54 protein-coding genes (1 of these 54 running past the window's edge) are annotated in these 57,671 nt (G+C 36.3%); 21 read left to right on the top strand and 33 right to left on the bottom strand.

Going from position 1 to position 57,671, the window contains the following annotated elements:
- Together DUT69_RS18590 and DUT69_RS18585 are read left to right on the top strand one after the other, a co-directional pair.
- On the top strand, positions 1-1,064 hold the 3' portion of the coding sequence (locus DUT69_RS18590; RefSeq protein ID WP_113654787.1) for a cytochrome ubiquinol oxidase subunit I. 274 nt of this gene lie to the left of the window's left edge; only the last 1,064 of its 1,338 coding nucleotides appear in the window; the start codon falls outside the window, past its left edge; the stop codon is at positions 1,062-1,064.
- A 2-nt stretch (positions 1,065-1,066) separates the two neighbouring features.
- Positions 1,067-2,071: a cytochrome d ubiquinol oxidase subunit II gene (locus tag DUT69_RS18585; RefSeq protein WP_113654786.1), complete on the top strand. Its 1,005-nt coding sequence runs from the start codon at positions 1,067-1,069 to the stop codon at positions 2,069-2,071.
- Between the two features lie 3 nt (positions 2,072-2,074).
- Here the strand turns inward: DUT69_RS18585 and DUT69_RS18580 are convergent, their stop codons facing one another.
- From DUT69_RS18580 to accD, 13 genes are all read right to left on the bottom strand, one after another.
- Positions 2,075-2,923 (bottom strand): hypothetical protein, encoded by an 849-nt coding sequence (locus DUT69_RS18580; RefSeq protein WP_113654785.1) that lies wholly within the window; start codon positions 2,921-2,923, stop codon positions 2,075-2,077.
- A gap of 7 nt (positions 2,924-2,930) precedes the next feature.
- Complete coding sequence (locus tag DUT69_RS18575) at positions 2,931-3,575, bottom strand: DNA alkylation repair protein (RefSeq protein ID WP_113654784.1); 645 nt, start codon at positions 3,573-3,575, stop codon at positions 2,931-2,933.
- An 82-nt stretch (positions 3,576-3,657) separates the two neighbouring features.
- Positions 3,658-3,936, bottom strand: coding sequence for a hypothetical protein (locus tag DUT69_RS18570; RefSeq protein WP_113654783.1), 279 nt, complete (start codon positions 3,934-3,936; stop codon positions 3,658-3,660).
- Positions 3,937-4,047: 111 nt separating this feature from the next.
- A complete protein-coding gene (locus tag DUT69_RS18565; RefSeq protein WP_113654782.1) occupies positions 4,048-4,422 on the bottom strand; it encodes a hypothetical protein in 375 nt (124 codons plus the stop codon).
- 402 nt (positions 4,423-4,824) lie between these two features.
- Entirely contained in the window at positions 4,825-5,328 is a 504-nt protein-coding gene (locus DUT69_RS18560; RefSeq protein WP_113654781.1) for a hypothetical protein, read from the bottom strand.
- Between the two features lie 197 nt (positions 5,329-5,525).
- Positions 5,526-5,996, bottom strand: coding sequence for a DMP19 family protein (locus DUT69_RS18555; protein ID WP_113654780.1), 471 nt, complete (start codon positions 5,994-5,996; stop codon positions 5,526-5,528).
- A 160-nt stretch (positions 5,997-6,156) separates the two neighbouring features.
- Positions 6,157-6,861 (bottom strand): hypothetical protein, encoded by a 705-nt coding sequence (locus DUT69_RS18550; protein ID WP_113654779.1) that lies wholly within the window; start codon positions 6,859-6,861, stop codon positions 6,157-6,159.
- Between the two features lie 303 nt (positions 6,862-7,164).
- The gene (locus DUT69_RS18545) at positions 7,165-7,545 is read right to left on the bottom strand and encodes a nuclear transport factor 2 family protein (RefSeq protein WP_113654778.1); all 381 of its coding nucleotides are present in this window, start codon (positions 7,543-7,545) and stop codon (positions 7,165-7,167) included.
- 182 nt (positions 7,546-7,727) lie between these two features.
- Positions 7,728-8,150 carry an SMI1/KNR4 family protein gene (locus DUT69_RS18540; RefSeq protein WP_113654777.1) on the bottom strand — a complete coding sequence of 141 codons (423 nt, stop codon included), beginning with the start codon at positions 8,148-8,150 and terminating at the stop codon, positions 7,728-7,730.
- Between the two features lies 1 nt (position 8,151).
- The gene (locus DUT69_RS18535; protein ID WP_113654776.1) at positions 8,152-8,448 is read right to left on the bottom strand and encodes a DUF2695 domain-containing protein; all 297 of its coding nucleotides are present in this window, start codon (positions 8,446-8,448) and stop codon (positions 8,152-8,154) included.
- Between the two features lie 184 nt (positions 8,449-8,632).
- Positions 8,633-9,511 (bottom strand): DUF7003 family protein, encoded by an 879-nt coding sequence (locus DUT69_RS18530; RefSeq protein WP_113654775.1) that lies wholly within the window; start codon positions 9,509-9,511, stop codon positions 8,633-8,635.
- Between the two features lie 154 nt (positions 9,512-9,665).
- Positions 9,666-10,118, bottom strand: coding sequence for a YciI family protein (locus DUT69_RS18525; protein ID WP_113654774.1), 453 nt, complete (start codon positions 10,116-10,118; stop codon positions 9,666-9,668).
- Positions 10,119-10,511: 393 nt separating this feature from the next.
- Entirely contained in the window at positions 10,512-11,357 is an 846-nt protein-coding gene (gene accD, locus DUT69_RS18520) for an acetyl-CoA carboxylase, carboxyltransferase subunit beta (protein WP_113654773.1), read from the bottom strand.
- Positions 11,358-11,511: 154 nt separating this feature from the next.
- Between accD and fbaA the strand changes: the two genes are divergently transcribed.
- From fbaA to DUT69_RS18505, 3 genes are all read left to right on the top strand, one after another.
- The gene (fbaA, locus tag DUT69_RS18515) at positions 11,512-12,591 is read left to right on the top strand and encodes a class II fructose-bisphosphate aldolase (protein WP_113654772.1); all 1,080 of its coding nucleotides are present in this window, start codon (positions 11,512-11,514) and stop codon (positions 12,589-12,591) included.
- A 596-nt stretch (positions 12,592-13,187) separates the two neighbouring features.
- The gene (locus tag DUT69_RS18510; protein WP_113654771.1) at positions 13,188-13,661 is read left to right on the top strand and encodes a low affinity iron permease family protein; all 474 of its coding nucleotides are present in this window, start codon (positions 13,188-13,190) and stop codon (positions 13,659-13,661) included.
- Between the two features lies 1 nt (position 13,662).
- Positions 13,663-14,088, top strand: a complete 426-nt coding sequence (locus DUT69_RS18505; RefSeq protein WP_113654770.1) for a GNAT family N-acetyltransferase — start codon at positions 13,663-13,665, stop codon at positions 14,086-14,088.
- 147 nt (positions 14,089-14,235) lie between these two features.
- On the opposite strand, the gene DUT69_RS18500 is transcribed toward DUT69_RS18505, so the two are convergent.
- From DUT69_RS18500 to DUT69_RS18475, 6 genes are all read right to left on the bottom strand, one after another.
- The gene (locus DUT69_RS18500; protein WP_113654769.1) at positions 14,236-15,081 is read right to left on the bottom strand and encodes a hydroxymethylglutaryl-CoA lyase; all 846 of its coding nucleotides are present in this window, start codon (positions 15,079-15,081) and stop codon (positions 14,236-14,238) included.
- Between the two features lie 65 nt (positions 15,082-15,146).
- Entirely contained in the window at positions 15,147-16,496 is a 1,350-nt protein-coding gene (locus DUT69_RS18495; protein WP_113654768.1) for an NAD(P)/FAD-dependent oxidoreductase, read from the bottom strand.
- Between the two features lie 273 nt (positions 16,497-16,769).
- Positions 16,770-19,727, bottom strand: a complete 2,958-nt coding sequence (secDF, locus tag DUT69_RS18490; RefSeq protein WP_113654767.1) for a protein translocase subunit SecDF — start codon at positions 19,725-19,727, stop codon at positions 16,770-16,772.
- Positions 19,728-19,840: 113 nt separating this feature from the next.
- On the bottom strand, positions 19,841-20,326 hold the full coding sequence (locus DUT69_RS18485; RefSeq protein ID WP_113654766.1) for a dihydrofolate reductase: 486 nt from the start codon (positions 20,324-20,326) through the stop codon (positions 19,841-19,843).
- A 170-nt stretch (positions 20,327-20,496) separates the two neighbouring features.
- Positions 20,497-21,291 (bottom strand): thymidylate synthase, encoded by a 795-nt coding sequence (locus DUT69_RS18480; protein ID WP_113654765.1) that lies wholly within the window; start codon positions 21,289-21,291, stop codon positions 20,497-20,499.
- 148 nt (positions 21,292-21,439) lie between these two features.
- Positions 21,440-22,750: a Gfo/Idh/MocA family protein gene (locus DUT69_RS18475; RefSeq protein WP_113654764.1), complete on the bottom strand. Its 1,311-nt coding sequence runs from the start codon at positions 22,748-22,750 to the stop codon at positions 21,440-21,442.
- 162 nt (positions 22,751-22,912) lie between these two features.
- Here DUT69_RS18475 and DUT69_RS18470 point away from each other — a divergent pair, with 162 nt between their 5' ends.
- From DUT69_RS18470 to DUT69_RS18450, 5 genes are all read left to right on the top strand, one after another.
- Complete coding sequence (locus DUT69_RS18470; protein ID WP_113654763.1) at positions 22,913-23,500, top strand: DUF1287 domain-containing protein; 588 nt, start codon at positions 22,913-22,915, stop codon at positions 23,498-23,500.
- Positions 23,501-23,608: 108 nt separating this feature from the next.
- Entirely contained in the window at positions 23,609-24,412 is an 804-nt protein-coding gene (ispE, locus tag DUT69_RS18465) for a 4-(cytidine 5'-diphospho)-2-C-methyl-D-erythritol kinase (RefSeq protein WP_113654762.1), read from the top strand.
- 85 nt (positions 24,413-24,497) lie between these two features.
- Positions 24,498-24,917, top strand: coding sequence for an OsmC family protein (locus DUT69_RS18460; RefSeq protein WP_113654761.1), 420 nt, complete (start codon positions 24,498-24,500; stop codon positions 24,915-24,917).
- Between the two features lie 73 nt (positions 24,918-24,990).
- Positions 24,991-26,157, top strand: a complete 1,167-nt coding sequence (locus tag DUT69_RS18455) for a trans-sulfuration enzyme family protein (RefSeq protein ID WP_113654760.1) — start codon at positions 24,991-24,993, stop codon at positions 26,155-26,157.
- 330 nt (positions 26,158-26,487) lie between these two features.
- Positions 26,488-27,123, top strand: coding sequence for a competence protein CoiA family protein (locus DUT69_RS18450; RefSeq protein WP_113654759.1), 636 nt, complete (start codon positions 26,488-26,490; stop codon positions 27,121-27,123).
- Between the two features lie 11 nt (positions 27,124-27,134).
- On the opposite strand, the gene DUT69_RS18445 is transcribed toward DUT69_RS18450, so the two are convergent.
- Complete coding sequence (locus DUT69_RS18445; RefSeq protein WP_113654758.1) at positions 27,135-28,832, bottom strand: GH39 family glycosyl hydrolase; 1,698 nt, start codon at positions 28,830-28,832, stop codon at positions 27,135-27,137.
- A gap of 168 nt (positions 28,833-29,000) precedes the next feature.
- Here DUT69_RS18445 and DUT69_RS18440 point away from each other — a divergent pair, with 168 nt between their 5' ends.
- From DUT69_RS18440 to DUT69_RS18425, 4 genes are all read left to right on the top strand, one after another.
- A complete protein-coding gene (locus DUT69_RS18440; protein WP_113654757.1) occupies positions 29,001-29,678 on the top strand; it encodes a response regulator transcription factor in 678 nt (225 codons plus the stop codon).
- Positions 29,675-30,949: a sensor histidine kinase gene (locus DUT69_RS18435; RefSeq protein ID WP_113654756.1), complete on the top strand. Its 1,275-nt coding sequence runs from the start codon at positions 29,675-29,677 to the stop codon at positions 30,947-30,949. The genes DUT69_RS18440 and DUT69_RS18435 overlap by 4 nt, the downstream gene beginning before the upstream one ends.
- A gap of 74 nt (positions 30,950-31,023) precedes the next feature.
- Complete coding sequence (locus DUT69_RS18430) at positions 31,024-31,458, top strand: PepSY-like domain-containing protein (RefSeq protein WP_113654755.1); 435 nt, start codon at positions 31,024-31,026, stop codon at positions 31,456-31,458.
- A gap of 21 nt (positions 31,459-31,479) precedes the next feature.
- Entirely contained in the window at positions 31,480-31,929 is a 450-nt protein-coding gene (locus DUT69_RS18425) for a PepSY-like domain-containing protein (protein ID WP_113654754.1), read from the top strand.
- Positions 31,930-32,007: 78 nt separating this feature from the next.
- Here DUT69_RS18425 and DUT69_RS18420 read toward each other — a convergent pair whose 3' ends face one another.
- From DUT69_RS18420 to tgt, 5 genes are all read right to left on the bottom strand, one after another.
- Positions 32,008-32,292: a LapA family protein gene (locus tag DUT69_RS18420; RefSeq protein WP_113654753.1), complete on the bottom strand. Its 285-nt coding sequence runs from the start codon at positions 32,290-32,292 to the stop codon at positions 32,008-32,010.
- Positions 32,293-32,322: 30 nt separating this feature from the next.
- Positions 32,323-35,106 (bottom strand): hypothetical protein, encoded by a 2,784-nt coding sequence (locus tag DUT69_RS18415; RefSeq protein ID WP_113654752.1) that lies wholly within the window; start codon positions 35,104-35,106, stop codon positions 32,323-32,325.
- 935 nt (positions 35,107-36,041) lie between these two features.
- A complete protein-coding gene (locus DUT69_RS18410) occupies positions 36,042-36,935 on the bottom strand; it encodes a DMT family transporter (protein WP_113654751.1) in 894 nt (297 codons plus the stop codon).
- Positions 36,935-38,038, bottom strand: coding sequence for an LptF/LptG family permease (locus tag DUT69_RS18405; protein WP_113654750.1), 1,104 nt, complete (start codon positions 38,036-38,038; stop codon positions 36,935-36,937). The genes DUT69_RS18410 and DUT69_RS18405 overlap by 1 nt, the downstream gene beginning before the upstream one ends.
- The gene (gene tgt / locus DUT69_RS18400; RefSeq protein WP_113654749.1) at positions 38,039-39,169 is read right to left on the bottom strand and encodes a tRNA guanosine(34) transglycosylase Tgt; all 1,131 of its coding nucleotides are present in this window, start codon (positions 39,167-39,169) and stop codon (positions 38,039-38,041) included.
- Positions 39,170-39,289: 120 nt separating this feature from the next.
- Between tgt and DUT69_RS18395 the strand changes: the two genes are divergently transcribed.
- From DUT69_RS18395 to rsmG, 3 genes are all read left to right on the top strand, one after another.
- Complete coding sequence (locus DUT69_RS18395; RefSeq protein ID WP_113654748.1) at positions 39,290-39,970, top strand: hypothetical protein; 681 nt, start codon at positions 39,290-39,292, stop codon at positions 39,968-39,970.
- 81 nt (positions 39,971-40,051) lie between these two features.
- Positions 40,052-41,173, top strand: a complete 1,122-nt coding sequence (locus DUT69_RS18390; RefSeq protein WP_240186763.1) for a glycosyltransferase — start codon at positions 40,052-40,054, stop codon at positions 41,171-41,173.
- Positions 41,174-41,259: 86 nt separating this feature from the next.
- Complete coding sequence (gene rsmG, locus DUT69_RS18385) at positions 41,260-41,895, top strand: 16S rRNA (guanine(527)-N(7))-methyltransferase RsmG (RefSeq protein WP_113654747.1); 636 nt, start codon at positions 41,260-41,262, stop codon at positions 41,893-41,895.
- A 2-nt stretch (positions 41,896-41,897) separates the two neighbouring features.
- On the opposite strand, the gene DUT69_RS18380 is transcribed toward rsmG, so the two are convergent.
- Positions 41,898-43,451 (bottom strand): M56 family metallopeptidase, encoded by a 1,554-nt coding sequence (locus tag DUT69_RS18380; RefSeq protein WP_113654746.1) that lies wholly within the window; start codon positions 43,449-43,451, stop codon positions 41,898-41,900.
- Positions 43,451-43,819, bottom strand: coding sequence for a BlaI/MecI/CopY family transcriptional regulator (locus DUT69_RS18375; RefSeq protein WP_113654745.1), 369 nt, complete (start codon positions 43,817-43,819; stop codon positions 43,451-43,453). The genes DUT69_RS18380 and DUT69_RS18375 overlap by 1 nt, the downstream gene beginning before the upstream one ends.
- 145 nt (positions 43,820-43,964) lie before the next feature.
- Between DUT69_RS18375 and dprA the strand changes: the two genes are divergently transcribed.
- Complete coding sequence (gene dprA, locus DUT69_RS18370; RefSeq protein ID WP_113654744.1) at positions 43,965-45,056, top strand: DNA-processing protein DprA; 1,092 nt, start codon at positions 43,965-43,967, stop codon at positions 45,054-45,056.
- 131 nt (positions 45,057-45,187) lie between these two features.
- On the top strand, positions 45,188-46,549 hold the full coding sequence (locus DUT69_RS18365) for a pyridoxal-phosphate dependent enzyme (protein ID WP_113654743.1): 1,362 nt from the start codon (positions 45,188-45,190) through the stop codon (positions 46,547-46,549).
- 596 nt (positions 46,550-47,145) lie between these two features.
- On the opposite strand, the gene murA is transcribed toward DUT69_RS18365, so the two are convergent.
- The 3 genes from murA to DUT69_RS18350 all read right to left on the bottom strand — a co-directional run bounded on the left by murA (position 47,146) and on the right by DUT69_RS18350 (position 51,949).
- The gene (gene murA, locus DUT69_RS18360) at positions 47,146-48,471 is read right to left on the bottom strand and encodes a UDP-N-acetylglucosamine 1-carboxyvinyltransferase (protein ID WP_113654742.1); all 1,326 of its coding nucleotides are present in this window, start codon (positions 48,469-48,471) and stop codon (positions 47,146-47,148) included.
- Positions 48,472-48,559: 88 nt separating this feature from the next.
- Positions 48,560-49,231 carry a DUF4290 domain-containing protein gene (locus DUT69_RS18355; RefSeq protein ID WP_113654741.1) on the bottom strand — a complete coding sequence of 224 codons (672 nt, stop codon included), beginning with the start codon at positions 49,229-49,231 and terminating at the stop codon, positions 48,560-48,562.
- A gap of 426 nt (positions 49,232-49,657) precedes the next feature.
- Positions 49,658-51,949: an ATP-dependent helicase gene (locus DUT69_RS18350; RefSeq protein WP_113654844.1), complete on the bottom strand. Its 2,292-nt coding sequence runs from the start codon at positions 51,947-51,949 to the stop codon at positions 49,658-49,660.
- Positions 51,950-52,376: 427 nt separating this feature from the next.
- Between DUT69_RS18350 and DUT69_RS18345 the strand changes: the two genes are divergently transcribed.
- Positions 52,377-52,688 (top strand): DUF493 family protein, encoded by a 312-nt coding sequence (locus tag DUT69_RS18345; RefSeq protein WP_113654740.1) that lies wholly within the window; start codon positions 52,377-52,379, stop codon positions 52,686-52,688.
- A 92-nt stretch (positions 52,689-52,780) separates the two neighbouring features.
- On the opposite strand, the gene DUT69_RS18340 is transcribed toward DUT69_RS18345, so the two are convergent.
- Together DUT69_RS18340 and DUT69_RS18335 are read right to left on the bottom strand one after the other, a co-directional pair.
- On the bottom strand, positions 52,781-54,286 hold the full coding sequence (locus tag DUT69_RS18340) for a PH domain-containing protein (protein ID WP_113654739.1): 1,506 nt from the start codon (positions 54,284-54,286) through the stop codon (positions 52,781-52,783).
- Positions 54,279-54,812: a PH domain-containing protein gene (locus DUT69_RS18335; protein ID WP_113654738.1), complete on the bottom strand. Its 534-nt coding sequence runs from the start codon at positions 54,810-54,812 to the stop codon at positions 54,279-54,281. Before DUT69_RS18335 ends, DUT69_RS18340 begins: the two co-directional genes overlap by 8 nt.
- A gap of 143 nt (positions 54,813-54,955) precedes the next feature.
- On the opposite strand from DUT69_RS18335, the gene DUT69_RS18330 reads away from it, so the two are divergent.
- The gene (locus DUT69_RS18330; RefSeq protein WP_113654737.1) at positions 54,956-56,326 is read left to right on the top strand and encodes a dipeptidase; all 1,371 of its coding nucleotides are present in this window, start codon (positions 54,956-54,958) and stop codon (positions 56,324-56,326) included.
- Positions 56,327-56,604: 278 nt separating this feature from the next.
- On the opposite strand, the gene DUT69_RS18325 is transcribed toward DUT69_RS18330, so the two are convergent.
- Positions 56,605-57,177 (bottom strand): hypothetical protein, encoded by a 573-nt coding sequence (locus DUT69_RS18325; protein ID WP_113654736.1) that lies wholly within the window; start codon positions 57,175-57,177, stop codon positions 56,605-56,607.
- Between the last annotated feature and the right edge of the window lie 494 nt (positions 57,178-57,671).

Here is a 57,671-nt window from a genome sequence, read left to right as displayed (position 1 = left end):
GGATGCCCTTTTCTTTAGAAGGAACAGCATTTTTTATTGAAGCAATTGCTTTAGGTTTTTTCCTTTACGGTTGGGATAAACTAAACAAATGGTTTCATTGGTTTACAGGTGTTGTGGTAGGCGTAAGCGGGTTGGCTTCTGGGATTTTGGTAGTGGCTGCTAATGCTTGGATGAATAGTCCGGCGGGATTTGATTACGTTGATGGAAAATATATAAACATCGACCCGATAGCTGCTATGTTTAACAAAGCCTGGTTTACGCAAGCCTTGCATATGTGTTTGGCGGCGTTTACCGCTACCGGATTTGCAGTTGCAGGTGTACATGCGTTAATGATTTTAAGGAAGCAAAACCAGGATTTCCATTATAAAGCTTTTAAAATCGCTGCGGTTTTTGCAACTATCGGAGCGCTTTTGCAACCCATAAGCGGAGACATCTCTGCAAAAGATGTTGCCCAACGACAACCTGCAAAGCTGGCTGCTATGGAAGCATTGTACAAAACCGAAAAACCTGCGCCACTATTAATAGGCGGGATAGTTAACGAAAAGAAGAAAGAAGTAAACTATGCAATAGAAATTCCTGGTGCTTTGAGTTTTCTGGCACATGGAGATTTTAACGCAGAAGTTAAAGGCTTAGACAAAATTCCAGAAAATGAACATCCGCCAGTTGCAATAACACATTATGCTTTTCAGCTTATGGTGGGTATCGGAAGCTTTTTAGTTTTGCTGTCGCTAATGTATTTTTTTGTTTTATGGCGCAATAAATCTGTGCTTAACAAACGATGGTTGTTAAAGATTTTTGTGTTTGCCATACCGTTAGGTTACATTGCCTTAGAAGCAGGTTGGGTAGTAACGGAGGTTGGTAGGCAACCCTGGATAATTTATGGCATTATGCGAACCAAAGATGCAGTAACGCCAATGCCAGGTATAGCTTGGTCGTTTTATCTTTTTACAGCGATATATGCCTCGCTAAGCGTAATTGTTATCGCTTTGTTATACCGACAGATTAAAATGGTGCCTACGCTTTACAGCGGTTCAATTAAATCTCCAACCACTAAAGCAAACTGACAATGGATATCGTAATCATTACATTTTTATGCGCAGCTATTTTGCTTTATTTCCTATTAGGTGGAGCCGATTTTGGGGCTGGGATTATAGAATTATTTACTTCGTCAAAGAATAGGAGTAAAACAAGAAAAACAATGTATCATGCTATCGGCCCGGTTTGGGAGGCCAACCACATGTGGCTAATTATTGCTATTGTAATTTTGTTTGTAGCCTTTCCTAAAATCTACACCACCATGTCGGTTTACCTGCATATTCCATTAGCTATAATGCTTATCGGCATTATTGCCAGAGGAACCGCCTTTGTTTTTAGACATTATGATGCCGTTAAAGACCAAATGCAGGAAGTTTATAATAAGATTTTTATCTATTCAAGTTTTATTACGCCATTATTTTTAGGCATTATAGCCGGGAGTTTAATTTCTGGTAAAATAGATAACCGAGCAGATAATTTTGCCGATGCCTATGTTTTTGGTTGGTTAAATTGGTTTTCTGTTGCGGTAGGTCTTTTTACAGTTGCACTTTGCGGATTTTTAGCAGCTATTTATCTAATCGGCGAAAGTAAGGAAGCGGAAGATAAGAAACGTTTTATTAAAAAAGCGGAATTTATGAATGTTGCTGCGGTACTTTTTGGCGCCATGGTTTTCGGATCTGCCTACTTAGAAGAAGTGCCTTTGGTAGACTGGGTTCTAAAAAATCCTGTCGGGCTCGCATCGATAGTTCTAGCTAGTTTATCGTTAATATTGTTGTGGTATTTATTGATAAAAGGTAAAACTAAAATTTTACGTTTGTTGGCAGGTTTTCAGGTTACTATGATTTTGGTAGCGATTAGCTTTGCGCATTTTCCAAATTTTATCAGGTTAAAAAATGGTGATGCCATTTCATTGTATGAAACTATTGCACCTATTAAAACGGTAAATACTTTAGGTTGGGCATTGTTGCTTGGCAGTGTACTTATTTTGCCTTTCTTGGGATACTTGTTTTACAAATTTCAACAGAAAGAGGAGTAGGGTTTAATGTTCTATATAAGAGATTTTTATCACATCATCAAAACTGCTTACCTGCGAATATTTTGTATTTGCTTCATAATTCTCTTTTGTTTCAATAATGATATGATAGTTGTCTTTCCAATACGCGGTAACACCTTCGAAAATTCCGTTTAAACCATATATAACACCTGAAGCAGTTGGGAAAGTAATCAATACATACGTCGAAGCATTTTCTACATCACTCCATCTGGTTACAGTTATTTTACGTTTTCCATCTGGCGAAATATTTTCATCTTCTTCTAATAGTTTTGGTTTTGGACCGTTTGATATTACTGCCTTAAGCTCAATAATTTCACCTTTCTCTGTTGCGGTAATAACTTCGGTTCGGTTATTTTTATTTCTCTTAAAACCAATCGATTCTCTGTAGGCTGATATCAGTGAAAACAGTTGCTCAGCAGATTTTTTATCTTCAGAAACCTCTTGTTGATAATGAATCATCAGGGAAATATCATTCAGTTCTTGTTGATTGCTAATTTCTTTCTTTGAAATAGTTTCGATTGCACGAGCCCTTAAATCTTCAAAAATATCAATGTCGTAGCCAGTTTCGGTTTTAATATAATGCGCAAACTTTAAATCGATTCGATGTTGCAATCCTTTAATTAGCTTGGCAAGTATTTGCTCTAGTTTATCAAGTCGACGTTGAGCAAAATATTTTTCAGTTTTGGTTCTTTCCTGTTCGAAATGGAATTTTACAGGGTCGAAATCGTCAAAAACTATAGATCCACTTTGTTGACTGATTAAATAATCTATAGTGGCGATTATAATTGTCCGTTGCTTTTCTAATGGTGTTTGTTTCTGATATGGGCCCATCATTTGTTTCTTAGATGCCTCTTTTTTTACTTTCTATAGCAATAAAATCTGGCAAGTAGTTCGGAGTGCAACCTTTTGAAACCATTTCGCCTTTAAATAGTCCGGTTCTTTCACCAAGTGCTACACAACTACTTCTATATTTTTTCTCAAAAACTCCTATCCAGGCTGCAGTAAAATTCATCGCCCATTGTACTTCTTCAGGTTCTGTTTCAATTTTATTTTCAATTTCAGAAATCAGTTCTGCACTGTTAGGTGGTGGCGATTGCCCAACCCAACGTAAACGAGCCTGATGATACCAATAAACTCTTCTTTTTAATGATGATGGATTGTTTTTCCAGCTTTCTATTAACCCTATGTTGTTTTTATCTTTTGTAAGTTGATTAGCCATTAGCCAATCTATCAACTGAAGTTTTTCAGCTTGCTCGTGTTGGTCAATGTCATTTATTAAATCGCTTATTACATCTTCAGTAAGCAGTTTTTTGTCCATAACTAAAATGCCTAACAGCCTAGCATAAAAGTTTTTAGTTAACCAAAGTTCTTGGGCTAACTTGTGGTTCTTTTTTATCGCTTTGGCAATGTTTCGCAAGTCGCCAAGTTTGGTAGGTTGTTTGGCAAGTTGGGTCAGTATTTTCTCTGCTTCTTCGGAAAGTTTCATCTCAATAAAGTTAGTGGTTTTAAGAATTGATTTTCGCAAATCGCAGTCTTATTTCAATATCCATCATCGTTCTTTTTACAGTTCAAAACCAAAGTGTATTCATTTCTCTTAAAAATTGTTTGTCTGTAATTGGAAATTTAGAACTTAAAACAGCGTCTATTCCACATTTCGGACAGATTGCAGTTTCACCATTGGCAAAGTTTTCTTCAATCCATTCCTCAATTTCTATCGGTTCAAATGTCTGTTCGCAATAAAAACAACCACATATATTGCCGGTGAGAATCTCGGCTTTATGTAAAGAACAACTTTTATGTGCGTGTTCCAAAAATTGGCTGCTATATTTAGTTTCTAATGGTTTCATACACTCGCAGGTAACATTTGGGGGCTTTGTGAAGTTGGGGCAATAGCAACACAAAAGTTGAAACAAAGACAGCCTTTAGGCATTCAGATTTTTACTTTTAAATACTCTTATTTAAGGTAAAATCCAGAACCTCCATCCGTGCCAATACTGTCTATAATGATAATCAAAGTTTTTATATTCCGCGGTTTCGTTCAGGTTTTTAGCGATTAAAGAATTTAAATATCCATTTATTTCTTCGAAGGTTTTTATGTTATTATTCGCTAAGTCGTAAATGAAATATTTTCCATTATAATGTTCATTCACATCACTTGTCAACCCGTATACGTAATCGTCTGCGATTAAAAACTTGTCAATTACTAACATACTTCCTCTTCCTTCTTTTTGGATATATGCTAAACTTCCATTTGTTTCTAGTATCTCACGCCAATGTCCGACAGGAATTCTAGCACTGTCGCCAAGCCCATGGTCGCCATAAAAAGTAAACATAAATATAAAAAGCCCTATTGAAATTAAAAAACCGCTTGACAACCAAAGCTGTAATTTGTTTCTCGAGACTCTGTAGCACCAGCTACCATGCGTGTAACTTCCGATTATTTTGAGAGTCAGTAGCACCAAGGAGGCATAAATGCAACTAAGTATAAAAATTTTTATTAGTTCAAATACGAAACCTATTGCTACTTCCATTTTCTTATTTTGATATGTTCCCTGTTTAGGTTTTCCTCAGCTGATCGTTAAAGGTTTAAGCCTTCGCGAAGTTTGAGACTCGATATATGGCTTGAATTTGAGTTAGCCTAATACTTGTATAAAAAAAACTATAACACTAAACTAAATAAATAACTTCAAATTATCGAGTTCTTACTTCGCCCGAGGCTTAACTTAAACCTGTTATTATACGTAGTTATCGATTTTGTTTTCATTTTGTATTTTCTTTTGTAGTTTTTCAGCAAGAAATATGAGAGCAATTGGTATAAGGTTAATGAAGAAATAAAAATCTTCCGTATCTTTCAGATTGTATTTAAAATACATTGATGATAAATTCAAGTAAAGAAATTGAATTAAATCATCTGCCTTTCCGTAACCAAGTGAAACACCGAATCCAGAAATATACCAAAAAGCTACACCTGAAATATTAAATTGGAATAATTGTGTCAATTGGCACCACTTAGTTATTTGAAGTCCCTTTTCTTTTTTAAGTCTTACTAAGTTCCCGCAATAGATTGAAAATGAATATAATCCGATTATTATTAGGTAAACAATAACACCCAGTCCACTTACAGTATTTAGCTTTACTAACTGTGCAGTAATACTATATAGTCCGTAAAGTCCTCCAATAATTTGGTAGTAAGCGATAAAGTCAAATAGAGTTTTATTTTTGTGAAGCGTTTGGGTCATTTAGCTGTGTCTTTAATTACGTATTACGTTTCGGGGCTTTGCGATGGTGGGGCAATCGAAGCACAAATCTTCAATTTTGCACAAAAGTTAAATCGAAGAACAAAAGTTGAACTTTTCAGTTTTACCCCACTATTGCAAAACTCTTGTTAGCGGCAGCCAAGTTGTCAATCCGTTTGCAAATGATTATAGTTTTTAAATTAAAAGTCGGATTTGTGTTGTCTAACAAAACTGAGATTTAGAGTATTTAAGTCGTCTTCATAGTCAAAGACTTTTTCGTCAAGTTCTTCCCAAATTTCGGTTGCCGTTTCTTCAATCTGTTCAACTATTTCAATTCTTTCGTTTCTGTCCTGCGGAACTTTTTTGTCTGGAAACTGGTTAATAGCTTTTTGTAAAATGTCTGCTGTCGTGTTAGCACCAATTGCTATCAATGATTGAATTGTCTGATGAGCAAAGTCTCCACTTGAATTTATGAAATATTGATTAAATCCACCATTGTTAATCTCTCTTTCTAAGCATTGGTTATAGTAAAATTGTTTCTGCGGTTCGGTCAGTTTGTCCATATTTTCTCCGTATGAACAAAGTTCTGAAATGAAGTTGTCCAATTCAATAATACTTTCAGTAGTGTCATCTGATGAAAGTAGAGTTTCTAGGTTGTTAATTCGTGTCATATCGATTGTCTGTTTTTGGTTACCGCTAACGGTTTGCAGGTTTAAGTTGAGCCTTATTACTTGCGCAACAAAATCTATTACTAATCTCTATAAATAACTTCAAAGTATTGTGTAGGCACTTCGCCCGATGCTTAACTTGAACCTGTTGTTAGGTGTAGTATTATTGTTTTATTTCTTTTCTGCTTTTTAAAATTTGTCTTGACGCTTCTACAGAGGCTTTATAATAGGTTTTATAGTTCCTTATTTTCTCCTCAAGTTGATGATTTGGCAAGTCTCTGAAGTTCTGCTTGTAGTGAGACACTTCATTTTTAAAATTTTCTATAGCAAGCTTTTTCTTTTCGCTAAGAGACTTTGAAGGTTTTGAATAAGGAAAGAAACGGAAGTAAGTGTCTGTTGGCATAAACGGGGGATTATGTATGTTGACCATTATACAAGTCAAATTAAAGTACTGTCCATCTTTTAATCTTAGGTTCAAATAGCCGTACGGTGTCCAAGGCGCTATTCTTCTTCCAGCTCGATCAACCCTATCTCGATAATAAATTCCTAAGTGCTGTTCCAGTGAAATGATGTCAGAAAATTCGTAGATGTGTCGATGTCCATTTTTTTTTAATACAAATGATTTAGTAATATGGTCAACACTCAAGACAACCCCGTAATTTTCAAATAGATAGCTGAGGTGTAGGTAGATTGCTGGTCCAAAAAGTAATAACGGAATAGGTAAACAAACAAAAAAGACGAGTTCGAGAGTAAAGCTCTGGTGATAAGTCATTATATAAAAAAGTATAATGAACGCTATCAAGCCTACAAGTACATATCTAAGGCTTTTTACTTGATGCACAAAATCTATCTTGTAAGTATTTTCCATATTCAGGTTAATTATTTCCACGCGTTAAGTTCGAAGGGATATTACACCTAACGTTTCGGGGCTTTGCGATGGTGTGGCAAAAGAAGCACAAATCTTCAATTTTGCACAAAAGTTGAACCGGAGAACAACTGTTGAACTTTTAACAAATTTCCAATCGAAGCCGTTCAGCCCCTCTTTTGACAATACCTTGTTAGCAGCAGGCTTTTTTGTACTATGTTCTAAATTTTGAAATTGGGCTATATTCAAAAATGCCCATTTGGGTTTTGCTGTTAAAATTGCTTCTTGTTTGATTTTGTTGTAAATCTAATTAGTGTTAATTAAATATGAAGTTATATATTTTATTTTATCACCTTTTGCTCCTTGGAATAGGTAAAAGTTAGAAAATGCAATTCTTTTTCCGTCTTCCATTTTGATTACTCCGTTTACAGCTCCTTCTTTGCCGTGAGATAAAATTTGTGTCAGTGTTAGTTCAGTTATCTTTTTGTTTTTCATTTTGGTAATTTCTGTAACATAATCTTTCTTTCCTGAGATTGTTTTGTCACCAATAATATCCCAAATAATGTCATCAATAACACTTTCTGCAAGAATTTCAATATCGCCTTTAGCAAATAAAATATTAAATTCTTTCAAGAATTCCATTTTAGGTGAATTTCCACAATTCGGACTTGAAATAATCTTTATCATCTTTAAAAATTCGTTTTTTGGTTTTTCTTTCTAAGCTTGCTACTAACGTTTCGGGGCTTTGCGATGTGGCGGATTTTTAGCACAAAAGTTCAATAGAATTACTGCTGTTGAACCATGCACAAATGTTTCATAGAAGCTCTTCAGCCGCCATATTGCCAAACCGATGTTGGTGGCTGGCGTTTTTAGTCGAACCACTCTTTGCCATTTTCTAATCGCTGTAAAAAGTCCGTAAATGAAGAGCCAATTTCGATATGAGTTTCTTTCTCGATTATAAAAGGCGATAATACAATTCGTAAATTATTGTCGCCCAAATCTTCAATTGCGATATATTCTCCACCACCATTTCCACCAATTCCTAATGTCTTGGGTAAATATTTAAAAATTTGATAGTCATTATTAATTTCTATTATTTCGTCAAAGTCCCAAAGTCTTACATTTTCTGCTCCGATGAAATCTTCAAATTCTAAATAATTTAAAGCAAAAGCTTTGTAATCGTCAGGTAGTTTGAAGTTTATTATTTTTTCAACATCTTCAAAAGCTGTCTTTGGTTTGTCAGTTCGTTTGACAAATTCATATTTTGAAAGTATTTTTTCAAATGGTTCCATACTACTCAAATTGTTCTTCAACGTTTGCCAAAATTCCACAGTCGCAATATCCACCGTGTTCAGATAGCCACTCTAAAACTTCATCTACGTTTAGAATTTTTGATTGCGTCAAAAAAGCCTTTGTCAAACTATTGGTGTCGTCACAATTTTTGTCTGTTAGTTTATTGTCTAAATAATCAAATAAATTTTGAAAAGTTTGCCTGTCCATTGGAAGGTTACTTTCAAATTCTTGGTCAGACTTTTTTTTAAGGTCGTCCATTATTTGTTTTCGTCTTTCTTTTTCGCTTTTGTCTGGCATAGTTGAAAATTTAAAGGGTGTCGTTTTACGCTTGCCACCAACGTTTCGGGGCTTTGCGATGTTGGGGCAATCGAAGCACAAATCTTTAATTTTGCACAAAAGTTGAATCGGAGAACAACCGTTGAACTTTGCAGTTTCGCCCCACTATTGTAAAGCCCCTGTTAGCTGTGGTTGTTTTTAGCTTTTATAAATGTCCAGATTCCCAATTTTTCCAACTATTATTTGGTTTTTGTGTAGGTTTCCAATTTGTTATATTTTTTGTTGTCAAAATCTTTGCAATTAATTGGTAAGTTTCTTGTTGGCTTGGTGGATTTGTTTTGTCGTAAGGACTTACAAAATGAAACTCGTCAATTGTCATAAGTTTTGGAATGTCTTTCGGAATATGTTTCCGAATTTCCTCTTCAGTCGCACTGATTAGCGATGGATTTGTTTCGTGTAAATATCTGATAAAGTCTCCAAAACCAATTAGGTTTTTAGGATTGTCATAATCTCGTATATCAATTCCTAGTTTTTCATAATTTTTATGGTCGTTGTCAAATTTAACACCATTGTCTCGGATTTTAATTTCTTTAATATTTTGTCCAATTAGTTCAAATGTCTCCATTTCTTCGCCATCTTTGTTTTCAATCCTTTCGAATTCTGTTGGATCAATTAGAATTATATTGTTTGCATTTGTAATATAATTCCGTTCAGGATATTTGTCAACTGGATAGTCAACACAGTTTCCAATATAGTCTAATTCTATTTCCGCAGAAGTTCCTCGATTTTGATAACCGCTTTTTTCAAAAACCACAATCCATCTTGTTGAATCTGCGTATAAATGAATTCTGTTTCCCGCGGTCTCACAGTAACCGTGTTCAAGGTCAAGAAAAAAGTTGTATTTGATATCTTCTGGTAGTCCACTTGGATAATATTTACTTGGTTCTCCATTAAAAGCCAAGTCCAACTGTTCTAAAATTTCAGTCTCGTTAAATTTCATTGTTTTTTTGTCATTTAGGTTATTTTTCACTGTTCCAGAACAAGAGATTAAAATAAGTAATATTATTATGGGTAGTCGTTTCATACAATCACAGCTAACTCGCGGATTGGTGCAACTTATCCGTTTATACCCGAATATAAACGTTTAAAATCGTTTATTACTGAAAAAAATGTTATTAAACCCAACGGAATATTAGCTTTAAAGCCTACAGAAATATCAATCAACTACGTGAATTAGATTAAAACTTCCCTACCTTTTCGCTCGTACCAAGATATGCCGCCAAGGCGGCAGAACCATACCATTCGAACAAATCGGTATCTAAAAGATTTGCTTTAACTGCTGGGTCTGTAGCTAGGATCCGTTTAGCCTCATCAATGGTTTTAACATTAAGGATAAAAATACCTCGGTAGTTCTTGTCATTTTTGCCCAACGGACCAGCAACAACCAGTTTGTTCTCCTTTACCAGTTTACCCATATTGGCCATGTGCCCGGCAAAAGCGGTATCATTTTCTGCTTTGGTGGATGTGGTATTGCTACCCGTTTTAAGCATTACTAAAACATATTTTTTCATGCCGTAGTCATCAGCTTCGTATTTTTTGGCTAATTCGGCATCATAATCTGGATTTGGTTTTTGGGCTTTTGCGTAAATAGAAGCCGTAATGCAAAAAAATAAGAGTAGTAGTTTTTTCATTGTCGTTTAGCTCTAAGTTTGGTATTTAGATTGTAAAACAATGGTTTAAGTTACACTGAAGTATCTGTGTAATTTTTTAAACCCGTAGAAATGAAGATACATTAAATCTTATGGATCTTAATGTTTTGCATGTTAACCTAAACGTTTTGCAACTAAAGCTATTTGCACAGTAATTGCAAAATAAACCTGATTGGAGCGAGCACGAATCCCGATTTTACATCGGGAGAGTAAAGCAAAAAGCAGGACTGACCTTCCTAAGAATTTCAAGCCCTGCTTTTCAAATATGATTAGTATTATTGGTTTATCGATAGATTGGGATTCGCTTTGCTGAACATTTGTAAAATAAATAACAAAGTCTAAGCAACCAAAAACCAAATCAACTAAACAACCAATTTAGTTTTTCATCATTTTTAAGAAAGTTGCCAACTTCGCTTTCATTTGTCTTCTGTCGACAATAAAATCTAAAAATCCGTGTTCTAAAACAAACTCAGAAGTTTGGAAACCTTTAGGCAAATCTTTTTTAATGGTTTCTTTAATTACACGAGGACCAGCAAAGCCGATTAAAGCACCTGGTTCTGCAATATTTATATCGCCCAACATAGCGTAAGAAGCCGTTACACCACCTGTAGTAGGATCGGTTAATAACGATATGTATGGGATTTTAGCTTGGGCCAATAAGGCCAACTTTGCCGATGTTTTGGCCATTTGCATTAACGAAAATGCAGCTTCCATCATTCTTGCACCGCCCGATTTAGAAATCATCAAAAACGGAACTTTATGTTTTAAGCTATAATCAATAGAACGAGCAATTTTTTCGCCCACTACCGAACCCATAGAACCGCCGATGAAGGCAAAATCCATACAAGCAACCATTAAATCCTGCCCGTCAACCTTTCCGTGTGCAGCTCTAATGGCATCTTTTAAGCCTGTTTTGTTTTGGCTTTCTACAATGCGCTCGGTGTATGGTTTGTTGTCGTTAAAGTTCAGCGGATCGCCCGAGGTTAGGTTAGCGAAAAGTTCTGTAAACTCGTTATTATCAAAAAGAACTTGAAAATATTCTTTAGAACCAATTCTTAAATGGTAGTCGCAGTATTGGCAAACATATTTGTTTTCTGTTAAATCTGCGCTATGGAGTGCTTTTTTGCAATTTGGGCACTTATTCCACAAACCATCTGGTGCTTCTTTCTTTTCTTCGGTAGTTGTACTAATACCCTTTTTTTCTCTCTTAAACCAACTCATGTTACGTTTTAAAAATGCGAGTACAAAGAAACGATTTTTTTTTTAGACTTGTCAGTTTACAGTTACAATTATCGGTTCAAAAGCGAAACTCTGGTTTTGATACTGAAAACTACAATATTTTTTATAACTTCGACGGATACAAAACATAATAATAATGAGTTTAAAAGGCTATAAAGGCGTAATTTACGGAGAAGCCGTTCAGGAATTATTTGAGCAGGCTAAAAAACATCAATTTGCATTACCAGCGGTAAACGTAACAGGTACCAACACTATTAATGCAGTAATGGAAACAGCAAAGGCGGTAAACTCGCCGGTAATGATTCAACTTTCTAACGGTGGAGCACAGTTTTATGCAGGTAAAACTTTAAATAACGATAATTTAAACGCCTGCGTATTAGGTGCAGTTTCTGCAGCAAAACACGTTCATTTATTGGCAGAGCACTATGGTGTAGCTGTTGTTTTGCATACAGACCACGCTGCTAAAAAGTTGTTACCTTGGATTGATGGTCTTTTAGATCATGGCGAAAAATTCTTCGCAGAAACAGGTAAACCACTTTTTTCTTCGCACATGTTAGATCTTTCTGAAGAACCTATTGAAGAAAACATGGAAATTTCTGCTAAATACTTTGAGCGTATGAGCAAAATGGGTATGACAATTGAAATTGAATTAGGTGTTACAGGTGGCGAAGAAGATGGCGTTGATAACAGCGATGTTGATAGCTCTAAATTATATACACAACCTAGCGAAGTAGCTTATGCTTACGAAGAGTTGAGCAAAGTGAGCGACAGATTTACTGTTGCTGCTGCTTTTGGTAACGTACACGGTGTTTACAAGCCAGGTAACGTTAAATTACAACCAGTAATTTTAAAAAACTCACAAGATTTTATCAAAGAGAAATTTAATTTAACTGCAGAAAAGCCAATTAACTTCGTATTCCATGGTGGTTCTGGTTCTTCTCAGGAAGAAATTAGAGAAGCTATTTCTTACGGTGCAATTAAAATGAACATTGATACAGATATGCAATGGGCATTTTGGCAAGGTATTTTAGATTTCTACAAAACTAACGAAGCTTATTTGCAAGGTCAGATTGGTAACCCAGATGGCGAAGATAAACCTAACAAAAAATTCTACGATCCACGTGTTTGGTTGCGTAAAGGCGAAGAAGAGTTTGTTAAACGCTTAACCGCTGCTTTCGAAGATTTGAATTGCATTAACGCTAACGACAAATTGTAGTGTAAGCTAAATAAAAATAGAAGCGTCTCGGTTAATATCGAGGCGCTTTTTTATTGTCTAAGCTTTTTGGTTTTTAATTTTTATAGTTTTGAAAAGTACGTTTCAGTAATGCTTGGAGGCTTGCAGTCCCGTCGTCCGCTTTATCCCCGATGAAAAATCGGGGGATATCGCTACCACCGGGTTTAGCATGAAAGTTTGTTCACAAAACCGTAATAGCCAACTCCATTTGATATCATAATTAGTATTTCTGTTTAATGCAATTTGGGGCCTTTTTGTACAGCATCTCAAGCCCTAGCATTCGTCTTTTCGTTCTACAAAAAACGACGTTTGCTGGTGCGATTAGTAATCATTAGCTTAGGCAGAAATCGTTAAAGCACCAGGCGCAGTCGTGGCTTTTATTTATAGTAAGCTTATTTTTTTTCGATTGTATAAATGAGTTACGCTTTCGCTTCGGTTTTTTCTACTTTTTCGGCTATAGGCAAAACTAGAACCCGCGGTAGCTACAGAAGATCATAAAATACAAATAGTTGCCAAGTACATTATAAAATTGAATGTCTACATATATACTTTCAGTATTATAATAGTATTTTAGACTTATGGAAAACAACGCTAAAAAAACAGGTTTATTCGAAAGGTTTGCAAACATTGCTACCACCTTTACTGGTAGTTCGCCCGCATTTATAGCGGCGGTTTTAATCGTATTGTTATGGGCCGTTTCCGGACCATTGTTTAACTATTCCCAAACTTGGCAACTTGTAATTAATACCGGTACAACCATCATCACCTTTTTAATGGTTTTCTTGATACAGAAATCTCAAAATAAAGACAGTAAGGCCATACAGCTTAAATTAAACGAGCTTATTGCGGCAAATACCTTAGCCAGTAACAGAATGGTTGATATTGAGGAATTAAGTGAGGCCGAACTTGATCAATTGCGTAAATTTTATACTAAATTAGCTGTACTTGCAAAACAAGAAAGCGATATTCACTGTTCGCACTCTATAGACGCGGCAGAAGAATTGCACGAGAAAAAGACAGAAGAAATTAAGAGCACTCAAAAAGATAACTAACATGGATACACTACACGTTCAAAAAGCAACCACAAAAGAAGAGTTAGATAAAGTTTTCGCTATTCGTAAAATCGTATTTGTTGATGAGCAAAACTGTCCACCAGAACTCGAATGGGAAAACGAAGATGTTTCTACTCATTTTTTGGCACTTTCAGACCATAAGCCTTGTGGCGCATGTAGGTGGCGTAAAACGGATAAAGGCTATAAACTAGAACGATTTGCTGTTTTAAAAGAGTTTAGAGGAACCGGCGTTGGCAGGGCTATGATTGCTACCGTTTTAGCAGATTTACCTACTGACGCGAGTTATGTTTACCTTAATGCGCAACTAGATGCTATGAGTTTGTATGCTAAATTTGGTTTTGTAGCAGAAGGCGAGCAGTTTGAAGAAGCTGGTATCCAACATTTTAAAATGGTAAAACAAATTTAATCTACAGAGGTCTACGAAGCCTGCCTTCCATTGGCAGGCAATCTCAAGCGATTTAAGTTTTTTACTTCGTAGAAACTATTCATTTTGATATGTAGGCCACGTAGATAGGTATTTTAATCAAAGTTTGCTTTTGAAGTTAACTAAAATTTAATGAAACACCTTTGAAGATAGTATCATCGCTTCATTCCAATATTCCATATTTAAGTTAAGGGGTTCACCTTTACTTTCTAAATACCCAATCAAATCTTCGGTAGCCATATTTCCGGTTAAATCGTCCGAAGCCATTGGGCAACCTCCGAAACCTTTTAGAGCGCTGTCAAAACGTTTACAGCCAGCATTGTAGGCCGCATCGATTTTCTCCAATCGCGTATTTGGCGTACTGTGCAAATGGATGCCAACTTCGGTATGTTGAAAATTGTTAATCAAAAAGGGCAGGAGGGTTTCAATTTTTTCAGGTGTAGAAACACCCGTAGTATCAGCAAGTGAAAGTATTTTAACACCACGTTTTACCAATTCATCTGCCCAATGTGCCACAATTTCGGTATTCCATTCATCGCCATGCGGATTACCAAAACCCATAGAAAGGTAAACTACTGCGGTTTTATTATTTTTGTCGCAAAGGTTTAGCATTTCTTCTACAGTACCTAGCGATTGCGCGATACTTGAATTTGTATTTCGTTGCTGGAAAGTTTCAGAAATTGAAAAAGGAAAACCTAAAAAACTTATTTCGCTGTGGTTAACGGCATCTTCTACACCTCTTAGGTTTGCTACAATTGCCAGTAATTTAGTCTTCGTAACGCTTAAATCTAACTGTGCTAATACCGCTGTGGTATCTCGCAATTGCGGAATAGCCTTTGGCGAAACGAAACTGCCAAAATCCAACGTATCAAAGCCTACTTTCAAAAGCTGGTTAATATATTGCGCTTTTAAGTCTGTCGGAATAAAATCGTGTAAACCTTGCATAGCATCACGCGGACATTCGATGAGTTTCATTTGCGGTTAGTATTTTGTAGTTCGATGTTAGTAATTTAGACTGTGTATCCACAAGATAGGGTTTGTCAAGAAACAGTTGTTTCTACTTTCGGGCTTTCCAACTTGCCGTCTCCGGAGTTTTCCGACTTAATATTATTAATCGCTTTCCATTTTTCGCCCTTAATAAACGGTCTTATGATTAATCTAGTCCCTCTGTCGTAACTAAAATAGCTCCAAACCCAATTTACAAATACAACCAGCTTATTTCTAAAACCAACCAAAGTCATCAAGTGTACAAACATCCAAGTAAACCAGGCAAATATACCTTGGAAACGGATTTTACCAATATCTACTACCGCACGGTTTCTACCTACAGTTGCCATTGCACCTTTATCAAAATACTTAAATGCTTCGGTAGGTTTGCCCTCAATTATATTTAATAAATTTTTGGCTAAGAGTTTACCTTGCTGTATTGCAGCTGGCGCAACTCCGGGATGGCCGTTCGGTGTTTCTTCAGTTATCATCGCGGCAACATCGCCTACGGCATAAATGTTATCATGACCGTCAATCCTGTTAATATTATCAACTTTTAGTCTATTTCCCCTAACAACCGCTTCCGGATTTAGACCTTCCAAAATCACACCTTTTACACCTGCACTCCAAATTACAGTTGAAGAAGGAATGACTTTGCCATCTAGAAGTGTAATTGCTTTGCCATCGTAACTTTTAACTCTTGCTTCGGTTAAAACGGTAACGCCTAATTCTTCTAAAAAGCTTTTAGATTTTTCTTGCGCCTGTAAAGACATAGCGCCCAACAGCTCCGGCGATCCTTCAATTAAATAGATATTCACTTTGTTAATATCCAGCTCTGCGTAATCGTTCTTTAAAACGTGCTTTTTAAGCTCTGCTAAAGCACCTGCAGTTTCTACACCTGTTGGTCCACCACCAACTACTACAAAGTTTAGTAGCGCAGCTTCCTCAGTTTTATCGTCGACAATAAGAGATTGTTCCAGATTCTGTAGAATCAAACTGCGTAAATTCAGTGCTTCAGGTATAGATTTCATCGGCATTGCATTATCTGCAATTTCCGTTTGACCGAAAAAATTACTCGTAGACCCAGTTGCAATAACTAGATGATCATAGTGAATATCGCCAATTGTAGTTAGAATTTTATTTTCAGCTGGCAAAACCTGTTTTACCTCCGTTACTCTAAAAGTGAGGTTTTTTTGCCCTTTAAATATCTTTCTAATCGGAAAGGCAATTGAATCTGCCTCTAATCCTCCCGTTGCAACTTGATACAATAAAGGCTGAAAAGTGTGATAATTATGTTTGTCGAGTATGGTTACCTCTACGTTTTTATTTTTAAGTTTTTTAGCTAATTCTATTCCACCAAAACCTCCACCAACTATAACTATTTTTTGTTTTTCACTACTCATAATAAATAAACTATAAAACCAGGTATTTGGTTTAGCAAATATAGTAAGTTAAGGTACTTGTAGTTATTAATCTGGTTTAAGAAGAGTCAAATTTTAGAATGGCCAGTTTAACGATTGCATTTGAAAAGCAAGCTAGAAGCTTTTGTTTAAAATCTAAAACTAACCAATGTTTAGCAGATGTTTTTCAAAGCCTAATTATGTTTTACATAAAAAACTAACTCACAAAAAAGGCCCCGATTTCTCGAGGCCTTGTATTTTATGGAAGCAAATTGATTAAGCTTCTTTTTTCACTTCGTTTTTAGATAAATCGATTACGATAGGAGTAGAGATACACAATGATGAGTATGTACCAATAATACGACCAATTAACAACGCAAAGATAAATCCGCGGATACTATCGCCACCAAAGATGAAGATGGCAATTAGTACAAAAAATACGGTTAACGAGGTTAAAATTGTACGACTTAAAGTACTGTTTAAAGCGTAGTTGATTAATGTATTACGCTCTTCGCCATACACGTCCTCTTTGCCTTTTTCAGCTAAACGCTCTCTAATACGGTCAAATACAACTACAGTTTCTGTCATGGTATAACCCATTACCGTTAAAATAGCTGCGATAAAATCTTGTCCAATTTCTAATGGGAAAGGTAAAACGCCATCTAAAATTGTGTAGAAAGATAATACCAACAATACGTCGTGGAATAACGCTATTACCGCACCCAAACCATACTGCCATTTTTTGAAACGGAAAACAATGTAAAGGAACATTACTAAACACGAGAACATGATAGCATAAATTGCATCAGTAATAATGTCGTTAGCAATGGTAGGTGTTACTTTTTGCGAACTCTCGATACTGAAATTTGCGCCTAATTCGCCTAAACCTTTTCTTAATGCAGTCTCAACAACTTTATCAGCATTGTTGTCTGTATCATTAATATGGTAAGGAGTAGTAATTTTTAAAGAGTTATCTGTACCAGCAGTTTTTACTAAAGCTTCTTCACCTTCAAAGTTGTCTACTAACTTTTTAGCAACTTCTTCTGTGTTCATCGGCTTATCAAACTTAACAATGTAAGTTCTACCACCTTTAAAATCTACACCTAAGTGCAAACCACCGTTTTTGAAATAGAAAACCGCACCTAATACAATAATTACGGTAGATATAATGTAATATAACTTTCTGCGACCAACAAAGTTGAATGCAATGTTTTTAAATGCATTTCTGGTAATGCTGTTATCAAAAGAGATATCTTTTTTAGCCTGAACTAAACTGTCGAAAATAACACGAGAGATTAATACTGCAGCGAATAACGAAGTTACAACACCGATACATAAAGTAACCGCGAAACCACGAACTGGTCCAGTACCAAATACCGCTAAAATAGCACCTAAAATAAATAGGGTCACGTTAGAGTCAATGATCGAAGACATTGCATGTTTGAAACCTTCTTTAATTGAGGTTGCCGTATTTTTGCCCAATGCAAGTTCTTCCCTTACACGCTCAAATATTAGAATGTTAGCATCTACCGATAAACCAATGGTGATAATAATACCAGCGATACCAGGCAATGTTAACACTGCACCAAATGCAGCTAGCACCCCTAAAATGAAGAATAAGTTAATTACCAAGGCAATGTTTGCTACCCAACCAGCTTTGTTGTAGTAGAAAGCCATAAATGCTAAAATAACTACGAAAGCGATTACGAAAGATGCTAAACCGTTATCAATTGCTTGCTGACCTAAAGATGGACCAACCACATAATCAGAAACGATTTTAGCAGGAGCAGGTAACTTACCAGCATTTAAGATGTTTGCTAAATCTTTGGTGTCTTCAATAGTAAAACTACCAGAGATTGAAGATCTACCAGTAGGAATTTCTTCGTTTACGTTTGGAGCGGTGTAAACCGTGTTATCTAAAACAATTGCAATCGCACCTTTACCAGCAACTTCTGCAGTAACTTTTCTCCATTTAACAGCACCTTCAGAAGTCATGTTCATGGTTACTTCTGGAGCATTAGTTTGTTGGTTAAAACTGTTTGCAGCATTAGCAACTGCATCGCCACCTAAAACTGGTTTACCATCTAAAGTGGTTACTTTAATTGCGTAAAGTTCGAAGATTTTAGTGCCAGTGATTGGTTTTAATCCCCACATAAATTTCATGGTACCCGGAATTAAACCTTTAACTTCTGGTTTTTCGAAAAAGCCGTTTACTTTAGCAGTATCTTTTTGAGCAACCCAACCCACAACAGCGCCAGGGCTTAAAGCTTGCTGACCGTTTTCTGCTTTGTAAGTAGGGATACTTAATACTGCATATAGTGGATTTAACTTTGCTGCTTCTAATGCTTTTGCAGTAGTAGAAGTGTCTTTGGTGTTTTTATTTAAGTTGGCTAATTTGCCACCAGTAGCTTTTGTAGTATCTGCAGCAACAGGCGTAGCAGGAGCTACAACTTTAGCCGTGTCTTTTACGTTTGCAGCTAAAACCTTATTAATGTTTTCTAAAATCCCAACAACCTCTTGGTTTTGGTAAACTTGCCAAAATTGTAACTCGGCAGAACCTTGTAATAATTTACGTACACGTTCTTTATCTTGTACACCCGGCATCTCAATAAAGATTCTGTTAGAACCTTCTTGTTTTTGCATATTCGGACTTACCACACCGAAACCATCAATACGGCTACGTAAAATAGTAAATGAACGATCGATAGCGCTATTACCTTCTTTAGTTAAATAACTTCTTACTTCTGAGTTAGAAGCAGTAGATTTTAACAAGCTTGAGTTATCTTGGTTTGCGAAGAAATCTGCTAACTTTCCGTTTGGAGCAAGTTTTTCGTACTCGCTTACAAAAGTTCCGATAAAATCTTTACCGCCAGCCGCATTTGCCGCTTGTGCGTTTGCTAATGCTTGGTTAAAGTTTGCATCGCTTGTATTACCACCTAGAGATTTAATTAGTTCGCCTAAAGAAATCTCCATCGTAACGTTCATACCACCTTTTAAGTCCAGACCCAATTTAATTTCTTGAGCTTTAACTTGCTGATAAGTTAATCCGAAAACTGGATAAACTGGTTCGGTAGCAACAGAATCTAGATATGCTTTTTCTTTAACCACATCGCCGTTGGCAAACGCCTTGGCTTTCTTTTCTACATTGTATGCAACTAAATTAAACGATAGCGAATACAGACAGACAATACCGAGTAGTATTGCCACAAATTTGATAAAACCTTTACCTTGCATTTTTTGTTATGTAATAATTTTCTTTCTATTGGCTGTTTTTCAACAAGTCGGCAAATCTAATTATTTTTTTAAATAATAAGTCGGCTTATTGTATTTTTATTATAGCAACGGAGTTATCTGCGTTTCAGGGTACTAAAAGTATAGTCCACTTTGTTTTTTTCGTCGGCTTTATGGCTCTCAGAATCTATTTCTAACCAATCTTCGCTTTTAATTTCTGGGAAAAATGCGTCGGCATCGTAGTGTTGGTGCACTGTTGTAAGATAGATAGTGTCGGTTAAAGCCAAGGCTTCTTTATAGATTTCGGCACCGCCGATGATGAATATTTCTTTTTCATTTTCGCAGAGCGAAATCGCATCCTCTAAACTGGTTACTATTTCAACATCTTCGATTTTTAAAGCTGTATTTCTGGTAATCACTACATTTCGCCTGTTAGGTAATGGTCGTCCGATAGAATCGTACGTTTTACGACCCATAATAATGCAGTTGCCGGAAGTTATCTCTTTAAAATGTTTTAAATCGGCTGGCAAATGCCAAAGTAATTGGTTGTTTTTGCCAATGGCGTTGTTTTGGGAAATGGCTACTACTATAGATATATTCATTTATGAATTTTTCAGGCTGGCATCATTGTGAGATACGAAGCAATCATAATGATGATTTACTAAATAGATTGCTTCTTATCTCTCAATGACGAAATAATTTAAACTATGGTTTACTTAACTTTTAGCTCGTTGACAACTAATTAAACGAATGAACCAATTAACGATGTAAATTACACCGCCACCACGCCCTTAATATGCGGATGCGGATCGTAGTTTTCTAATGTAAAATCTTCAAATTTAAAATCGAAAATGTCTTTTACATCAGAATTGATTTTCATCGTTGGCAAAGCTTTTGGTGCTCTGCTTAATTGTAAGTTGGCCTGCTCAATATGGTTGTTGTATAAATGTGCATCGCCTAAAGTATGTACGAAATCGCCGTACGCTAAGCCGCAAACCTGTGCTACCATCATGGTAAGCAAAGCATAGGAAGCAATATTAAAAGGTACGCCTAAAAATATATCTGCACTGCGTTGGTACAATTGGCAACTTAATTTACCGTCGGCTACGTAAAACTGAAAAAACGCATGGCAAGGAGGTAAAGCCATGTGCTCGATATCAGCGACATTCCAAGCAGAAACAATGATTCTTCTCGAATCTGGATTGTTTTTTATAGTGTTTATAATTTGGGTAATCTGGTCAATTTTTTCGCCATCAGGTTTTGGCCACGAGCGCCATTGAGAGCCGTAAACAGGGCCGAGGTTACCTTCTTCATCTGCCCATTCGTCCCATATTCTTACTCCGTTTTCTTTTAGGTATTTGATATTGGTATCACCACTTAAAAACCAAATAAGCTCGTGGATAATAGATTTTAGGTGCAATTTTTTTGTCGTAACCATCGGAAAGCCCTCTGCCAAATTAAAACGCATCTGGTAACCGAAAACACTGATTGTACCCGTGCCTGTTCTATCGTGCTTTTGCGTGCCGTTATCCAGCACATGTTGCATTAAATCTAAGTATTGTTTCATAACCTCTAATCCCGATAAATCGAGATTTTTAAATTGTTTAATACAAAACTAAAAATTAAAATAGTCTTTACCGGTTTGCTTTTTCCACATTGTCTATTTTCTTAACCAAGGAATGACGAATAGGAAAGTGGAATTGGATAATTAGAATCTAAATGGTAGGCATCTTATAACCATTGTGGTATTTTGCACTGAGGTATTTATTAGATTCACTATCCGTAAACTTGTTTTTTTCTGCATCCCAATATATTTTTTTACCAACCTTGTAAGCAATGTTTCCCATTTGGCAGATGTTGGCAATATGAGCGCCCGCTTCAATTGGTGCATTTAAATTTTCCATTTTTCTAGACTGAATAACATCTAAAAAATTACTGGTATGTTTTACCAAGCCATCATCTACAGATTTTTGAAGTTCAATACGTTCAATTTTATCTTTTCCATCTGCTTTTTCTGGTATTACTTCCCATCCTTGTCTATTTAATACCAGCGTTCCATTGTTTCCAATAAAAGCAACGCCATGATTTCTGTTGTACGGTCCTCCATCTATTCCAGTTGCGTGCTCCCATTGCAGGTTAAAATCTTTAAACTGAAATACTGTAGTTAAGGTATCTGGAGTTTCAGAGGCATCATTTGGATTAGCAAATTTTCCGCCAGAGGCTACAATGCTAATCGGATTTTCGGCTTTCATACCCAATAACCCAAAGTCTATCATATGCACGCCCCAATCTGTCATTAAGCCACCGGCGTAATCCCAAAACCATCTAAAATTAAAGTGAAAGCGATTTTGGTTGAAAGGCACTTTTTTAGCGGGACCAAGCCACGAATCGTAATCAACTCCTTCTGGAACTAAAGAATCTGGCAATACTGGTATGGCTTTCATCCAACCTTGGTAGGCCCAAGCCTTTACCAAGCGCACATTGCCCAATTTGCCCGAGTGAACATATGCCATCGCGTCTGCAAAGTGTTTTTGGCTACGTTGCCATTGACCAACCTGTACAACTTTGTTGTATTTTTTTTGTGCGGCAAGCATAATATTGCATTCTTCAATAGAGTTGCCAACTGGTTTCTCCACATAAACATCTTTACCGGCAGCAAGGGCGTCAACCATCATTTTGCAATGCCAATGATCTGGCGTACCTATTACAATTGCGTCAATCTGCTTGTCTTCTAATAGTTTTTTGTAATCTGTAGCGGTAGCAACATTTATATTTCGCTTGGCTAATTCTGCAGATCTTCTGGTCAGCACGTTTTTATCTACATCGCAAAGTGCTACGCATTGGGCTCTAGAATCTTTCAATAAAGCATTTAAGTTAGACCATCCCATGCCGTTTATACCAATAACCGCAAAGCGGATTTTATCAGCTACATTGTTCGAGGCAAATAGGTTTAAAGGTATAATGGAACCTAAACTGGTGCTAGCTAATAGAACAGAGCTAGATTGTATAAAATTTCTTCGTTTCATCTAGGGATTTTTGGTTAGGGTTTTAAAAACGATTACAATATAATAAATGATTTTAGGTTTGATAAGGATAGACTAAAATTCTAAGGTTTTGCTTTTTCCACATAGTGGATTTTTTACATTTATAAAAATTAAAGTAGATTTGAGACCCAGTATACCATCTCTATGACTAAGAAAATATTTTGCTTTTGTATCGTTCTTTTTTTGGCTCTGAACACTTTAGCGCAATCGACTAACGCACTTAAACTGTCTGATGCTGCTCTTGCACTAACAAAAGATCAAGTAACTTATGATCCCGCTTATTTTTCTATGCCCTACCCAAATGGCGATGTGCCGGCTAATAAAGGTGTTTGTACGGATGTAGTGATAAGAGCCTATAGAAATGCTTTTAAAGTAGATTTGCAGAAGGATGTACACGAGGATATGAAGCCTAATTTTAAGCTATATCCTAAAGATTGGGGACGTAAAACTACCGATAAAAATATAGACCATAGAAGGGTTTACAATCTGATGGTATTCTTTAAACGCAAAGGAACGGTAAAACCAACGACGAAAGAAGCGAACCAATACAAACCTGGCGATATCGTTTGTTGGAATTTGAGCGGAAATATTTCTCATATAGGTTTGGTGGTTAACAAAAAATCTTCCGATGGCAAACGCTACCTGATTGTGCATAACATTGGCGCCGGGCAAGTAATGGAAGATGTGCTTTTCGCTTGGAAAATTATCGGGCATTATACCTATAAAGTTTAAAGTGGACAGTTGAAGGTGAAAAGTTGCTTAATTTGCAAAGTCGAATCCTTTGGCTGATAAGCCTCAACTCATAACTCGTAAATCGTCATTCTAAAATCTAAAATCAAAATGTTAGCATTCGCAAACGCCAAAATAAATCTAGGGCTCTATCTAACCGAAAAACGTGCTGATGGCTACCATAACCTACAAACTGTTTTTTACCCAATAAAGCTAAAAGACGTAGTAGAGTTGGTGGATGCTGAAGAAACTTCGATGTTAATTAAGGGCATAGAAATACCAGGCACCGCTGAGGATAATATTTGTTTAAAGGCGTTTAAAACTTTGCAGGCGGATTTTGATTTGCCAAATCAGCAAATTGTACTGCTTAAAAATATCCCGGTAGGAGCTGGCTTGGGTGGTGGTTCTGCAGATGCAGCGTTTCTAATTAAACTGGTAAACGATAAATTTACGTTAGGGCTTTCAGTCGAACAAATGCAGAACTACGCTAGGCTATTAGGTGCCGATTGCGCTTTTTTTATAGAAAACATGCCTGCATACGCATTTGCCAAAGGCGACGAGTTTGAAGCAATTGAAGTAGACTTATCAGCCTACTTTATAGTACTTGTAAAGCCAAATATTCATGTGTCTACAGCCGAGGCTTACGCAAACGCAACCGTGGCTATGCCTGAAAATGATCTTCGAGATTCCATCAAATTGCCTGTGTCTGATTGGAAATTAAATTTGAAAAACGATTTTGAAAGCTCGGTTTTTAAAAAATATCCAGAAATTGACGCAATAAAAACGCAGCTTTACAGCGCAGGTGCTACATTTGCATTAATGAGTGGTAGCGGCTCATCGGTTTTTGGAATTTTTGAAAGACAGGTTGCTCTGCCGGAACTGGAAAAAGACAATTTTGTTTTTTACGATGTTTAAATAAGTTATCAACCGCAATGACACAAAGTACACCAAGTAATTTAATCTTCGTGTTTTCCGTGCCTTGGTGGTAAAAAAAAGAATTATGCAAATCAACCTTATTCGCAAAAGCGGGAAATTTAATTTTGAAGCAACTAATGAAGGCGGTTTTACAGTTGAGTTAGATGCTAATCCTGCCATAGGTGGCGAGGGCAAAGGCTTTAGGCCTATGGAAACTTTATTGGTTGGCTTAGGTGGCTGTAGCGGTATAGATATGGTTAACATCCTCACCAAACAAAAAGAACAGTTAGATGATATCAAAATCAATATTAATGCTTCTAGAGTAAATGAAGAGCCAGCAATCTTTGATGAGATTAATATACAGTTTATCTTATCAGGAAATCTAAATGAACAGAAAGTGGAACGGGCTTTAGCTTTAACTTTTGATAAATATTGCTCAGTAGCCAACATTCTTGGTCGCTCTGCGAAAATTAACTTTACATATACTATAAATGGTAATAAGTAATACGTTTTAAGTTTTACGTAGCCACGTTTCTTAATAACTTATAACTTACAACCTAAAATTTAAAACATTCAAAATGTCCAACAAATTCGAAACCATAGCCATACGTACACAAACCGAAAGAAGTAGCCATAAAGAACATTCTTCGCCAATTTACCTTACCTCAAGTTATAAGTTTGATGATGCGGAAGAAATGCGTGCCCTTTTTGCTAACGAAAAAGAAGGGAACGTTTATAGCCGTTATTCTAATCCAAACACATCTGAATTTATTGAGAAAATGTGTTTGCTAGAAGGTGCTGAGGATGGTTTTGCAACGGCAACTGGTATGGCATCGATTTTTACTACGTTTGGCGCATTTCTAAAAAGTGGCGACCATGTGGTATCAAGTCGCTCGGTTTTTGGTTCTACACACCAACTGCTAACTAATGTTTTTTCTAAATGGGGTGTAACGTTTGATTATGCTGATTTAGATAAACCGAAAGATTGGGAAGGCTTAATTAAACCGAACACTAAAATCATCTTTGTAGAAACGCCATCAAATCCAGGGATAGATATTATTGACTTGGAATTTTTAGGCAATTTGGCTAAAAAACATCAAGTTTTATTAGTGGTGGATAACTGTTTTGCTACTCCTTATTTACAACAGCCTATTAAGTTGGGTGCGCATATTTCTATCCATTCGGCTACCAAATATATTGATGGTCAAGGTCGTGTATTAGGCGGTATTATTTTAGGGAGAAAGGATTTGATTACTGAAGTGATGAACTTTGCTCGCCATAGCGGACCATCGTTATCACCTTTTAACGCCTGGGTTCTATCTAAAAGTTTAGAGACTTTAGCTGTAAGAATGGATCGCCATTGCGAAAACGCTTTAAAAGTTGCTGAATATCTGGAAAAACACCCGAAAATTAAGTTGGTTAAGTACCCATTCTTAAAATCGCATCCGCAGTACGAAATAGCTAAAAAACAAATGAAGCAGGGCGGTGGTATAGTAACTATTGTTGTTGAAGGTGGTATTGAAGGCGCAAGAAATTTTATGGATGGTTTAAAGATGTTTTCTATTTCCGCAAATTTGGCCGATACACGTTCCATAGCTACTCATCCGGCAACAAGTACGCACAGTAAACTTACCGAACAAGAACGTAACATAGTTGGCATTGAACAAGGTTCTATTCGTTTATCTATCGGTTTAGAACATATAGACGATATCTTAAAAGACATTGAAACTGCCTTAAACGGTTAGCATTTAAATTAATTGCGTTTAACATTTTGAATTTGATAATCGAAAAAGCAGGTTTTTACCTGCTTTTTTTGCTCAACGCGATGGAGTAGCTCGAAGATTTCCCCGTCAAAATGCTGTCTAAATTATATATCAATTGTGAATCAGCTACAGGCGATTATTGTAACAGCATTAACTGATGTTGCTAGCTGTAATTTTCCGCTATTAAATAAGTTGGATATTTCTGAAGGAGGGTTTATCTAGCACCTTTAACAAAAGGGGAATCTTACAAAATGTTGATATTTTCTATGAATTTAATGTTTGAACAATTTTAATTTTGCACCTACAAAATCTATGGAATTAACCCTACCCGATATAGATGTAGCTATACCAGCGTATTACAAAGGAGAGACGCCTTGGCATAGCGATTGGAAAAAGGCATTTCCGGTAGGTTTTAGGGAGATAACTTTCTTAAACAAACTACAGGGCGAGTATCACCGAGCAGACGTGCATACGCCTTGTGGCACAACCATAGAGTTTCAGAATTCGCCGATTAGTTTAACCGAACTGCAAAGCAGGGAGCGTTTTTATCCAAATTTGGTTTGGGTAATAAATGGTAAAAAATTTAAAGGCTTTAAAATCCTTAAACATTTGCCCGATGTAGATGATGCAAGGCTTTCGATGCTTGAGTTTTGCCATAAAGCCAACCTTACCATGGTTAAAAAGGAAGATGTTATTGCGAATGTGCAAAAACCGAAGGTCCTAACTTTTCATCACCCATCTTTAAGAGATATTCCCTTAACATCGTATTACTATTCATTTTGCTGGCGTTTTCCGCACAAAGTTTGGTACGAGGCAAAATGTCCGCTAGTAATTGATTTAGGAGGCCATTTTCTTTATCAATTGAAACAAAGAGAACAACTTTCTGGTCCTTTTGCGTATTTGCATATGATTACCAGAAAATCGTTCATCGAAAGGTATGTGAAATAAAATTCCCTTAACTACCAATCTAATTTAATTAGCGAAACCGCTTGTCTTTGCAAAGCGATATCTATTTTCAACTCTCCATTTTTTACGTCTAGTTTTTTAGGTTTTCCAACTGTTTCTAGCTGACCAGCTTTTTCTAAAGTTGAAATTTGCGTTGCGGTTGGGTTTTGTGGCGAACCCATTTTCTTCCAAACTTCGTAAGAATTGCTGTGCTCGCTATCGATAGTATAATGTGTAAAGGTTACTTTTTTAGCAGGAATGCCCGCTAACGTAACTTGAACAGGTTCTGCAGCGCCAGCTACATCTAAATCGTGATAGTTCCAAACCATTACGCCCGCTGTTTTCTTATCTATCGAAGCCAATGCGCCAATCTCAGATTTTTCTCCTTGTACGCTTTTTGCCACTATTTCGTCCAATGGTACCATTCTATCGCTCTGCACCTCTACTCGTTTACCACTCATTTTGCCAAACATTCTAAAAACATTTAGCACAGGTTTGTTAACGCCATTGGTGGCTAAATCTCTAAAACCATAAAACCAAGGTTGGTTTTCAAACTCGAACGACCAAGAAACTGCGCCTAAGAAATTAACATCATATTTATCCGCCAGTAAATATTTGCGGGCAAATGATGCTGCGGTGTAGCTGCTGTACATGGTGCCGTTGCGGTAAGCATTTTGCGGATTGGTGGCCATTCCACAAGCTGCACATCCTTCTGGATCGCTTTCGCCAATAATAAGAGGAAGGTTTTTGGTTTCCGGGTAAGATGCCGCAATCTTAAACCCCATTGAAATATCTCTTAACTGTGGGCCCATATTCATTCTAACAACTCCTTTTACCAATTGTGGTTCGCCTTTGGCATGAAAAAGAAATGCATCTAAGGGAGCGCCAGTTTTACCGGTTGCCTCGTTTTTACCATTTATACAGTGTTTTATAAAAGCATGCATCCATTTTTGCGCACCTTCACTTCTAGTGCTTGCAATATCTAGTCCGCCGATTTTTGCGGTAGGAAGAGCACGTTTTACACCATCCGCTGCATAGTCGTAGGTTTTAAAAAACTCTTCCATTGTGCCTTTCCAGTAATAGTTAGGTTCGTTCCAAACTTCCCAGTACCAGCTTTCCACTTCTTCCTTACCGTATCTTTCTACACTATGTTTTACCCATTGGTAAACCAACTCTCTCCACTTATCATAGTCTTTAGGTGGATAGGCCCATCCCGTCATAATATCACCGTAAGGATCGCCAGGTTTCCAATAATGTCTATACGGTTCTGGATGCGTACTTAGCGCTTGTGGCATAAAACCTATTTGCGCAAGCGGTTTCATTCCTCGTTTAACGTAGGTGTCAAAAATACTATCGATAATTTTCCAATCGTAAATGGGTTTTCCGCTGGCATCTTCGGTATAGGCATTTGTGCTTCCCCATTTTAAAGCGGCAGTCCCATCTCCGGTAACAAGTAGGCTATGCGCTCTAACAAATACAGGGGTAGGAGATAGTGCAGCCAATTCTGTTAACAGCTTTTTGCCATCTTTCATGTATGTGTAGTTTGGTTCGTCGTAGCCAAACCAAGCCCACATGGGGTACATTTCGCCAACTGGTTTGTTAAAGTTTATGCTTACATCGGTTTTTTTGAGAATAGTTTGGGCGAAGCTAGTACTGGCGCTTATCAATAATATTATCGCAAAGTAAGCTGGTTTTATTGCTAATCGGTTCATGAATGATTTATCTGGTTTCTTAAAATTAATAAATAAATGTCATAATAACGATTAATAGCTTTTGAAATATTAACTAGTTATGTTGTTAGATACTAATCCGCAACGCAAATTCGATATGCAACCAAATGAAATCCAGTATTTTTCCAGTTTTATTATCAAATTTGCGATATGAAGCTACTGCTGGTTGAAGACGAAGTCGATTTATTGGAGGTGATTAAAGAGTCTCTTGAAAAAGAGTTTTTTGTGGTAGAAACTGTAGGTAATTATGCAGATGCGTTGCAGAAGCTGATTTCTTACGAGTATGATTGTGTTCTATTGGATATTATGTTGCCAGATGGAAACGGGCTGGATTTACTCGCTAAGCTAAAGCAATTAAAAAAATCCGATAATGTGATAATAATATCGGCTAAAGATTCTGTAGAGGATAAAATTAAAGGGCTTGAAATGGGGGCCGACGATTATTTAGTGAAGCCTTTCCATATCGCAGAGCTAAACGCTAGGATAAAATCTGTTTTACGCCGTAAATTTTTGGACGGAAAAAATACCATTGAGTTAGCAAATACAAGGATAGACATGGATTTTAGACAGGTGTGGATAGCTGGGGTCGAGTTGGCGTTAAATAGGAAAGAGTTTGATATTTTAAGTTACCTGGCTGTGAACAAAAATCGTTTGGTAAATAAAATAGCCTTGGCCGAGCAAGTTTGGGGCGACAATATAGACGGTGCAGACGATTTTGAATTCATTTATTCTCAAATTAAAAATCTGCGCAAAAAGTTAAAAGAAAATTCTGCGGAAATTGAAGTTAAGGCCGTTTATGGCATCGGATACAAGCTTATCATTTTATGAAACTGATAAATTATACGCTTAAGTATTTGTCTATAGCATTGTTATTGGTGCTAAGTGTTTGGGCAGTATTATTCTATTTTAGGATGATTAGCGAAATACAAAATAGCTTGGACGATGGGCTTGAAAACAACAAGATGTTGGTAATTAAACGGGTAAACAAAGATGCCGGAATTATCGAGCGTTCTGGATTTTCTGAACATAACTACCAGATAAAGGAAATAAGTGGCAAACATGGCTTAAGCTTTAGGGATAACTACCGAGATACTTTGATGTGGACTTTGAACGACGAAGAGATGGAGCCGTTTAGAATGCTTTCTACTGTTTTTACCATTGATGATAAATATTACGAGATGAAAATCGTGGCTTCAACAGTAGGAGAAGACGATTTGGTTGAAAGTTTACTTTATGGGCTTATTTTGCTATACGTAGCTATTCTTAGCAGTGTTCTATTAATTAACAACTTGCTCATCAGAAAAGTATGGACATCTTTTTATCAGCTATTGAGAAACCTACGTGCCTTTAGGTTAGATAAAGATGAGGGAATTAAAACAACCAAAACCGAAGTGCGGGAGTTTAGGGAGTTAAATGATTCGTTAGTTGTATTGGCTGAGCACTCTGTTAATACTTATCGTTATCAAAAACAGTTTATAGAAAATGCATCGCACGAGTTACAAACTCCCTTAGCCATTAGCCTAAATAGGCTTGAACTGCTTGCGGAAGATGAAACCTTAACCAATCACCAATTAGATGCTATAGGGCAGGTTATGAGTACGCTACAACGCCTAATTAGGCTCAACAAATCATTACTATTACTTTCAAAGATAGAGAATAGACAATACGGTGCAGTAGAAGTTGTGTCGGTTGTACAATTAGTAAAATCGCTAATTAACGAGTACGACGATTACGCTGAAACCAAAGGTGTTGAAATTGAGCTAATAGAAGAGGCTGAGCTAAATTACGCAATGAATAAGGATTTGGCTGCAATACTAATATCAAACTTGCTTAAAAATGCAGTTATCCATAATTATGAGGGTGGAAATATCATCATCACGATAAAAAAATATAGTTTGACTATAAGCAATACTGGTAAAACCGTTCCCTTAAATGAGGAGCGCATCTTTAGTCGTTTTCAAAAAGACAGCAAAAATAAAAATAGCACTGGACTTGGATTGTCCATTGTTAAAGCGATTACCAACCTTTACAATTACCAACTTAACTATACCTATTCAGGCAGGCACAATTTTACGATTTTGTTTAAAAAAGCTGTTTGAATTCAATCTTCCAGTTTCTTTTCAGTATTGAGTACTTTCTTTGTGGTATAAATTTTTAATTAAAATTAAATATCATGAAAAAGATAATGTTAATTGTTACCGGCTTATTCTTTTCGACCTTAGTTTTTGCGCAAGATATTGCTGCAGATAAAGTTCCTTCAGTTGTTGTTAATACGTTCAAACAAGTTTTTCCAAATGCTTCGAAAGTTGAATGGGAGTTAAAAGGAGATTTGTATAATGCGGATTTTAACCTTGGTGCCACAGATTGCGAAGCTTGGCTGGATAAAAAAGGTTCCATTGTTAAACAGAAAAAAGATATACCGGCAAAGAATTTACCTGTTGTTGTCTCCAAAAGTATAAGCGATAATTTTAAAGGATACCGCATTGACGATGTTGATTGGTTTGAAGTCGATAAACAGGTGTTTTATCGCGTTGAGCTTAAAAAACAAAAACTAGAGAAGGATGTTGTGTTGGATAAAAACGGAAAAATAGTTAACAAAATTCTATAAATTTTAATATAATAATTACACATGAAAACTTTAAAAAGAGTATTGATCCAACTAAGCTTTGCTTTAGCCCTTGCGTTTGTTTTAACAGGATGTGATAAAGATGAAACAGTAGTACAAGAAAGCGAGCTTTCTGCGTCAGCAAAAGCTTATTTAACCACGCATTTTAATGGCGTTGCAGTTGCTAGAATTGTGAAAGATAGGGATGATTTGGTAAATGAATACGAAGTTGTTTTAGTAAATGGCGTTAAATTGGAATTTACTGAAGCCGGTGTTGTAACAAGTGTAAAAAGCACCAGCCAATTACCAGATAGCGTTATCCCAGCTTCGTTATTGGCATACTCAAAGGCAAATTACCCTACGGCTGTAATTACCGAATGGGAATTGGACGTAAATGATCAGGAAATTCAATTATCTAACGGCCTAGAGTTAAAGTTTAGTTTGACAGGCGAATTTTTGAGAATAGACAAATAGGAATTATAGCCTAATTAGACATAGAAAAGCCATCTTTCTGATATGAAAGATGGCTTTTTTATTTACGATTTTTTTTAATTAACTGATGTAGTCTCTATCCTCATCACTTAAAGTCGATTTGTTCTCCTGGTTATGAAAGCCTTTTTCAATCTCAGTATCATAACTCGTTACGGTTTTTCTTGGCCTTCCTACTAAGAAGCCGAGGATAAAGCCTATCAATATACAAATGCCGATTACTAACAGTTTTGAAACAGGAACTGGTGCGCCAATTAGAAAATCGAAATCAACCGGATCGCTGTTTACCATTAGAAAAATAGTAAGCAACATAGTTAGGATGATGATAATGATGGTTTTTGTTTTCATAAGATTGTTCGGTTTAAGGCAATTTAATGGTTAAAAACTATAATTAAAAATTAACTCTACAATTGGGTTTTGATTGTAGACTTTATTTACAAAAACAAGCCTCGCTCCTAAATCAACTACAGGTTGGTAGCGCAACAAGTTCATACTACTACGCAATTCAAAGCCAAATGTTTTAGGTTCTGTCAAATTAGTTTCGGTACCTATATTTTCATAGTGGCTAAAAAATCCTCCCCTTAAATTTTTTATGTAAGCCAATGAGGCAATTTCGGTATCCGGAAACGCAAAAGGAAACCGGTAATTTAGCAATAGCGTATTTTTCAAAAGGCTTTTTGCCCGAATTTGACCGTAACCATAAACGGTATTTATTTCATTGTTAAAACGCAAGTTTCCGCTACTTTTTTGGTAATTAAAGCTCGCGGTTAAAGAGTGGTTTTTCGCTACGCCCGGGAAATAAAAAATACTTCCGAATGCAAATAAGTCGCCATTTAGCCTAGTATCAAAAGGTTGGTTGTAATAGCTAAAACTAAAGGATTGTGCCCATCGTGGTGCTACATCTCGCTCTGCGGTTCTAATGCTATGGCTAAAACCGAGCTTGTAACTCATCGGAAAATTTAAGTTGCTACTAAAAAGCTGCGCTTCGCGGGCTTCAAAATTTCTTTTGGTGTAACTAGTTCCAATTTCGCCCACTAAACTGTAATTGTGGTTGTAGGCATTTATGCTTAACGGCACAGTTGCTTTCAAATCAATAAAGTTTTCCCTCCAATTAGCTTCGTAAATAGAATTTTGATAGTTGTAATAGGCAAGCCTTGGTCTGTTGCGAAAAGTTGCGCTAAAAACCGGGAAAAAACTTTTAAGGTTAAAGCCAGCGTTGTATTCTATTCGGCGTAAATCGCTGTGGTAATTTGCCCCGGCAAAAAAATCAAAATTGTTAAGCAGATCATTTGATTTTAGCTGTAGACCAAATCTGTCGTTTTCATCAACAGTCGGACTAATGCTATGGAAATTGAAGAGGTTTGAAAATCGGCTGTATCTTAGGCTCGCAAAGTTGCTGTCAGGTATGTTTACAAAAATATTTTTCGCTCCAACTAATTCGTCAGCGCTTTTTCCGAAGTATACAAAGTGATTTTCTTGAACAGCTTTAGGTTTAATCTCCGTTTTTGCAACTTCGTATCCCATTAAGTGAAAATTGTTGAATAACATCGACTTTCCATTTTTTGTAATATTCGCATTAAAGGCGCCGTATTTTGCTGACGTTAGCGCCATTATTTTTTTGTCGACGATACTTATGCTGTAGATATTATCTACTCCGCTTAGGTGAGCGTTAAAAACTATTTGTTCGTTAAAGAATATCGGTCTGGCTAATTGCTGATTTGTCTCATCAATTAATTTTCTTGTAATTCCGTTCGCTAGCAACCAAAGTGCTCTCCCTTTTTCGCTAACGCTGATGTAAGTGACTTTTGATCCGTCTTGATTTAGGGCTGGAGTTTGCAGAATCAAATTTTCAGTGTTTGGAATCGTATCTGTTATATTTCCGCTTTGCGCATCTAGAACAACGAGGTTGGATTGGTTGCCTAAATCAATTTGCACTGCCACAATTTTTTTCCCGTCGCCCGATAGGGAAGGAGAGAAGAGCCTGCTTCTTTGGGTTAATTGCTTTTTCTTGCCAGTTGAGAAATCGTAACTACAAATTACGCTGTAGCTCCTTTGTTTGTATCTCGGGTCAAATCTTATTTCGTCCCAAACTAATACACCATTATGGTAACTGAACCAAGGCTGTTCCTGAAAACCGATTTTAAACAGCCTCTGTTCGATTTTCTTTTCATTTATGATGACGAACCCCGGCGTCTCGCTTTTAGTTTGTTTAAGAGCGAGTATTTTTCCGTTTTGTAGCTCAGTTGGCAAAAAATAATTGCTGGCAATTTTCGCAGAGCGATTTAATGGTTCATAATTTTCACTTTCATTTTGCTCATCTTGTTTTTGCCACTCAGCTTTAAGCGTTGCCAAAGTTTGCTCATAGAATTGCTTTGTATTTTTGGAGGTAAACTTTTTCAGGCTTTTAGAAAATGGATAGAGTCTAAGCGGTCTTTTGTTAATATCTGAAAGTAGGCTGTCGGAAATGGAGTTGCCGAAATTTTTTCGCATTTCAGAAACCATCAAATAACCGAGTTGGTAATAACCAGGGGTGATGTCTTTTTGCGATCCGAAATAGGATTTTGAATAGGAGAAATTTTTGTCGCTAAGTAACGAAGTTCTAAAAGGCATTACCCACGATGGTTGCCTTCCTCTACCGGCGTTTGTTAGCGAAGTTTCTATGCTTACCGCATCACCTTCGAAGAACCAAGTTGGCACTGCGGCGCCCATGTAGGCAAAGTATATTTCTTCCGGAAATGGTTTGCCCTTTTCGCCTGTAATTTTATCGAACTGCGCAACGTGCCTAAGTTCGTGAACAGCCAAATTGTTAAGCCAATCCTGACTATCAAATTGCTGCGGCGGAGTGGTGTAAAATTGCGCCTTTTTTGGAGCCAGTTGAACGAAGCCATTTGCCGTTGTTCCACGGTTCTGTAGTACCACTGGAATTGTTGTTTTTTGAGCCTTTAAATCCTTCGCAATTTCTGGGTATATTTTCACTAGTGTATTTGCCATTCGCTGTGCTTCTTTTTCAAGCTCGGTAGGGTATAGGATGGTAAAGCCACTTGTGCTTATTTTTCTAAATTTTACACTAAGTGGGTTTTGTTCACTGTCGAAAATTTGAGCAAAAACTATTTGTGAAATAAAACTTAATATAATTATTGTAAATATTTTGATTTTCAGCATTTTATTAAGTTTTAGTTTTTGTTTTAGTTTGGTTTGCTAAAATTATTAGTTTTTAGCGATTTTAATTTTATTAATTATTTTATTTTTAAGTTTAATTAAAGTTTAATAAAGTGTTGATTTTTAAATTTATATAAATTTTAAATAAACTTATTTTTTTTTCTACTACACCTTTTTATTCTTGTTTTTCAATAGCTAAGGATAGTTTTTAACGGTTTTTAAATATAGTTTATATTTTCTATATACATTACACTATTAAGGTTGTTTTTAAGCATTAAAAAAACATCTATTTTTCTAATTTGTATGCATTTTAAGCAAATACTTCTCTACTAACCTCAACTTTTTCTGCCGTAATTTTAAGCAAAAAAATGCATATTTTAGGATGTATCTTGCAAAGATTTTCGAGAAAAATTTAAACGAAATTTTATATGTTTCACGGTCAGTTTTTGATCGTGAATTTCGAGCTTTTGAATATGCTTTTGTGCTGATTTTTCACCTCTTGTTTTGACGTTTTTAATGTCGTTTTTTAGGTTCCGTTTATGTGATGTTGGCTCTTGAAACTATAGATTTTTTCGATTGCTTTTTTTGATTTTGCTTGTAGTCTGGAAACGGTTTTTAGGCAAAATGATGGACTTGTTTTTGGTCTGTTTTAGCAGTTTGTACGATGTGAATGATTGACTATTTCACTCATATTTTGGTGTCTTTTTAAAGTGTTGCAGCATCAAAAAAAGAGAGTCTAAAGACAGTGATTTTTACTTTGTCTTAGCGGTTTTAAGCTTCTTAAAACGATGTCTCGACGACAGTGTATCTGCCAAAATTTGCCGATAAATTTCTCGAATTTTAATTCCTTATTTTGCTTAATAATGGTTGCAAAAGGTCTTCGTAAAAGCAAAAGATTGCAATAAGATTTACGCTTGTGGCGTCCGGGTTGGTTATATTTAACTCTTCGAGCGACGTTTTTTATAGATGGGATAAACGAAAACAGCTGCTAAAATAAGCAACGATCCAAGGTAAAAACCACCAGTCATTTGCTCTTTTGTGCCCAACAAAATGAAAGCTAAAATGATACCGTAAACCGGTTCAAGGTTCGTAATTAGAGCCACCCTAAATGCCGAGATGGTACGCATTACAGCTACACCAGCCACGTATGCTAGCGCTGTACAAACTGTTCCTAGAAGTATTAAATAGCCCCAATCGCTAATGGATAGGCTGAATGTTTCGTTGGCTAGTGTGCCATCGAAAAAGCGGAGTAGCGTTACCCAGAAAAATGCGCCAGTAAGCTCGTATAAGCCAATAATGCTTGCATCGGTTTTTTGCACCAACGTAGAATTTATGGTGGCGAAAATACTAGCTGAGAGTGCAGATAATAGCCCAAATATGATTCCTGTTGTGTGTTTCGACTCGAATTTGAAAATTAAATAGATGCCTAGAATAATCACTAACCCTATAAAAATATCCCCTTTGGAGATAGTTTGCTTTTTTACCAATGGCTCTAAAATGGCTATGAAAAGCGTTACAGACGACAAACAAATTAGCGCTACCGATACATTGGCTACCTTAATAGAATGGAAGAACAATATCCAATGAATGGCTACCACACCTCCGGTAAGAAAAAATTTGATAAATTTTGACCTGCTAACTTTAATGTCGGTTTTGCTAAAAAGGAAGTATGCAAATAAAGAGATAGAGGCAATGCCAACGCGATACCATACCAATTGTACGGCGTTAATTGAAATTAACGCACCTAAAATGCCAGTAAAACCCCAAACAAAAACTGTAAGATGTAGTACGAAAAGGTTTTTTGTATCGCTGTGCTTAATAGCTGGTTCCATTATTTAGGTGCTCTTCGAAGCAAATATATACCTAATAAACCAAAAAATATGGTAGGTAGTAAAACTGCTAAAAGTGGTGGTAAGCCCCCTTTTGTAGAAAACATTTGAGCGAACTGATTAAAAACAATATAGGCAAAGCTCAAAATTATACCTACGCCTAACGGTAGACCCACGCCGCCACGCACTTTTCTAGATGAAAGCGCAACGCCAATTAATGTTAGAATGTAAGCAGATAAAGGGTGGAACCATCTTTTATACTGTTCAAAGAGAAGGTCGTTCATAATCCCTGATCCCCTAATTTTTTCCTTTTTAATCTTGTCCGAAAGTTCTCTTGCGCTCATGGCAACGAATACATTTTCATATGCAGAGAAATCATCAGGCCGCATATCTAAAACCGTGTCTTTCTGCGCCGTAGTGCCATAGAACATATGTTCTTTCAGTCCGTTTATGGTTCTAACGGTATAGTTGCTCATTTTCCAAACCCGTTTAACAGAATCCCAGGCAATGTTTTCGGCCATCAATTTTTTCTGTAGAACATCACCCTTAAACCTATCTAATGAAAATCTATAGCCAATATTGGTACGGTTATCAAAATTATCAATAAAGATATAAGTATTGCTGTCTAATTTCATGTGAATATTAGACTTCGTAAAAGGGTCATTTTTCTTAACTACCTCATTCTCAAACTTATTTTTGATGCGATTAGTGTATGGCAGTACATAAAGGTTTGAAGCTAAGTTAGCGGAGAAAATTATCGTTGCCGAAATGAAATAAGGACGCAGAAAGCGGTTGAAACTAACTCCGCCACTTAAAATCGGAACAATTTCAGTTTGATCGGCCATTTTTGCTGTAAAAAATATAACCGCAATAAAATTAATTAACGGCGATAGCATATTCACGTAAAAGGGAATAGAGCCGGCGTAATATCTAGTAATGACCTGCCAAAAAGTTAAATCGGCATTTAAAAAGTCGTCTAATTTCTCAGATAAATCAAAAATCACAATTATCACTACAAATAAAACCAAGGTGAACATAAACGTACCCAAGTATTTACCTATAATAAAGGCATCAATAATTTTTAAACGCTTTTTTATGAAGTTCATTTATAGTTTGTTACCTAATATACCAACCATTTTATTTTTCCAAGCATAAAATTCGCCAGAAATAATTTTTGCCCTAGCTTCGCCAACTAACCAAATATAAAAATGAAGGTTGTGTAAAGTAGCTATTTGTGCGCCCAACATTTCTCCAGAATGCATTAAATGGCGCAAATATGCTTTGCTGTAAACTTTGTCGGCATACAAATCGCTGTCTGCGTCAATAGGAGAGAAATCATTCGCCCATTTTTTATTGGTGATATTAATGATGCCGTTTTTGGTAAACAACATCCCATTTCTAGCATTTCTAGTCGGCATTACGCAATCAAACATATCTACACCTAACGCAATATTTTCTAAAATATTGATTGGCGTACCTACACCCATCAAATATCTAGGTTTTTTTTTAGGTAAAATATCGCAAACAACTTCGGTCATGCCATACATTTCTTCGGCAGGTTCGCCAACAGATAAACCGCCGATAGCATTCCCTTCACGCTCCATAGAGGCAATAAATTCTGCCGATTTAACCCTTAAATCTTTATATACAGATCCCTGTACAATAGGAAAGAGGGTTTGTTCGAAACCGTATTTTGGTTCCGTAGTATCCACTCTGTGGCAACAACGCTTTAACCAGCGGTGTGTCATGTTAATGGAGTTGGCTGCATATTTATAGTCGCATGGGTATGGCGTACATTCGTCAAAAGCCATAATAATATCGGCTCCAATGGTACGCTGAATATCCATGGCGTATTCTGGGGTAAAAAGGTGTTTAGAGCCATCAATATGTGATCTAAACGTAACACCTTCTTCCTTAATTTTTCGAACTTTGCTTAAAGAATAAACCTGATAACCACCGCTATCGGTTAAAATCGGTTTGTCCCATCCAATAAATTTATGCAAGCCGCCAGCTGGCTCAATAATATCTAAACCGGGTCTAAGATAAAGGTGATAAGTATTACCCAAAATGATTTGCGCATTTATATCTTCTTTTAGCTCTCTTTGGTGTACGGCCTTAACTGTTCCGGCAGTACCAACCGGCATAAAAATAGGTGTTTTAATATCGCCATGCGCTGTTGTAATCGTTCCAGCTCTAGCTTTAGAAAGGGGGTCGTTAGCCTCTAAATTAAATTTCATATAGGATGCAAAAGTAACAATTTTACCGCATCTATAGCTAAGGTATGCCGTTTAATAGCTAGGTAAAAACAATAAATTGCTTTAAACGGTTATAAAAATGTTGTCAAGTCATTTAATGTTATGGAGAATTTTTTAAAAAAGACCTTGTTTTTGATGTTAGTGATGGTTGGATTAAACGCTACGGCGCAATGGGATCCGGGTGCTACGCAAAGTTTAGGCATGGGCCACGGATTTAATGCTTTGAGCCAAAGTGTTATGAGTAATACTTTCAATAATGCCAATAAAGGAACTAGTAAGGCTGAAAATGCCGATTATATTTATTTTGGTTTTAGCAACTTTAGAGGTTTCGAAGAAAAAATATTCAATCAGTTGGTAGCGAATGATAAAAATGTAGATAAGGGAAAAATAAGACGATTTTTATCTGATTCAAGAACCATGCATCAGTTTAATATAAGATCTAGAGATTTTGGTTTAAAAGATACCTACATATCCGATATTTTGGCAACTGGGATAGCTTGGAATTGGGAGATGTATCATCAAACTAAATCGAGTAAGCAAAAGGTAATTAATCTTCGCAATGCGATAAGGGGAAATATGGCTAAGGGACCTGTTAAAACTCAAATTGCAAAATTATCTGCCACAGATAAAACAGATTGGATGATGAGTTTTATGTACAACAACGCCATGTTAGCACAAACAATTAAAAATACTGGAAAGTTAACGGCTACACAAAAACAGCAATTGGCGCAAACGGCAAAGCAAGCTGGGGTAGAAAACATAGCATCTGTGTCTTTAAAATAGTTTTCCCGATGTTTTTATCAACAATAATCGGTATTACAGATTAAAAATGAGAGATTTGCTAGCTTTTCAAATACACCATCAGTGGAATTAAATTTATTAGAAATTAGCCTGCTCGGCGCTCTTACAATCTGTCTTCTCATACAACTCTATTTTAGCTTGTTCGTGCACTTAAAATTGGCAACGGTTAAGGTAGATCAAAGCATAAATCAAGCTCAACAGCCTATAAGTGTAATTATTTGCGCAAGAAACGAGTTAAACAACTTGCAAACTTTTTTACCAAGTGTTTTTGAACAGGAATACCCTGATTTCGAGGTGATTGTTGTAAATGACAGATCTTGGGATGGTACAGAAGACTTTTTAGAAAGTTTAGAAAAACAGCACAGTAACTTAAAAGTAGTTGCCATAGCAGAAGGTGCCAAGTTTATTGCAGGCAAGAAATTTGCAGTAACTATGGGTATAAAAGCGGCCAAGCACGACTGGTTGGTTTTTACCGACGCAGATTGTGAACCAGCATCGAAGTTATGGTTAGCAGGTATGCAAAGACCGGAAAATCCTGAAACCAAAATTTTATTAGGTTATTCTCCCTATTTTAAAAAGCGCAGTTTGGTAAATGTGCTTATACGTTTCGAAACTTTTTTTACTGCAGTAAATTATTTGTCGTTTGCCCTAAAAGGTATGCCTTATATGGGTGTAGGTAGAAATATGGCATATGAAAAAGCATTGTTTTTTAAAAACAAAGGTTTTGCTGCTCACATGCATATCCCTTCTGGCGACGACGATTTGTTTGTAAATGCTAATGCAAGCAGAAGCAATACAGCTATTAGATTTAATAAGGATACCCATGTTTGGAGCGAGCCGAAAGAAAGTTTCTTCGCGTATCTACGCCAGAAAAAAAGACATTTTGGTGCTGGTAAACTTTATAAGCCAAAACATAAGTTTATACTAAGCTTACAAATTATTACGCAGTTTTTGTTTTATGTTTTGGCAATAGGTTTAATTTGCTTGCCAGCAACACACTTTATTGCAGTCGGACTACTAATTTTAAGCATAGTTGTTAGAAGCTTTGTTTATCCTAAATTGTTAAAACGTTTAAATTATGGCGAGCTACGTTTTTGGTTCCCAATTTTAGACTTGTTTTTGTTCGTTTTCTTAGTCTTTAATGCCTTTCTATCTATCTTTGTAAAGAAAGTTCAATGGAAATAAGTAAGTTTAAGATTTGCAGATCACGTATTTAGTTATTACTTGTAAACTCTATTCCAATAATTTTAATATCCAATTAGCTATAATTTATGTCTGAAGTAAAGCCTGATATCATCTTTAAATATTTTAAAAACCTAACCGACAATCAAGTTGAGCAGTTTGGAAAGTTATTTGAGTTGTACAGTTTTTGGAATGCTCAAATCAACGTTATCTCTAGAAAAGATATAGAAGAACTTTACGAAAGGCATATTTTGCATTCGTTAGGTATAGCTAAGTTTTGCTCTTTTAAAGCTGGCGAAAGAGTTTTAGATGTTGGTACAGGTGGTGGTTTTCCTGGTATTCCATTGGCAATTCTTTTTCCGGAAACAGATTTCCATTTAGTAGATTCGATTGGAAAAAAGATAAAAGTTGTAACGGAAGTTGCAAGCGCATTAGGGTTAACAAATGTTACAGCAAGCCATTTACGGGCAGAGCAAGTACCTGGAAAGTTTAATTTCGTGGTTTCTAGAGCGGTAACTAGATTAATAGATTTTTATCCTTGGGTACGTGGCAAGTTTGCAAAGGAAAATATCAATGCAATCCCGAATGGGATATTATATTTAAAAGGTGGCGATTTAACCGAAGAAATTAAAGAATCAAAACTGAAAGCAGAATTACATCCGCTTTCAGTGTATTTTGAGGAAGAGTTTTTCGAAACTAAGTTTGTGGTTTACATTCCGCAGTAGGTTTAGCAACCCACTTCTCCCTTAGTTGTTTTAGTAGGGTAGAACAAAGCCTGAAATTTAGAAGCTTTGTAAAGTGTAGTTAATTTTTCCGCACTTGATTTCTCCCTTGCTTTCTTAATTTCCTGCTTTATTTTTTCCTGATTAGCTTTAACCTGATCGCGAATAATCTGTTGTTGGTTGAAATTTGCAACTCTTTTATCTTTAGCCTTTATTGCCTGTTGTTGCTTTTCAATTTCTCCTAAAATTCTCACCTTTGTAACATCTTCTGCTTTTTCATTTACCTTTTTATTATCCGGTTTAACAATCGGTGGCGGAAACTTAACTTGATCTTCCTTTTGCGGTACCGGTGGAGTTTCTACAGCTGGAGAGGTTTTTAAGTTTTTTCCATCAGGTTTAACGATTGGTGGAGGAAATTTTACTTGATCTTTCATTGTTCTGTAAGATGGAGGTGGAGGCTCAACTGGTGGCGGCGTCTTTAAATTTTTTCCATCAGGTTTAACGATTGGCGGAGGAAATTTTACTTGATCCTCTTTTGTTTTGTAAGATGGTGGCGGTGGTTCGACAGGTGGTGGAGTTTTAAGATTTTTCCCGTTAGGCTTTACAACAGGTGGAGGAAACTTAACTTGATCTTTTTCTGATTTTGCTTTTTTTACGGGTTTAACTTCTTGTTGCGGGCTTAGCACAACATTGCTTTTCTCCGGAAGCAAGTCGAAATAGCCATAATCTTTAGAAAACGCCAAGGTTGAAGCACAAAGCATTGCTCCTGTTAAAGGCAGTGCTAGTGCTAATCGAAGCTGAGACCAGCTTCCAGATTTTTTCTTGTTTAACATGTTGATTCTCCTTTTTAATATTGATTGATTGAAAAATTGATTTGCAAGTGGGGTGGTTGGTGTTCCGAAAGAATTTTCGATTAAGAACATTGCGTAGCTATGTTTGTCAGTTTCTACACTTGTGCTTTCATCGTCTGCAATGTATTCGTGCAGTAATTTTACATCCTTTTTAATAAAATAGATTATCGGATTAAACCAGCAGATAATCTGTAAAATTTCAAAAAATAAGATGTCAAAACTATGCTTCTGTTTGATATGAACCATCTCGTGTTTTAATACAGTTGGTTTGCCAGCCAAACTCGGATGGATGAACAAAAGGTTAAAAAAAGAGAATGCTGTTGATTGGTCATTCAACTCAATAAGCGTTATATTACCGTTATTCGTTTTTTTCGCTTTAAGCCAGATATTTATGATTTTAAATAGATTGTTAGATAGTTTAATAGTAAAACCAAGAGCTATTATAATGTAAATAGAATAAATAATCGCTGCGTAGTCTATAGTTTGTTCAATTGGGTAATCTTGTATAACGTCCATTTGATAAACAATAGGTGCTGGTTTCAAAAAACCTAGTTGTGTTAAGGGAATTGCAAAAGCGGTTATGCTACTCGCTAACAAGTAAAAACGATTGTTGCTGTAAAAAGTCTGATGTTGCAAAGCGACGCGATAAAACGCGTAAAATGCCAACAAATACAGGTTTGCTTCCAATAAGTAATATAACCATTCCATTATTTCGTTTCTTTAAGTTTCTCGGCCAATGCAATTAGCTCATCTAATTCGTTCATATCCATGTTTTTCTCCTTTACCAGAAAGGAAACCAAACTTTGGTAATTGTTTTCGAAGTAATTGTTCATCACTTTATCAAAAGCAAAGTGTTTATATTCTGCCTCGGTTATTAGTGGGAAATAAACATGCGTATTGCCAACGGCTTTATGATCTATAAATCCTTTACCCTCCAACACCCTAATTACGGTAGACACAGTATTGTAAGCTGGCTTTGGCGGTTCCATTTTTTCGATCACCTCTTTTACTAAGCCTTCTTTCATCTCCCATAAAATTAGCATCACCTGTTCTTCTGCTTTTGTTAATTCTCTCATTATATAATTTTCGAATGTGTTAATTTAAAGTTACTACTATTTTTATAGTTATCAAACTATTTTTGTAGTTTGATTTTAAATAACTGATATTCAGTATAATAAAATTAATTTTGACTTATTAACTAAATTATCTAGTTTAGATTTGATGAGTTTAGTACACAAAATAGCGCTGAGTTTAATAAAAGGAGTAGGGCCAATGTATGCAAAAAACCTTCTCATTCACTTTGGTAGTGCTGAAGCTGTTTTCGAGGCGAAAAAACATCAGATATTAAAGCTCGATGGCATTGGCGAAGCTCGTGCGAATGCTATTCTGCAAAATAATGCTATCGCGGAAGCGGAAAAACACTTGGCTTTTATAGAAAAACATAAAATAGATGTGTTTTTTTATGGCGATGATAATTATCCTAAACGTCTTAGAAATTGTTTTGATGCACCGCTATTGCTATATTATAAAGGCACTGCCGACTTAAATCACAGTAGAATTGTAAGTGTGGTAGGCACACGTAATGCTACAGCATACGGGAAAATGCTTTGCAAACAATTGGCTGAAGTTCTACAGCCTTACAATGTAGTTATTACCAGCGGATTGGCGCATGGCATAGATGCGGCTGCGCATAAAGAAAGTTTAAATTTTGGTATCCCGACGGTTGGTATTCTAGGGCACGGATTGGATAGGATTTACCCAGCGGTGCATAAAGAACTAACACTTAAAATGGTGCATAATGGCGGGTTATTAACAGAGTTTTTACCGGGTACAAATCCCGATAGGGAAAATTTTCCGAAACGAAACAGAATAATTGCTGGCATAGCCGATGTAACGGTGGTTGTAGAAGCGTCTTTAAAAGGTGGCGCTTTAATCACTGCCGAAATCGCAAATTCTTATAATAAAGATGTTTACGCATTTCCGGGTAGAACGAACGATGAATTTTCTGAAGGCTGTAATTTCTTAATCAAAACCAATAGGGCTGGCTTGATTAACAACCCAATGGATTTAATTTATTATTTAGGTTGGGATGCCGAGGCAGAGAAGAAAGAAAGTGTGCAGGTTAAAATGCCACTAAACCTGAGTAAGGACGAACAATTAATTTATAACCTTTTGGAGGTAGAGGCATTAGGGATAGATGAACTTAGTTTACGTATAAATATTGCGCAAAGTAAGCTGGCAATTATTTTGCTCACGCTCGAAATGCAGGGTGTAATCGTATCTCTTCCCGGAAAATTATATAAGCTTGCCTAATAATGTAGTATTAAAGTATACTTAATTGGTAGTTTATGAAATAAAATAATTTTATTTCGATTTTTTTAATATTAAATTTTGAATTCATATTAGATAATAAAATACTTATTGTCATTACGTATTTTTGTGGCATGTGGTATAACAATATTTTAGAAACCATTGGTAATACGCCATTGGTTAAATTAAACAATATAACTAAAGAAATTTCGGCTACGGTTTTGGCTAAAGTAGAAACAACCAACCCAGGTAATTCTATTAAAGACCGTATGGCGGTAAAAATGATAGAAGACGCTGAGAAAAGAGGTGTTTTAAAACCTGGCGGAACCATTATAGAAGGTACATCTGGAAATACCGGAATGGGTTTGGCAATGGCTGCCATTATTAAAGGCTACAAATGTATTTTTACAACAACCGATAAACAATCTAAAGAAAAGGTTGATGCTTTACGTGCTTTTGGTGCAGAGGTGATTGTTTGCCCAACCAACGTAGATCCAGAAGATCCGCGTTCTTATTATTCGGTATCTTCTCGTTTAGAGCGTGAAGTGCCAAACTCTTGGAAGCCAAATCAGTATGATAATTTAGCGAATACACAAGCCCACTACGAGCAAACTGGTCCTGAAATTTGGGAACAAACGGAAGGTAAAATTACGCACTTAGTAGTAGGCGTAGGTACGGGCGGTACAATTTCTGGAGCCGGTAAATATCTAAAAGAGAAAAATCCTAACATTAAAGTTTGGGGAATTGATACTTATGGTTCTGTATTTAAAAAATATAAAGAAACAGGTATTTTAGACAAGGATGAAATTTATCCTTACATAACAGAAGGTATTGGAGAAGACTTTTTACCACAAAATGTAAATTTTGATGTAATTGATCTTTTTGAAAAAGTAACTGATAAGGATGCTGCTTTAATGACTAGAGATATTGCTCGTAAAGAAGGCATTTTTGCGGGTAACTCTGCTGGTTCGGCAATTGCGGGGCTATTGCAGTTGAAGGATAAGTTAAAGCCAGAAGATGTTGTAGTAGTGATTTTTCATGATCATGGAAGTCGTTATATGGGTAAAATGTACAACGAAGATTGGTTGCGTGAACGTGGTTTCTTAAAAGACGAAAAGCTTACTGCTCGTTCTATTTTGGCTAAACGAAGCAACCAAGAAGTAGTGACGTTAGATTGCGAAAAAACGATTATCGAAGCGATTAACATCATGAAAACCTTAAGTATTTCTCAGCTGCCTGTTACACAACAAGGAATGGTTATTGGAAAAGTAACCGAAAGTAATGTGTTGGATTCACTTTTGGAAAATCCATCATTAAAATCGAGTCCGGTTAAAGAGATTATGACTGCAAGTTTGCCTTTTGTTGATTTAAATACCTCGATTGATAAAATTTCATCGATGATTAATAAAGATGTAAGTGCGGTTTTGGTTGAGGATGAACAAGGAAAAATCGAGATTATTACGCAATACGATATTATTGAAGCTATTTCGGGATAGTTGAACTTTCGTTATGCCCAGCTCGACTGGGTATCTTAACGCGAAAGAAAGTTTAGCCATATAGAAACATAGATCACATAGTAACATTTGACTTTACTATGTGGCTATTTTTTAACCGCTAAGACATAAAGAACGCAAGGTTTTTTCAAGCATTGTCATGCTCAGCTCGTTCAGATAAATATCGGAAGTACATAGTGATGCGAAAGTAGGATAAGCTATCTGTAGTGATAAATTAAAGCTTTTGTCTATCGCTTGCAGTGCTTCGATTACGCTCACCATAACAAATTTTGAAAAGTCTCTGCTCAAAAGTGTATTATCGCTTTTATCAGGTTTATTTTACAAATGCTTTTGTTAAATGAGGGGCTTATTTAGCACCAACCTCAGTTTATAGCCCTAATTGAAGCGGCATCCCCCGATTTTTCATCGGGGATATAGCGGAAAGTAGGACTGATTTTAAAAATAGTAATGTATTTGCGCTTCGAACAAAGCTTCGAATACTTAACTGCGGTAGGCAAAGCACTAAGCCAGACGACTTATAATAAAAAGACCAGCTATGAAAAATCACAGCTGGTCTTTTGCTTTATGCTTTTAGTTTATTAATGGCTTGGGCCAGAGCCTTCAACGCGTTTAATTTGTGCGCCTAAAGCACGTAAACGAATGTCGATATCTTGGTAACCACGCTCAATTTGCTCTATATTGTAAATGGTAGAGGTTCCCTCGGCAGATAATGCTGCGATTAACAAAGAAACGCCTGCACGAATATCTGGAGAAGTCATGCTGATACCGCGTAATTTGTACTTTTTATCGATACCATTAACCGTTGCTCTATGCGGATCGCACAAAATGATTTGCGCACCCATGTCAATTAACTTATCGACAAAGAATAAACGGCTTTCGAACATTTTTTGGTGGATAAGTACGTTTCCTTGCGCCTGGGTAGCTACCACTAATACAATACTCAATAAATCTGGTGTAAAACCTGGCCAAGGAGAATCGGCAATGGTTAGGATAGAGCCATCTATAAAAGTATCTATGATGTAATGTTTTTGAGAAGGGATATAAATATCGTCGCCTCTGCGTTCTAATTTTATTCCAAGTTTTTTAAATACTTCTGGTATAACACCTAGCTCGTCGTAACAAACATCTTTAATGGTAATTTCAGACTCTGTCATGGCCGCTAACCCGATGAAAGAGCCAATTTCGATCATATCTGGCAACATTCTGTGTTCTGTGCCACCTAGTTTGGTTACGCCTTCTATGGTTAAAAGGTTAGACCCAATGCCCGAAATTTTTGCGCCCATGCGGTTAAGCATTTTGCAAAGCTGTTGCAAATACGGTTCGCAGGCAGCGTTGTAAATTGTAGTTGTTCCTTTAGCAAGTACGGCAGCCATTACAATGTTTGCAGTACCTGTTACCGAAGCTTCATCTAATAAAATGTAAGCGCCTTTTAGGTTGGTAGCGTCTACGTTAAAAAATGCTTTTTTGCTATCGTAAACAAATTTTGCACCTAATTTTTCGAAACCTAAAAAGTGAGTGTCTAAACGACGGCGACCAATTTTATCGCCACCTGGTTTTGGAATTGCAGCTTTACCGAAACGAGCCAAAAGTGGTCCAACAATCATGATAGAACCGCGTAAACCACCACCTTTCGCTTTAAAAACATCAGAAGAGAAAAATTCTAAATTTATATTTTTAGCTTCGAAAGTGTAAGTGTCTTTGTTAATGCGCTCTACAGCAACGCCTAAATCGCCTAAAAGCTCAATAAGTTTGTTAACATCCTTGATGTCTGGAATGTTGCTAATAGTTATTTTCTGATCGGTAAGTAATACGGCTGATAAAATTTGAAGTGCTTCATTTTTAGCACCTTGAGGCGTGATTTCGCCTTTTAATTTTTTACCACCTATAATTTCGAATGCATTCATGTTTAGTAAGTATTTCTTCGCCGTTAGTTATGTGCCAATTAATTCTCAAAAGAGATTGCTTTGTGCTTTGTAACGACGGTCTATTTGATTAATATCTTTGTTTTTGATTATTATTTTTTTGCTGTGGGCGTCCACCGTTGTTGTTTTGGCGTCCTTTATTGTTGTTGTTTCTGCCGCGATTGTTGTTGTTTTGTCTGTTAGATTGTGGTCTGAACTCTACTTTTTGTAGGTTGACATTTTCTTCTAACTCCAAATTGCCACCAGATAGTTCGCGAAGGTTTTTGATAATTACTTCGTCAGCTACGTTATCTTTATTCCATTGTACGTAAGCCATTTTCATAAAGTTGGCAATGCCTTGTACCATAGCAGATTTACGTTCTGGATTTTCCTCTTCCATTGTTTTGGAAATTAGTTTTTCAACTGTTTTTCCGTAATGTTTGTAGGTTATTTTTTGTTGAGGATAACCCATGTGAGCGGGTTTAAACCTAGCTTCTTCTGGCGTTGGTTTAGGGTAGGGGCTATCTACATCAATCTTATAATCAGAAATAATGTGTAAATGATCCCAAAGTTTATGCTTAAAATCTGCAACATCTCGCAGGTGTGGGTTTAGAAATCCCATTAAATCTATTACCGCTTGGGCATATTTATTACGTTCTTCCTTAGTTGGCAAATCGATAATGTACTTAACCATGTTTTGTACATTTCTACCATACTCTGCCAAAATTAAGTCGCTACGTGTAGTATTATAGTCGAAACTCATTTGATAAAATTATAGGTGAAAATTAGGTATTGTAGGTGGCATTATGAAATAACCAAAACAAAAATATGAGTTTGAGAAACAAGGCATATTTTCTAGAGAAAAGGTTTTGGTTAAGAATTCATCGAAATGCTGTAATCCTTAAAGTTCAAATATATAAAATTATTTATAAAGTTCGTCATTCTCCTAAAAACGGAAATCGGAATGTTAGCCTATCCTTGCTTTAGTATACCCAACCGAACTGAGCATAACTTTTCATAAATAATTTTTATTCTCTTTCTTTGCAGTTAAACATAAGTTTTAGTGGGTTGATGATTACATCGGCCAAACGAATAATAAACTTTGTGCTCTTAGTGTCTTTGCGGTTAAAAGTAAGTTTTAGCGGACCGCAAGAATACTTTATGCTGTTTATGTCTTTGCGGATAAATACTATTTCACTATCCTCAACTTCGCAAATTTTAGCAACAACTGTTTATTGCCTAAACCCTGAAAGAAAACAGTGGCCTTAACATCTGGCAAAATACCTTCAAGGTTTACAATTTTTCCGAAACCAAATTTTTCATGTTCAACATCCATTCCATTCTGAAACTCGTTAGCTGCATTCGGTGCAAACCCAGGGGTAGGAACGTGTGCTTTAGGTAGCATAGAGGTGGTTTTCGGTCTAATTACGGTGCTACTGCTACTAAGTGATGGCTTTGCAGTAACTTCTCTTTGCTGGCTCCAAGTTTTACGTTCGCTATCAAAACTATTGTTACTAAACGTTCCTTTTGCAGGTTTAACCACTTCTAACTCTAAATAAGCAGGGCTAATTTCATTAATGAATCTACTTGGTTCGCAAGAAGTTAGCGTACCCCAACGATAACGAGAAGTAGCGTAGGTGATAGTTAGTTTTTTCTCTGCTCTGGTTATTGCCACATAAAACAAACGGCGCTCTTCTTCCAAATCAGTTCTAGAAGTTAAAGACATTTGAGATGGGAAAAGATTCTCCTCCAGCCCAACAATAAATACGTTTTTAAACTCCAAACCTTTGGCAGAGTGAATGGTCATTAGCGAAACCGTATCTGCATCTTTGTCCTTGTCTTTATCGTCGTTGGTAAGCAAAGCAATGTCTTGCATAAAAATAGCTAAACTTCTATCTTCAATGTCCTCTCGCTCGGCAAACTCCTTAATACCGTTTAGTAATTCTTGTATGTTTTCGTATCTGGCTCTGCCTTCCACGCTATCGTCAGTATGTAATTCCTTTAAAATTCCACTGTGTTGCGCAATAAATAAGGCGGTATCGTAAGCATCTAATTTTTTAGATTCTGCGGCAAAACTCTGTACCATTACCGCAAAATCGTTAAGCTGATTCGGGATTCGCCCCTCTAAATACTGATGCGGATTGCAGATTACCTGCCACATGGTAATATCATGTTTATCGGCGGCAACAGAGATTTTTTCTAAAGTCGTATCCCCTAAACCTCTTCTCGGATAATTAATTACACGTTTTATCGCTTCCTCGTCAGCCGGATTAAAAGTTAGTCGGAAATAAGCAATTAAATCTTTAATCTCTTTACGTTGATAGAAAGACAAACCACCATAGATTTTGTAAGGAACATTTAGCTTTCTTAAAGCTTCCTCCATTGCTCTACTTTGCGCATTTGTACGGTATAGAATTGCAAAATCCTTATACGTTATCCCTGCATTTAGCCTATCTTGTACAATAGCTTCGGCAACTAATTTACCTTCCTCATTATCTGTAAAAGCTCTAGAAACCTTAATTCTATCACCTTTTTCATTGTCAGAAAATACATTTTTTTCTAACTGATTTTTGTTGTTGGCAATAATGCTATTGGCAACCTCTACAATGTTCTGCGTAGAACGATAGTTTTGCTCCAATTTGTAAACCTTCAAATCAGGATAATCTCTCTCGAAATTTAAAATGTTTTGAATGTTAGCCCCACGGAAAGCGTAGATACTTTGTGCATCATCGCCCACAACGCAGATGTTTTGGTGCGCTGCTGCCAGCTTTTTCACAATCGTGTACTGCGAGAAGTTGGTGTCCTGATACTCATCAACCATCAAATACTTAAACTTATGTTGGTATTTGTTCAATACATCAGGATGGTTTTTTAACAAAACGTTAGTTTTAAATAACAAATCGTCGAAATCCATCGCACCTGCCTTGTAGCAACGTTTAGCATAGGTTTCGTAAATAACCCCTAACAGCGGACGTTTATTGCCGGCATCTTCTGCCTGTAATTGGTCGTTTTCTAAATATTCGGTGTGAGAAATTAAATTGTTTTTCGCTGATGAAATACGATTGTAAACCACATTGGCAGCATACAGTTTATCATCCAACTGCATTTCTCTTAATATCGTGCGAATTAAACTTTTACTATCGTCTGTATCGTAAATGGTAAAGTTAGAAGGATAGCCGATTTTCTCTGCTTCAACACGCAGAATTTTGGCGAAAACCGAGTGAAATGTTCCCATCCAAATATTTTTAGCTTCAGGCCCAATTACCTTGCTAATACGCTCACGCATATCTTTACTGGCTTTATTGGTAAATGTAAGCACCAAAATATTAAAAGGATCAACGCCTTTTTGTATCAAATGTGCAACCCTATAGGTAATTACCCTAGTTTTTCCCGAACCCGCACCAGCAACAATCATTACTGGTCCTTGTGTATTTTCTACCGCTGCTCTTTGTTGTGGGTTTAATCCTGCTAAATAATCCAAATCCGTTCCTGTCTTTTTGAACCTCAAAAATAAGAAATAATGTGTTGGTTATGAAAAGGTGTTGGTAAATAACTAGCCTATTTTATATTTTTTTATCATCAAAACGAAGATTTAAAAAGTCTCCTTAAAAAGATTTAGGGGTAAATCAAAACCTGGGTATTATGGCAACCTCAGCCCTTTGCTCCGCTCAAATTCCGCCGAAGAAAAATCGGCTCCATAACCGCTTCGCCAAGGTTTAGTTTAATAGGGGGTGTGCATCTATCAAGGTGGAAACCCAAAGCGGATTTATGGCCATAAAACTTATCTTTAGCTTATACTTTTTATATGGTTAAAATAGCAATGCAATATTCCAAATCCAACTAACTAGAAAAATTATGACAAAATTGCATATTGCTTATCTGGGAATAGAATTTGATATATTATTATTATGAGTGATAAACACATTGAATTTTCTGATATTCCTGAGGGAGGGAGTAAAGATAGCTACGCTAATTTAAAAGAGAAATTAGAAATCGTTGAGCAGTTTCCTGGTATTTATAATTTCAAATTTATTATAACAGGCGGAATTGATAAAATAGGAGAATTACGTGCAGCTTTACCTGATGATAAATTTATAGAACAACCATCTAAAACTGGTAAATATGTATCTATTACAGTAAAAAAACAGATGCAGAATGCCGATGAAGTAATTGCGGTTTATAAAAAAGTTGCTACCATAAAAGGTATCATGATGCTTTAATACCTGTTGTAATTTTAACCATATAAGATGTATATTAATTCACGAAACTTATATTTCTTATATGGTTTTTCTACTTTAAACCGCTAAGTTTTTCACATCCAATCTTTGTCTCCACTCTCAACCTGGTACAACCAATAGTTAACTAGCTGTTTAATTTGCGTGTAATTGCCGAACTTAAAATGAACAACGCCTGCAGCGGTGTGTAAATCTACATGCCCAACATCTACACTTTTATGCCAAGGATACTGGAAAGTAGAAATGGATTGTATTTTGTGCGGCAATAAGTGTTCGTTAGTAATATCCCAAATGCCAGATTTTTTGATGATTACATCTTGATTTACCGTTAAACGATGGTTTTTAAAACTGATAAAAATCATCAACCCTGTCAAAAAGAAATAAGCAATAGCCAAAGGGTAGTAAGGCTTTAACTCGTTAAAAAAGTTAAGCAAGACAAAAAATATCGCCACTGGCAAAACTGCTTTAAAGAAAATAGGCAGGTTTAAAAACCTAAAGTTTGGCTTAAGCAACAAATTCTCTGACTGAAGTTTCCCTAAAATCAGCTCCAATATAGCGTCTTTTTCGGCTTTGCTACAGCCAGGTAAAGACAAATTTGAACTACGAACTTCTTCGCCATCCTGTTGGTTGCCCACCTCGGTTTGCTTTAATTCTAAATTTAGCATATTCAGCTTTCGCTGAAAATAATTTTGACTGTAGGTAGTAAGTTGTACCTTTTTAGGGCTTAATAAAGTGTTTTTGGTAGCTAATAAACCAGAAGAAATTAGTAGCGAATTTTTGTGTTTGCTAATTTGAAGGTTATAATATTTTATAAACGTTCGTACTAAGTTAATCAGCAACAAAACTACCAGTAAAGCAATTACTAAAATACCTATAGAAGCTAAATTGAAACCTTTTTCTATTAATGCTTCCACTTGCCCATTGTCGGTATCAAAAGCTTTTAAAAGATCTTTTATATTATGGAAAACCGCGTAGGTAAAACCCACTAGCAATGCTAAACTGCTGCCGTAATGAGACGTTAAGCCAACTTTTGCTAAAGTACTGGTGCTTATTTTTATAAAAGGTATAATTGGTCTCTCTGCCTCAATACTTTCATTTTTAGCAGCTTCGGCAATTATACGTCCATTTAATAAACGTTCTTTTAATGCTAATGCAATTTGGTGATCAATTGCTTTTATACTCACTTCCTTACCATCATTGCCGGCTGTATCTATTTGCAAACTATGTACGCCAACCAATTTCTGTAAAAAAGATTGGTTAATATTAATCTGCTGTATTTTCCCTAGCGGTATGGCGAGTAAAGTTCTATTTAAGATCCCTTCGTTTACTATAAATTCCTGCTTTTCTTCATCTAGAAAAAATGTAAACTTTAAATAACTTAAATAAGTAAATACTGCACTGATTACAAGTAAAATAAATGCGCCCAGTAGCACGTAAGCCAATTCGGTTGCCTTGGCTTTAATTATAAAAATAAATATGGGTATGGCTGTTGCCCTAATTACTTTTTGTGCGCTATGGGCAATTAAAGCAATAATGCCCACTGCCGACTGCCGTTGTGGCTTACTAAAATCCAAATTAGGCATGCTGCGTTTGCTCCTCCACTAAATCAATGCGTTTTACCAAAGCTTCTTTAATGGTTTTAGCCTGCTCTACCGCAATTCCGGCAATATTTACATTTCCACTGGCGCCACCAGCTGTAAAAATCTGCAGCGTTGCTAATCCGTATATTCTTGAAACTGCACCTTCGGCCAATGCCACGTGCTGAATTCTATTTAACGGAATAATGGTAGTAGTTTCAGCAATAATGCCGTGTTTATAGATGATGTCTTTTTCTCGCAATGCGAAACCTCTTTTTTTAAAACTGGCACGATATAAAGTAAAAAGTACAACGGCTAGCACTGCAAAACCGCCCGCTAAATACCATTTATTAACTGTAAAAGATTCGTCTAAAAATAAAACGCTTGTTGCAAAAGCACCAAAAATAACCAGAAAAACACTCAGGTTAATAATAATAACTTTCCAATAATTTGGATGCGGTTTCTCCAGCACCACTTCCTCATATTTGGGTAAAAGAGTTAAATCTATTGTTTCGTTGGTAAATGTTTGCATCACGAGGTTTTGTTTCTGCTAAGGTAATAAATATAGCCTCTGTGTAAAGATTATACCATGTTTTTAGCCTCTATATTAATTTGCTTTATAGTTTTTGAGGTGGCTTTATCAAAAAAGCTATATTTGTTCAAAATATAAATGTTATGCAAGAAATCAAAAAATATGTTGAAGATAACAAACAACGCTTTTTAGATGAGTTGTTTGAGTTATTGCGTTTTCCATCGGTTAGTGCCGATCCAAAATATAAAGCCGATGTGTTAAAAACAGCCGATTTTGTAGCGCAAAAACTTAAAGATGCGGGTGCAGATAAAGTTGAAATTTGCGAAACAGCTGGTTATCCCATCGTTTATGGCGAGAAAATAATTGATGCAAGTTTACCAACGGTCTTGGTTTACGGACACTACGATGTACAGCCGGCAGATCCGTTGGAATTGTGGGAAACGCCACCTTTTGAGCCAACCGTACGCGATGGTAAAATTTATGCTCGTGGCGCTTGCGACGATAAAGGGCAGTTCTACATGCACGTAAAGGCATTTGAATTGATGATGAAAACCAACACTTTGGCTTGCAACGTTAAGTTTATGATTGAAGGCGAGGAGGAAGTTGGTTCGGCAAACTTGGGTATTTTTGTTAAAGCTAACACAGAGCGATTAAAAGCTGATGTAGTTTTAATTTCCGATACATCGATGATTAGCATGGAAAACCCATCTATTGAGACTGGTTTACGTGGTTTAGCTTATATGGAAGTAGAAGTTGTTGGTCCGAACAGAGATTTGCACTCTGGCGTTTATGGGGGGGCAGTAGCAAACCCGGCAACAATTCTTTGCAAAATGATCGCTTCTTTGCACGACGAAAACAACCACATTACCATTCCTGCATTTTACGATAAAGTGGTAGAATTAACAGACGAGGAGAAAAAAGCCTTAAATTCTGCACCTTACGACGAGGAAGAATACAAACAAGATTTAGCAATAGATGCCGTTTGGGGCGAAAAAGGCTACAGCACTTTAGAGCGTACAGGCACTCGCCCTACGTTAGAGGTAAACGGTATTTGGAGCGGGTACATTGGCGAAGGAGCAAAAACCGTATTGCCAAGCAAGGCAAATGCAAAAATATCTATGCGTTTGGTGCCTAATCAAAGTTCTGAAGAGATTTCTGAGATTTTCGCGAAACATTTCGAGAGCATTGCACCTGCAGGAGTTAAAGTTAAGGTTACACCGCATCACGGTGGCGAACCGGTTGTAACGCCTACAGACAGTATTGCTTACAAAGCTGCAGAAAAAGCTATTGAAGACAGTTTCGGTAAAACGGCTATCCCAACGCGTGGCGGAGGCAGTATTCCGATTGTAGCTTTGTTCGAAGATGTGCTGGGCATTAAATCTGTACTTTTTGGTTTTGGTTTAGACAGCGATGCATTGCATTCGCCAAACGAGAAATACGATATTTTTAATTATTACAAAGGCATAGAAACGTTGCCGTTGTTTCACAAATATTTTGCTGAGTTGAGTAAGTAATTTTTTATTCAGTTGTTAGTCTGAGCTTGTCGAAGTGCCTTTTATAAGTCTTCAACACGCTCACGCCTACATTATTTAAAATAGAAACGATTTCTTAGACTGATTACCATAAATCCCTGTTTATTTATCTAAGCAGGGATTTTTTTGTTGAAAACGAATGGCAGTTTTTCATAGTTGCTGCAGTCCCGCCATTGCCTATAGTCCTCATTGCGCTTTGCTCCATTCCGGGCTATTTGGCGCTGTCGGGTTTAGAGATGAAAGTTTCTTATATATATCCGCTACTTACTCTTTCTATATTCTCTTTTCTGAACTAGATCTATCAGCTTTTTATTTTTGATTAGAAAAATGTAATCTTTAAAGTAATCACTTTTTTCTTTTCTAGCCAGAGTAACCTTGTATATCTTGGATTCATTAGTTGGGATTTTAAAGGTAAAAGGCTGATAAGTATTAATAAAGTCAAACTCAAAAAAATCTCCTTTCACTACTTTAGCATTAATTTTTGAGTAATCGCCGTGAAATCTGGCAGCAAAGAGAACTTGGTTTTTGAGAACGTTATTGAATTGAATGGTATCTCCGAAACTATCAAAAAACATAAACGTCGATTCTTCAGCAATTTTCTCTAGTATCTCGACGTTATTCCTTAACATTCCTGATTTACTTGGTTTACTGTTTAGTAATAAAGAGTCTCCACGTCTGAACCAAACTCCTTTTGTTTGAAAAAATAGTTCTTTTTTAGCGTATAAAGCGTTATAATCTTCGCTTATAAATTGAAAAGAGTTGTTAGAATCGATTTTTAAATACCATTTTCCGAAATTTCTGGCGTAGTAATCTCCAACTATGGTTTTATTCAATTTACAGGAGCAGTAGATTATGGTTAAAAGAAATAAAAAAGATATTAGAGAGGCGTTTTTCATTTTTCTTTTATAGTTGTTGTTATCACCATCTAATTGGTTACTTTCGGTTGTCGAATTTAAATTTAATGGTTGGTGATAACACCAACCAGAGGTTTAATGATTGTCAGTTCCGCTATGACCTTTTTCGCAAATCCTTGTTCATCAAGAAATCTAGTAAGATTCTTGATTATGCATCAAAATTGGGTGCAAAAACATTTCGGGTATTGCCGAATGCGGGGATTTTTAGCACCACAGCTCTATAGAAATACCACAGCTTAAATTTAGTAAAAAAGTTCAATAGAATTACTTCAGCCCCGATTTTGGCAATACCTTGTTGGCGGTAGTTTTTTATTTCTGTTCAAATGGTATGATTTTCTTTTTTGTCAATTCCGTTTTTAAGCTGTCTGCATACTTATGTGCAAATTTCTCCTTTTCTGCTTTTGATATTTCAA

Origin of the sequence: Pedobacter namyangjuensis (assembly GCF_003313325.1) — a bacterium.
In the GTDB taxonomy this organism is placed as follows: Bacteria; Bacteroidota; Bacteroidia; order Sphingobacteriales; family Sphingobacteriaceae; genus Pedobacter; species Pedobacter namyangjuensis.
The sequence above is the reverse complement of the archived record's forward strand: the minus strand, read 5'-3'. Positions and strand labels throughout refer to the sequence as shown.

What these genes read in the sequence shown, in the direction of transcription:
- DUT69_RS18475 (WP_113654764.1), bottom strand. Translation starts at nt 22,750, where the DNA reads ATGAAACGAAGAAATTTTATACAATCTAGCTCTGTTCTATTAGCTAGC.
- DUT69_RS18395 (WP_113654748.1), top strand. Translation starts at nt 39,290, where the DNA reads ATGGAGAATTTTTTAAAAAAGACCTTGTTTTTGATGTTAGTGATGGTT.
- DUT69_RS18420 (WP_113654753.1), bottom strand. Translation starts at nt 32,292, where the DNA reads ATGAAAACAAAAACCATCATTATCATCATCCTAACTATGTTGCTTACT.
- murA (WP_113654742.1), bottom strand. Translation starts at nt 48,471, where the DNA reads ATGAATGCATTCGAAATTATAGGTGGTAAAAAATTAAAAGGCGAAATC.
- DUT69_RS18525 (WP_113654774.1), bottom strand. Translation starts at nt 10,118, where the DNA reads ATGAAAAAACTACTACTCTTATTTTTTTGCATTACGGCTTCTATTTAC.
- DUT69_RS18455 (WP_113654760.1), top strand. Translation starts at nt 24,991, where the DNA reads ATGTCCAACAAATTCGAAACCATAGCCATACGTACACAAACCGAAAGA.
- DUT69_RS18500 (WP_113654769.1), bottom strand. Translation starts at nt 15,081, where the DNA reads ATGAAACTCATCGAATGTCCGCGTGATGCTATGCAAGGTTTACACGAT.
- DUT69_RS18575 (WP_113654784.1), bottom strand. Translation starts at nt 3,575, where the DNA reads ATGAAACTTTCCGAAGAAGCAGAGAAAATACTGACCCAACTTGCCAAA.
- DUT69_RS18495 (WP_113654768.1), bottom strand. Translation starts at nt 16,496, where the DNA reads ATGAGTAGTGAAAAACAAAAAATAGTTATAGTTGGTGGAGGTTTTGGT.
- DUT69_RS18445 (WP_113654758.1), bottom strand. Translation starts at nt 28,832, where the DNA reads ATGAACCGATTAGCAATAAAACCAGCTTACTTTGCGATAATATTATTG.
- secDF (WP_113654767.1), bottom strand. Translation starts at nt 19,727, where the DNA reads ATGCAAGGTAAAGGTTTTATCAAATTTGTGGCAATACTACTCGGTATT.
- DUT69_RS18505 (WP_113654770.1), top strand. Translation starts at nt 13,663, where the DNA reads ATGGATACACTACACGTTCAAAAAGCAACCACAAAAGAAGAGTTAGAT.
- rsmG (WP_113654747.1), top strand. Translation starts at nt 41,260, where the DNA reads ATGTCTGAAGTAAAGCCTGATATCATCTTTAAATATTTTAAAAACCTA.
- DUT69_RS18450 (WP_113654759.1), top strand. Translation starts at nt 26,488, where the DNA reads ATGGAATTAACCCTACCCGATATAGATGTAGCTATACCAGCGTATTAC.
- tgt (WP_113654749.1), bottom strand. Translation starts at nt 39,169, where the DNA reads ATGAAATTTAATTTAGAGGCTAACGACCCCCTTTCTAAAGCTAGAGCT.
- DUT69_RS18440 (WP_113654757.1), top strand. Translation starts at nt 29,001, where the DNA reads ATGAAGCTACTGCTGGTTGAAGACGAAGTCGATTTATTGGAGGTGATT.
- DUT69_RS18555 (WP_113654780.1), bottom strand. Translation starts at nt 5,996, where the DNA reads ATGACACGAATTAACAACCTAGAAACTCTACTTTCATCAGATGACACT.
- DUT69_RS18335 (WP_113654738.1), bottom strand. Translation starts at nt 54,812, where the DNA reads ATGCAAACATTTACCAACGAAACAATAGATTTAACTCTTTTACCCAAA.
- DUT69_RS18535 (WP_113654776.1), bottom strand. Translation starts at nt 8,448, where the DNA reads ATGCCAGACAAAAGCGAAAAAGAAAGACGAAAACAAATAATGGACGAC.
- dprA (WP_113654744.1), top strand. Translation starts at nt 43,965, where the DNA reads ATGAGTTTAGTACACAAAATAGCGCTGAGTTTAATAAAAGGAGTAGGG.
- DUT69_RS18585 (WP_113654786.1), top strand. Translation starts at nt 1,067, where the DNA reads ATGGATATCGTAATCATTACATTTTTATGCGCAGCTATTTTGCTTTAT.
- DUT69_RS18410 (WP_113654751.1), bottom strand. Translation starts at nt 36,935, where the DNA reads ATGGAACCAGCTATTAAGCACAGCGATACAAAAAACCTTTTCGTACTA.
- DUT69_RS18580 (WP_113654785.1), bottom strand. Translation starts at nt 2,923, where the DNA reads ATGATGGGCCCATATCAGAAACAAACACCATTAGAAAAGCAACGGACA.
- ispE (WP_113654762.1), top strand. Translation starts at nt 23,609, where the DNA reads ATGTTAGCATTCGCAAACGCCAAAATAAATCTAGGGCTCTATCTAACC.
- DUT69_RS18460 (WP_113654761.1), top strand. Translation starts at nt 24,498, where the DNA reads ATGCAAATCAACCTTATTCGCAAAAGCGGGAAATTTAATTTTGAAGCA.
- fbaA (WP_113654772.1), top strand. Translation starts at nt 11,512, where the DNA reads ATGAGTTTAAAAGGCTATAAAGGCGTAATTTACGGAGAAGCCGTTCAG.
- DUT69_RS18415 (WP_113654752.1), bottom strand. Translation starts at nt 35,106, where the DNA reads ATGCTGAAAATCAAAATATTTACAATAATTATATTAAGTTTTATTTCA.
- DUT69_RS18375 (WP_113654745.1), bottom strand. Translation starts at nt 43,819, where the DNA reads ATGAGAGAATTAACAAAAGCAGAAGAACAGGTGATGCTAATTTTATGG.
- DUT69_RS18355 (WP_113654741.1), bottom strand. Translation starts at nt 49,231, where the DNA reads ATGAGTTTCGACTATAATACTACACGTAGCGACTTAATTTTGGCAGAG.
- DUT69_RS18545 (WP_113654778.1), bottom strand. Translation starts at nt 7,545, where the DNA reads ATGATAAAGATTATTTCAAGTCCGAATTGTGGAAATTCACCTAAAATG.
- DUT69_RS18480 (WP_113654765.1), bottom strand. Translation starts at nt 21,291, where the DNA reads ATGAAACAATACTTAGATTTAATGCAACATGTGCTGGATAACGGCACG.
- DUT69_RS18530 (WP_113654775.1), bottom strand. Translation starts at nt 9,511, where the DNA reads ATGAAACGACTACCCATAATAATATTACTTATTTTAATCTCTTGTTCT.
- DUT69_RS18405 (WP_113654750.1), bottom strand. Translation starts at nt 38,038, where the DNA reads ATGAACTTCATAAAAAAGCGTTTAAAAATTATTGATGCCTTTATTATA.
- DUT69_RS18510 (WP_113654771.1), top strand. Translation starts at nt 13,188, where the DNA reads ATGGAAAACAACGCTAAAAAAACAGGTTTATTCGAAAGGTTTGCAAAC.
- DUT69_RS18485 (WP_113654766.1), bottom strand. Translation starts at nt 20,326, where the DNA reads ATGAATATATCTATAGTAGTAGCCATTTCCCAAAACAACGCCATTGGC.
- DUT69_RS18425 (WP_113654754.1), top strand. Translation starts at nt 31,480, where the DNA reads ATGAAAACTTTAAAAAGAGTATTGATCCAACTAAGCTTTGCTTTAGCC.
- DUT69_RS18470 (WP_113654763.1), top strand. Translation starts at nt 22,913, where the DNA reads ATGACTAAGAAAATATTTTGCTTTTGTATCGTTCTTTTTTTGGCTCTG.
- DUT69_RS18570 (WP_113654783.1), bottom strand. Translation starts at nt 3,936, where the DNA reads ATGAAACCATTAGAAACTAAATATAGCAGCCAATTTTTGGAACACGCA.
- DUT69_RS18330 (WP_113654737.1), top strand. Translation starts at nt 54,956, where the DNA reads ATGCAAGAAATCAAAAAATATGTTGAAGATAACAAACAACGCTTTTTA.
- DUT69_RS18430 (WP_113654755.1), top strand. Translation starts at nt 31,024, where the DNA reads ATGAAAAAGATAATGTTAATTGTTACCGGCTTATTCTTTTCGACCTTA.
- DUT69_RS18550 (WP_113654779.1), bottom strand. Translation starts at nt 6,861, where the DNA reads ATGGAAAATACTTACAAGATAGATTTTGTGCATCAAGTAAAAAGCCTT.
- DUT69_RS18435 (WP_113654756.1), top strand. Translation starts at nt 29,675, where the DNA reads ATGAAACTGATAAATTATACGCTTAAGTATTTGTCTATAGCATTGTTA.
- DUT69_RS18365 (WP_113654743.1), top strand. Translation starts at nt 45,188, where the DNA reads ATGTGGTATAACAATATTTTAGAAACCATTGGTAATACGCCATTGGTT.
- DUT69_RS18345 (WP_113654740.1), top strand. Translation starts at nt 52,377, where the DNA reads ATGAGTGATAAACACATTGAATTTTCTGATATTCCTGAGGGAGGGAGT.
- DUT69_RS18565 (WP_113654782.1), bottom strand. Translation starts at nt 4,422, where the DNA reads ATGTTTACTTTTTATGGCGACCATGGGCTTGGCGACAGTGCTAGAATT.
- accD (WP_113654773.1), bottom strand. Translation starts at nt 11,357, where the DNA reads ATGAGTTGGTTTAAGAGAGAAAAAAAGGGTATTAGTACAACTACCGAA.
- DUT69_RS18560 (WP_113654781.1), bottom strand. Translation starts at nt 5,328, where the DNA reads ATGACCCAAACGCTTCACAAAAATAAAACTCTATTTGACTTTATCGCT.
- DUT69_RS18540 (WP_113654777.1), bottom strand. Translation starts at nt 8,150, where the DNA reads ATGGAACCATTTGAAAAAATACTTTCAAAATATGAATTTGTCAAACGA.
- DUT69_RS18380 (WP_113654746.1), bottom strand. Translation starts at nt 43,451, where the DNA reads ATGGAATGGTTATATTACTTATTGGAAGCAAACCTGTATTTGTTGGCA.
- DUT69_RS18340 (WP_113654739.1), bottom strand. Translation starts at nt 54,286, where the DNA reads ATGCCTAATTTGGATTTTAGTAAGCCACAACGGCAGTCGGCAGTGGGC.